The organism is Sphingobacterium populi (genome assembly GCF_001586775.1).
GTDB lineage: Bacteria > Bacteroidota > Bacteroidia > Sphingobacteriales > Sphingobacteriaceae > Sphingobacterium > Sphingobacterium populi.
This window is the reverse complement of sequence record NZ_LQXS01000001.1, coordinates 807,401-865,071: the sequence shown is the minus strand read 5'-3', so window position 1 is coordinate 865,071 and position 57,671 is coordinate 807,401. Positions and strand designations below refer to the sequence as shown.

Genomic DNA, 57,671 nt, shown 5'->3' with positions numbered 1-57,671 from the left:
ACTTGCTCAATCTGCAATGCTAACTCGCGCGTGGGAGCGATAATTAATGCTTGTATTTTTCCATTAGCATCATCTTGCAATCTCTTTTGGATAATCAAGGAGAACGCAAGCGTTTTTCCACTTCCTGTAGGAGACAGCAAAAGCATATCATTAGCAGCGTTGTACGAGCTGGAAACCGTTTGCTGCATTTCGTTTAATGCGGTAATACCTAAATTGGCTAAATACTGTTGTTCTCCCATAATAGGCAAAGGTAGCACAAATTCTGAAAGCAGGAGTTAGGTGTAGTTGGTAAACTGGTGTTTTAATACGGGGAATAGGCAATCGTGTTTTACATAATAATTAGCATCAGCGAAGAAAAAATGACCAAACTCATAATGACCCAACGAAAATGCTGTTCTTTTAACACTTGCACTAATTTGATACCAATCAGTCCACCTAAAAGGATAAATGGAATAGCTACGATATTGATCATTAAGCCCGCGATCGAAAGATTTTGCCACACAAACGCTTGTAGTGGGATCTTAATATAATTGAGTATCATGATAAACCAAGCACCTGTAGCAACAAATGTTAGCTTCGACATGCGCTTGGTAAGTAAGTATACCGATAGCGCAGGACCTGCCGCATTACCGATCATCGTGGAAAAACCAACAATAAATCCAAACAAGGGCGAATACCACTTCTTTGCAACCAGTTCTTTCGTACTTTCCTCTGTCTGCCTGGACGACCAAAGCATAATGCCCACGCCGATAAGAATACAAATGCCCATCGCTAGTTTAAATACCTGATCGTCAACGCTGTTTCCTAGTGCCAACCCAACAAGCAGACCAATAAGTGCGGAAGGCAATAGCTTAAGCACTTCAGACCAAATCAATGATTTCCGATAATAAATCACCGCTGTAAGATCTGCCATACACAGCATGATGAGCACAATACCTGTAGAATACTTAGCACCAAATAGTAATGCAAAAAATGGCACCGCTACGGTGCCAATATTTTGTATACCGGTCTTGGACATACCAATAAGTACGGCACACAATAAATATAAAAGCCAAGCTTGTGGTGTCGGAAGAAGCTGCTGCGTAGCTTGCCAAGCGGTCTCAAACATGTTATTTCAACAATGATATCACCGTAGGTGCATTGATATCTCGGTAATCTCGAATGTATGCGACGCAAGGCGGCAATTCTTCTTTTTGGTGCGATGTGAGTACGCCGGTTACTTTCATACCGGCGGCTGTACCAGCGGTGACACCTGAAAATGAATCTTCAAAAACCATCGCACGTTCTGGCGATACACCGAGCAACTCTGCCGATTTCAAATATACTTCTGGATGAGGTTTGTGAAGTTTCACATCTTCACTAGAAAGCGTAGACTGAAATAAATCGCGAATGCCCAATGCATCCAACACCAAATCCATATTCGCACGCGGTGCAGAAGTCGCTACACCAAGTAAAAAACCATGCTTTTTGAGATCGTGCAAAAATTCTACTAGCCCATATACGGGTTTAGCAGCTTCTTTATAAATCTCTCGGAAAAGTCCTTCTTTCTCCGATTCTAAAGTTGCAATTTCTTGCGGTGAGAAAGGTTTTCCGAAGAAATGCTGCATGATATAGCTATTGTGCTTACCATACATGTGCTTCTCGAATGCTTCCTGGGTGTATTCTACTTGGTATTTGTCAAAAAAAGACTCGAAAGCTTTCGCGTGATAAGGATTGGTGTCGGCGATGACGCCGTCCATATCAAAGATTACTGCCGATTTGTTGGAGCTGGTATGTTCTGTGTGCAAAGACATGTAATTTGGTTTTAAAATCAATCAAACACGGTGGCGAGCTGCATAGTCCGAGATAAATCATGTATGCTTACTGTGTTGGATTCACGACGCAAAGATAGGTGAATTCGCGGCAAAATTCTAATGCATCTGAATGTAAAACAAGTATTTCAAACTTGTCGTACCAATCTACTTGTCCTAGTATTGGACAGTATATTGCAGAACCAAATGACAAATTTTTGAGCATATTATATAATTCGAACACTAGGGATTCACGTATATACTTTTCCATGCAAAACTGTTATATTGTAATTAATTTTTTCATTAAAATACAGCTACCATGATTCATAACCCAAATGCCGCCCCGGTAAAATGGCCAAATGCTTTAGTATTGCTGCTAATGGCCTCGCTCACGGTCTTTGCAATAAGCCCGTGGTCAGCATGGAGTTTCGAAAAAGATTCGCCAGCTTACGGATGGAATCTATTTAGTTATTTTACAATTCAGAGCAATATTTTAGCTGTTGTTTGCTATCTGATGGCTGCTTTTTACATCCTAAAACGACAGGACGCTGCCAATTGGTTTAGATATGTGCGAGGTGGAGCAGTATTGTACATGATCATCACTGGCTTAGTCGCCGCTACGCTATTGCGAGAAACGGACATGAATGCCACATCAGATGTGTTTGATTGGAAAAACTTTGTGCTGCACGAATTAGGTCCACTGTTTATTGTACTGTGGTGGTTGATCTGGCCATCCAAGACGGCCACTACGGCAAGGCATGCATTTATCTGGCTGGTTTTTCCATTGCTATGGACATTTTATACTTTTATCCGAGCTTCATTTACGGGTTGGTACCCTTATCCATTTTTGGATCCCGACAAAGTTGGAGGTTGGAGTGGAGTAGCGGTGTACGTTGCAGTTATCACGGTGGGCTTTATTATATTTTCACAATTACTTGCATGGATCAGTCGGTTACGAGCTAATAATTACACATTCTATTAGGTACGAAGTTATTATTCGATTACATATCTAAGGTTGTTTTATGATTGATTGTAAAACACTGTGATTAGGACATATATTTATTATAAATCTCTATAAATTGTTTAGCTGCATATTCTGCAACCGCTTCATTCTTATAAGTGAGCCGTGCTCCGACGCCAGTGGTCGTTCCACCAAATACATACGAATAACCTTTGGGTGATCTGACAGAATAGAAGTACGGAAAATAGGTATGGTTATTATTTTCATTTGATTCCAAATTGGCAGAAGTATTTAAAGCTTTGGCGATAATACGTAATTGCATATAGGCATATACATCTGCGGGTAATGATCGGTGCTCCAGATGAAATGAATGCTCATTAGTACCGTTCGCCTCGCAAGCATTCTTGAAAGTTTTGATGTCCGTATAATCTTTAAAGATTTTTTTCTCTGCTATCAAATTGGCAGGCGTACTGAGCTTAGCACCATTAATATAACGATCGTAAATAGCAACAAACGTGCGTCCAACATATTCTGCCTTCTCCGATGTTTCGGTGCAGAGCCTTGAGCCTACAATCGCACCCGCACTGCCGTACCCAAAGTCACAGTATGAAAATCCAAGTGATGAGTTAATTGATGTGAACCAAGGATAATACCAAAAATCACTGAGTTCATTTCCCTGTCGTACAGCTTGACAAATTACTTCCAGTTCCTTATAAGCTTTCTGTGCGTCATCATCAAAAGCGGTTCGCTGTTCGAAAGAATCCATAGTTTCTCCCAAGTATGCTAGGGCATCACCCAATGACTTGATGTCGGTATATGATACAGATTGATGCATGGCTCGTTGAATTTGTTGCGGCGTCAGATCGATTTCCACTTCTTTTCCTTTGTAAGTAATTTTCTGTTTCATGATAGTAATACTTCATGCATTATCGTATGGTTCGAAGCTACATCAAACAGTAGAATAGATATTCTGCGTCAGTTAGTGCGTACTATTGAATTAGAATAATCTAGCTTTTATGACCAATTTCGGAATGATATTATTACCTGTTTCAGATAGCACCCCACTTTATTGAATTGATAAATTCCATACCATTAGTATAGGATTCAAAAGTCAATAACAAATTGAGATTAGATGATTTCCGATTAAATATTTCATATAATATCTTTTCTGCATTATTTACTTTCAAATTTTACTCTAAATACTCCTTGTAAGGAATGTTGGTAAGGTCATAGTACGTGTGCATACTAATCAGCATGATCGTCAGGATACCGTGATCTTTACCAAGTCCGTTTTGCAAAATTAATTGAGCAAAAATTTGTTGTTGTAAATTACAAATTCTCTTTTAAGTGAAATATAGCAATATATTGTTATATTATCTTGGTTTGATTTAGATTTGAAAAGTGATGGTTTGGCGCATCAAAATAAACAATTTTAAGTATTGAAAGCGATCATTAGCTAACCCTATCACGTATTACAAGCTCCGAAGGGGAGTCTATGTTCAATTTCCGTTTGTGCTGAAGTAATGTTTCCCAACTTACAAGGCTAATGACCATCAATCGCTGTTTTACTAGCATTTCGCCCACAAAGGGCTCACCTCTATGGATGGTAATTCTGTGACTTATTGCATTATGTGCTACGTCTGTCTTGGCTAGCAACTCTGAGTTCGTAAAATTCGCGTCAACATCCCATAAAATTACTTTGGCCTGCGGATTTCCACCAATTAACTTTTCTACGTACGCTAATAAAAACAAATCCTCTTTAAATAATATCGGCACAATAATTTGATCAATCTTATCCAAACCCTTGTCGATTAAGACGCCAACAGGGATGTCTACCTTAGAAAGTAGCCTATTCGTGCGTTCATAAAATTTGTTGCTAAACACAGCGCCTTTGGTCGAAAACAATTTTTCGGGGTTGATCAAATTTGTAGTGAAGCCAATGACTTTTCCTAGTAAACTGCCTTCGTATATCGATTCACTAGTACCTATTAACAGTAAATCATATTGACCTGATTCTACCTCATCTACAATCTCATGATCAATATCACTCGAAATTTTAAATATCGTCTTGATAGGCCTATTGATCTGTCTACTATCATCTAATATTTTTTTGAAGCATTCGATTTCTTGTTCCTCTACCTCATAGTGGTGCAGCTCATTTGCTGGGGCAATGTGTAATGCCGCAACTTGACACTGTTGATTTGGAGAAGTAGCAAGGGCATTAGATAAGCGTAATAATGCCTGACCTGATTCCGTCTTTCCAAATGTAAATAAGATACTGAAACGACTTTCGATTTTTTCTATAAAATCCGGTTTCTCTTTATTTCTAAATGCCCAATTGATCAGATCTAATGCCGGACCGGTCATAAATGTAGTGACCAATGCCATTACCACCATCATCGAAAAAAGTTCAGCAGACAACACACCAAGATCATAGCCAATGTTTAGCACGACTAATTCCATCAAACCACGTGTATTCATCAGCGCACCAATACTTAAACTATCTTTCCAACCTTGCCCCATAAAGCGTGCCGCTAATGCGCTACCAACAAACTTACCGATCACAGCAACTAAAATGATAATTCCAGTGATCAACCACAATTTTGGGTCATTTAAGAGCCCGATTTGCGTGCGCAAACCTGTAAATACGAAAAACAAGGGTAGGAGCAAGACCAGCGCTACATCTTCCACTTTCTCAATAAATAGATTGCGGAATTTGTTGTTTTCGGGCATAATTGCGCCAGCCATAAATGCACCAAATAATGCGTGGATACCAATGACTTCGGTTGTATACGCCGAAAGTATCAACATTAGAAAAAATATAGCTACTACAGGTTTGTTTAGTGTTTCTTTGGTCGAATTGATCTGACCAATTCTGTGTAAGAATGGTCTGATTATTTTAATCATAATCAATACATACGCCAAAGCCAACCCTATGGTATATAATGCCGATACAAATGAACCAGCTTTTACGATAGCGATCACGACGGCCAATATACACCATGCCGTAATATCGTCGGCAGCTGCGCAAGTAATGACGACTGTTCCTAATCGTGTTTTTTGCAAACCTCGCTCTTGCACAATGCGTGCGAGTACAGGGAAGGCCGTAATACTCATAGCAATACCGATAAACAAGCTGTAGGAAAGAAATTGAACATTCTGCGGTGCATAATTTTCATAAAGAAAATACGCTAACCCAATGCCCAATGTAAATGGTAACATAATACTCGCGTGGCTGATTACGATCGCATCCTGAGCTTTGTTGCGCAGTACGTGCAAATCTAGCTCCATACCCACGATAAACATAAAAAGGATAAGGCCAATCTGACTAAGAAACTGTAGATTACCTAATGACTGCTGCGGAAATAGCGCTTCAAAAAAATCGGGAAAAAAAAGGCCTAATAAAGAAGGCCCCAAGATAATGCCGGCCAACATTTCACCAATAACGACAGGTTGCCTGATTTTAACACATATCCATCCGAATAACCTTGCGGTGAATATAATAGCGACGATCTGTATAAGTAATATAGATAACGGATACCGAAGGCTTTCACCAATAGATGCCACAAAATCGGCCCAAGCTCCATTTTCAGAAGTTGGTATAAATACATCGCGACCCGCTTCTAAATAACTTCCTTGCTGTATAATCCAATACATAAAGAAGCTAAAGAAAATAACTATGACGCTGTAGAAAATGGTCGACCGTATATTATGCATGAAATTCGCTTGTCAATTTTTTTGGATAATTCCATATCAAGAATACGAATTAAATGTTAATGCCACTGTCATCGTTTTTCAAATTCACGTAAAATCTTAGTCTTTTCGTATCACAACGGGTCAAAATAATCCAGATCATCTGCAACTTTTTGGGCAAGGATAGAGATCTTTCGTACCTTTGTAGCCAAACTTTACATTTGTACAAAGCATCATGGAATTGAACTTAAGCCGTCCGTTGGCATTTTTTGATTTAGAAACGACAGGGGTTAATATTGCAACTGATCGAATCGTAGAAATTGCCATCCTCAAGATATTGCCGGGCGGCGGTGAAGAGGTTTTGGCGATGCGCGTCAATCCGAAACGTCCAATTCCAGCCGAATCGACTTTTTTTCATGGTATTCGGGATGAAGACGTAAAAGATCTTAAAGGTTTTGATGAAGTTGGTCAAGAGATAGCTGACTTTATTGGTGACGCTGACTTAGCAGGGTATAATTCTAATAAATTTGATGTGCCCATGTTGATGGAGGAATTTCTCCGCGCCAAGGTGCCTTTTTCATTAGAAGGTCGTTCGTTTGTAGATGTACAGAATATCTTCCATCAGATGGAGCAGCGAACACTCAAAGCCGCTTATAAATTTTATTGTCATGAAGATTTGACCAACGCACATACTGCTGAAGCTGATGTGCGCGCTACCTACTCCGTACTGAAAGCACAATTGGATAAGTACGAAGGTGCATCTTTTGAGGATAAGGAGGGGACGATATCTACGCCAGTAGTCAATGATGTGGAAGCCTTGCATCGCTTTACCAACCTTAGCAGACCGGTTGATTTTGCAGGTCGGTTGGTGTACGATCAAGATGGTGATCCAACTATAAATTTTGGAAAGCACAAAGGCAAGAAAGTTGTAGACGTGTTCGACGTAGAACCTAGTTATTACGCTTGGATGCAAAATGGAGACTTTCCATTGTACACCAAAAAAGTTTTGGAAAATATTTGGAATGAGTATCGCCAAGCTCGTAAGGAGCAAAAAAGTACTTCAAAAAAGGATAACGGCGCCGAAGGATCCGTAAGTCAGCCTGCTGCTGAATCAAAACAAAAGGCTGCGCACAACAATCACAATCGGCCACATCAAAAAAAGAAAGCAACCCCAGTTACCAACGACATGTTGAAAGCCCTGCAGGGCAAATTTGGAAAAGAATAATTGTATATCTTATTATATGGAAAGCAAACAAGAAATAGAACACGTACCTTGCCTTATTATTGGGTCAGGTCCTGCGGGATATACCGCTGCAATATATGCTGCCCGCGCAGATTTGAAACCTGTGATCTACACAGGTATGGTGCCAGGCGGCCAGTTGACACAAACGACAGAAGTTGACAATTTCCCAGGTTATCCGCAAGGAGTAACCGGTCCAGTCATGATGGAAGACCTGCGTGCACAAGCGGAGCGATTTGGTACAGAAGTACGATTTGGATATGTCAACAAAGTTGATCTTTCTAAAGATGGCGGTATTCATACTATCGAAATCGATAATACTAAAACAGTTACGGCAGATACGGTAATCATTTCTACTGGTGCGACTGCCAAATGGTTAGGGTTAGATTCAGAGCAAAAATACAATGGTTTTGGCGTGTCAGCTTGTGCGGTATGTGACGGCTTCTTCTTCAAAGGCCAAGATGTCGCAATTGTGGGCGCGGGAGACACTGCTGCCGAAGAGGCGACATATTTAGCTAAATTGTGCAATAAAGTTCATATGCTAGTACGTCGTGATGAATTTAGGGCGTCTAAGGCAATGGTACACCGAGTGCTCAATACGCCAAATATCGAAGTACATTACAACACAGAAGCACAGGAAGTATTGGGTGACGGCCAGGTAGTTACCGGATTGCGTGTACTCAACAATGTATCGCAAGAATCGCGAGATCTTGATATTACCGGTTTCTTCGTAGCGATTGGTCATACGCCAAATACCGATTTGTTTAAAGGCATTTTAGATATGGATGAGACCGGATATTTGATCACCAAACCTGATGCGACTGCGACGAATATTCCTGGTGTATTCGCCTGCGGCGATGTACAAGATCACGTGTATCGACAAGCAATCACAGCAGCAGGCACAGGCTGTATGGCCGCTTTAGAGGCCGAACGTTATTTGGCCGCCAAGGAAGTTTTTGCTTAGAACTTTCTTGTCTTAGCCAAACAAAATCAAAAAAGCGTCGTTTCCTTTAAAAGAAACGACGCTTTTTGCGTTTACTATCACACGAATAAAATTCATAGATATGAAATCACTTCTTTACATGTTGCCTCTTGCAGTTGCCCTATCGTGTACATCGGCCAATAAAAATAAAGCCGTGCCGGATGAAGGTCCAGAGGTAAATCCTGCTATCGATTCACTGCATGCAGCTAGTAACTTTTTGGACTGGCCAGGTAATTATAAAGGAGTAGTACCTGGCGAAGGAAAGGATAGTACTAGTATGGAAATAACAATCAATCGTGATAACACTTTCGCGGTTAAAGTGAACCGTAATGGTGGAGCGGAAACTATTGAGGATAAAGGTGAAATCCAGTGGGAAAGCAATGAAACCTACATCGTACTAAAAGGCAGTAAGGTAAACTATACTTTTAGATTAGGAGACGATGAGATAACATTTTTGGATGATCCAGAGAATGTAGATGAAACTGCGACTGCGAACGAATACCGGTTAACGAAGCAGCAAGAATATGCAACACACGATAAACATCAACGTTTTCCAACAGAATAGACTGTAACAGGTTACTGAAAATTTCTATAAATTTACGTAACTTTGCCCTTATTTTCAGAAGCGCAGCTCTGTAGGCCGCGTGGACTTAATTATTGAAAAACGATGAAATTATCTCAATTTAACTTTGATCTGCCTGAATCATTATTGGCGTCGGAGCCAAGTGAAAACCGTGACGAATCCCGATTAATGGTTCTTCACCGTGAAACGGGGCAGATAGAGCATAAAATCTTTAAAGACGTACTAGATTACTTTGATGACAAGGATGTCATGATCCTAAATAATACAAAAGTGTTTCCGGCGCGGATGTATGGTAATAAGGAAAAAACTGGTGCGACGATTGAAGTTTTCTTACTGCGCGAATTGAATAAGGAACTTCGTTTGTGGGATGTATTAGTAGATCCCGCTCGTAAAATACGTGTGGGCAACAAATTGTATTTTGGAGAGGACGATTTGTTAGTAGCAGAAGTAGTTGATAATACTACATCTCGCGGTCGTACAATTCGCTTTTTATTCGATGGTACAGACGAAGAATTTCGTCGTAATATCGAGATCTTAGGTGAAACACCTTTGCCGAAATACATTACTAGAAAAGCAACACCAGAAGATAAATATCGCTATCAGACCATCTACGCGAAAAACGAAGGTGCAGTAGCAGCGCCTACAGCGGGATTACATTTTTCTCGCGAGTTGATGAAGCGCTTGGAATTGAAAGGAATTGATTTTGCTGAAATTACTTTACACGTAGGTCTTGGAACATTCCGCACCGTAGAGGTAGAAGATTTGACCAAACACAAAATGGATTCAGAGCAAATCATCATCACGGATGAGGCTGCACGCATCGTTAATAAAGCAATCGATGGAAAAAGACGTGTTTGTGCGGTAGGTACTACTTCGATGCGCGCAATTGAGTCGGCAGTATCTGCAGATAAACACTTGAAGGCTAGTGATGATTGGACAAGTAAATTTATTTATCCGCCGTACGATTTTAGTATTGCCAATTCTATGATTACCAATTTTCATACCCCCGAATCAACGCTTTTAGTAATGATTGCGGCATTTGCAGGATATGAGAATACCATGCGAGCTTATGAAGTCGCGGTGAAAGAAAAATATCGTTTTTATAGCTATGGCGATGCTATGTTGATTATTTAAATCGACAAATAATAATAACTTTGAGCGTAAATCCATTTCGATTTACGCTTTTTTTATGGCAAGAAAATTTGTTGTTATCGTGGCTGGCGGGGTAGGTTCTCGGATGAATAGTACACTGCCGAAGCAGTTTCATCTACTAGCAGATCTACCTGTGCTTATGCATACGATCCGTCGGTTTGAGTTAGCAGACTTAGGTCTACATATCATTGTTGTACTATCTTCGAGCATGCACAATTATTGGCGAGAATTGTGCGATACCTATCAATTTACGGTTCCACATCTTGTGGTTGCTGGAGGTACGAGCAGATTCCAGTCCGTAAAAAATGGACTAGAATTTATCAAAAGCACGTTTACTGACAGCAAGTTTAATCATGATGCTATTGCGGTGCACGATGGCGCACGGCCGTTAGTTTCCGTAAAATTGATCCGAGAACTGTTTGAAAAAGTAGCCGAAAGACAGGCAATAGTACCAGCTGTACGAAGTACGAATAGCATTCGCCTTGGTAATAAGGATAAAAGTGAGTGTGTAAATCGCAATGATGTATGGCAAGTGCAGACTCCGCAGGTTTTTGCGGCAACTTCACTTCTCGTGGGATATGAACAAAATGAGGAAGCTCATTTTACAGATGATGCTTCAGTAGTCGAAAAAATGGGCAATATCGTGAGCATCGTGGAAGGAGATTATTTCAATTTGAAAATCACACATCCAGAAGATCTCGATATCGCCCAAATATACTTATCTAGATTAGGTATTTAAAGCTATGCATTGCCACGTATTACACGTAAAAGCACCACGATTATAGCGATAACCAATAACGCGTGAATAATGCCGCCAGTTGCATATCCGCCTAGAAAGCTGATCGCCCAAATAATAACTAAAATAACTGCGATTAAATACAATATATTTCCCATAGTGATTGATGTTTAATAAAACTTTTATTTGTTTAAATGTATCTTATCAACAAATAATCAGCATATAGGTTTTTAAATTATTGCAAAAATCTAGAAATTAGGTTTGAGTAGATATTTATCATAAAACCTAAAAATATGCTCGGCTGCTTCCTCGGCCGTATCTACCATGCGATATAAGTTAAGATCTTCTTCGCTGATATAATGAGTGCCTAACATGGTTTCTTTGATCCACTCAAACAACCCAGACCAGTATTCGCTACCGACCATAACTATAGGAAATCGTGCGATTTTGCCTGTCTGTATCAATGTAATGGCCTCAAAAAGTTCGTCCATCGTTCCAAATCCTCCAGGCATCACGATGTATCCTTGCGAATACTTCATAAACATGACTTTACGCACAAAAAAATACTTGAATTCCAACAACTTATCACGGTCGATATATTTGTTGTGAAATTGTTCGAATGGTAAATCGATATTCAAACCTACCGATTTACCACCCGCTTCATAAGCGCCTTTATTAGCAGCTCCATAATGCCAGGGCCACCGCCCGAGATTACACCATATCCTCTTTCAGCAAGTAACCTTGCAACATCTACAGCCAGTTGGTAATATTTGTGATCGTTTGGCGTACGCGCAGAACCAAAAATAGAAACGCAAGGTCCAATTTCTGCTAATTTCTCGAATCCATCAACGAATTCAGACATGATTTTAAATATCTGCCATGAATCTTTTACTTTAATCTCTTGCCATGTCTTGTTAGCAAAGGAGCGGCTTATTCTATCGTCTTTTCTCATAAAAAATGTCAAACCCTTTTATAATTTCATTAGCCAGATGATGATCGTGGCATAAGCAATATAAGTATTTTCGTTCTTATTAAAAAAAGAGCATGACACCTGTATTGATAGTACAGCTTGATATCTTTTTTCTTTTGTAAATTTGTGCATGCATTTTTCGTCTAAACTATTGGAACAAGCTGTGGAGGAGTTTGGAAAGTTGCCTGGTGTGGGCAAAAAAACCGCTCTACGCTTAGTGCTACATCTACTCAAACAATCTAAGGAAGACGTTAGCCGTTTTTCGAATGCGTTTACGCAGCTCAAAGAGCATATCAAATATTGCAAGCAATGTTTTAATATTTCTGATACAGATATTTGCGAAATTTGCCAGTCACCGAAACGGGATCGCGCTACCATTTGTGTCGTAGAAGACACGCGCGATGTCATGGCCATCGAGAATACAAATCAATACCAAGGTGTGTATCATGTATTGGGAGGATTGATCTCCCCGATGGATGGCGTAGGACCCGCAGATTTACGAATCGATGGATTGATAGATCGTGTACGTAAAGGCGATATTAAAGAAGTTATTTTAGCGCTCAGCGCTACGATGGAAGGCGACACGACTATTTTTTACCTTTACCGTAAGTTGCAAGAGTATGCAATAGAAGTATCTACCATTGCTCGAGGAATTGCTTTTGGAGGTGAACTAGAATATGTCGATGAAGTAACATTAGGGCGATCAATCATGACGCGCATTCCTTACGAACGGAAGGTCGGTTAGGAAGAAAATTCTACATATGGATTAAAAGGCGTTGAACATGTATGTTCAGCGCCTTTTAATATTAACTCCACATTTTCTGATCTTCGGGCAAGCTCGGATCAACCGTATAATGTTGTGCTAGATAGCGTTTGTTGCCGCTTTTCTTATCGAAATAGTAATCTATTCTGCCAAGATTAACACCGCCGTAACCCATTTGATTTACCAGCGTGATCTCTCCATCTAGATTTTTAACTTCCGTAGGTTTGTCCAAAAAAGTATGTGTATGGCCGCCAATAATTAGATCTATTCCACGTGTCTGTGAAGCCATTACGAGATCCGAAACCTGATCCGTCTGATAGTGATAGCCAATATGAGAGAGGCAGATCACGATATCGCAATGTTCTTCGATACGCAATTTTTTGCTGAGTCGGTTTGCAACTGGTATTGGTTCTAAATAGTTGACTCCCTTGTGGTTATTAGGATCAACCATGCCATCGAGCTTAATACCTACCGCAAAAATTCCTATTCTTAATCCAGATTTTTCCAATACTAAGTATTCCTTGGTTTTTCCTGCCAAGACAGTGTTACTAAAATCGTAATTGGAGGTTATAAACGGAAAATTAGCTTTGTCAAAGTGTTTTAGTAGACCATTCAAACCATTGTCAAATTCATGATTTCCAAAAGTGCCAGCGTCATAACCCATTTTAGACATAAGTTCGAGTTCCACCTTCCCATCGAATAGATTAAAGTAAGGTGTGCCTTGAAACATATCTCCAGCATCCAAAAGTAGCACATTGTTTTCCTCATTCCGAATTTTTTTAAGGAGCGTACTTCTTCTGGCAACGCTCCTAAACCCTGCAGTCGCGAACCATCCATCGGGAAGGGCTCAATACGACTGTGCACATCGTTAGTATGAAGTATAGTCAGTTTTATTTCCTGCCGTGGTCTACCTTGAGCAAAACCTTGCAACCCACCTAAACCTGCCAATGCGCCAACAGTGCTGACTTTCTTAATGAAACTACGTCTATTGTACAATGATAATTCTTTCATCACGTCGTGCGTCAACTTGTTTACCTTTTTTAGTTAAACCTTCTATGTATGCGATCAATCCTTCACGCACACGGGTTTGCGTATCTACGCGTTGGATAGGAGCCGAGATACCTTCAATATTATCGCCGCCGTTGGCGAGATAGTCATAAGTGACCAATTTATAGGTTTTATTTTTGTCTACAAGATTTCCCTGAATCCGCATCGCGATGAGCTTTTGATCTTTAATCGTTACGGACATGCCTGCTACTGGCTGCCCGTCTGTCTTCGCAATAAATTGACCGAGCTCCAGTAAATCTTCACCGGTAAGTGTAAGTACAGTCAGGTAATTTTCAAATGGCATTAATTCAAAAACTTTACCAACCTGGATATCTCCAGCAGGAATATCTACTCTTATACCAAATTTTGTACCCAGCGAACAGGAAACTTCATGATCCAATTGCTGACCAAGAGCCAGCAAAGCATCAGCAAAAAAATTACCACCTAAGCTTTGCCCGTCGTTGGGTGAGCGAGGCAACATCTGCGCTGCCTGACCGATCACAGTATCCATTTGAGCTTTTAAGCGTTGCTTATAAGGAGCTATGTAGTTTATTAAACTTGAATCGGGTGCAATCTGCTGATCGATTACTAGTTTGCTGGATTGATAGTCGTGCTTTTGCCAGTACTTCGTCTTACAAGCGCTGAATGCTAATAAGAGAGATGCAATACAAACAAGGACAGATCTGGACGAAAGATGGATCATATTGTTTCGAAGATTCGTCCGCAAAATTATTAAGAAATATCTAAATGGCGAATGCATGCCATATTATTTTTACGATAACTTGAAATGAAGTACTACTGAACTAGAAGATTGCAACCGCGAACATCGCTATGGTCAAATCGGCCTAGAATTTCGAATCGGCCATCTTCATGTAGCTTGCCCAGATCCTGCGTAGCAATAAAAGCACAGGAGTATAGATTAGCCAAATCTATGATGTTGACCGCGCCGGTTTGGCTATTTTGTAATAGCGTCAGTGGGTCATTGGTGTCTCGCATTACGACTTTCATCCACGGGGGTGTCTGAAAAAGACCATCTTGTTTTGCGTACGCTTGACTTAATAATTCGGTCATCCCATATTCTGAATGCACATGTGAAACGCCAAAACCTTGTTGTAATAGGGAATGTAATTCCGTTCTTATTAATTCACGTCGGCGCCCTTTCATTCCACCAGTTTCCATTACCACCAATTCGGGAAAGTCGATCGGAAAAGAATCTATAAAGTCCAGTAATGCGTACGTTACGCCAAAAAGCATGGTTTTAACGCCGTTTCTTTTTAGCGTGCTAAGTGTCTCAGCTAAGGATTGATAGTTAGATAAAAAATAGCCGCTTTGCGGAACATGACTTTGAGAAATAAGATCGTCGACCATGTAAATCAACGATGATCCTTCTCGTTCTTGATAGGAGGGTAGTAAGGCGAGAATTGCGATTTCGGCTGGGTTTCCATAAAATTGCTGGAAAGCCGCATTATAGCTTCGTTCGTAAATCTCTAAATCCGCGACCAAATGTTTGCTAGTGACAGATCCTGTAGTACCTGAGCTTTGAAAGATGATTTGAGAATCTGCTTTTCCGGCAATTATCGTTTGTGTTTTAAAGAACTCAATGGGTAGAAATGGGATATCTTTATAATGATAGACATCATGAACATTTCTACCCAGATAGTTTAAATATTGTTTGTATACAGGAACATGCTTTGCTTGAAAGCGAAAAATCTCTAATGCGAGTGCATTGAAGGCTTCATCGTCACCGATAGTGAATATGGCGTTCGCTTCTGGCGGCATAATACCTGTACTATAACATGCCGCCGTCTACTGCCAAAACTTGGCCGTTGACGTAACTTGAAAGGTCTGAAGCTAAGAACAAACAAGCGTTTGCTACTTCTTCTGTTTCGCCAGCACGCTTCATCGGAATGCCCGATTCCCACGCAGTGATCACTTTTTCATCTAAAATATCTGTCATTTCGGTGCGGATGAATCCAGGCGCAATGACGTTAGTGCGGATATTACGCGAGCCTAATTCTTTAGCGATAGATCTCGAAAAACCGATGATACCAGCTTTGGAGGCTGCATAGTTCGATTGGCCAGCATTTCCTTGTATACCGACTACCGAGCTCATGTTGATAATCGATCCTTTTCTGCTTTTCATCATTACTTTGGTAGCCGCCTTTGTAATGTTGAAGACAGATTTCAGGTTGATATCGATCACGTCGTCCCAAGCTTCTTCGCTCATGCGCATTAACAAAGCATCTTTGGTGATACCGGCATTATTTACAACGATATCCAACGCACCAAAATCCGTCATGATATCTTCAATCAATTGTTCTGATTCGTCGAATTTAGAAGCGTCAGAACGATAACCTTTGATTTGCGTTCCATACTCTTGGAGCGCAGTTTCTAATGCTTGTCCTTTCTCTACCGAAGAAAGGTAGGTGAACGCTACGTTGGCTCCGTGCTGAGCGAATACCTCGGCAATTTTGCGACCTATTCCTTTCGAAGCGCCAGTAATCAATGCGGTTTTACCTGCAAGTAGTTTCATTTGTAATGTTGTTAGTTTTTTTGTCTTGCAAACTTTAAACGCTAGAAGCTGTTGAAAATTGCAGGTGCAAAAATGTTAAATAATTGTTGTAATCGCAACTTGGTATAAATATAGATGCTATTTGGTCTTTATATGATCATGCGTCATAAGGTTTAAAAGTTAGCATAATTATAGGCAAGTTATTGAGAAATCATTATAATTAATGAAACATTTGTGACAAAATGATTCGCAAAATCTTGCCTCAAATGTTAAATTTGCATCACACTTAATTAAGATGGGTAAAAAGACAACAAAGACAGAAGTAGACGTTGTGTTGATAGGTGCAGGTATCATGAGTGCCACCCTAGGAACATTGATACATGAGCTAAGTCCCGATATTACCATAGAGATTCTAGAGCGGTTAGACACTGTTGCATCCGAAAGTTCTGACGCTTGGAATAATGCCGGTACTGGACACTCTGCTCTATGTGAACTTAATTATACACCACAGCGTCCGGATGGATCGGTGGATATTAGCAAAGCGATTTCTATTGCAGAGCAATATGAAATATCCAAACAGTTTTGGTCTTATTTAGTAGAGCATGATGTGATCAAAAACCCGGAAGAATTTATTCGGAAAGTGCCACACATGTCAGCTGTTTTCGGAGATAAAGACGTTGAATTTCTAAAAAAACGTTATGATGCCTTAACTCAGCATCATCTATTTAAAGGAATGGAATTTTCGGAAGAAAAGTCAGTATTGACCGATTGGATTCCTTTGATGATGAAAGAACGTGGAGGTGATGAAGCAATAGCGGCCACCAAAATGGATATTGGTACAGATGTAAATTTTGGTACACTGACACGCGATTTGATCTCGTATTTAGATGTAAAGGAAAATATTAATCTGGCCACTAGTAACGAAGTTAAAGATATTGATCGATTGCCAGATGGCAGATGGCAAGTAGAAACTAAGGATCTGAAAACTGGTGAACGAAAAAATATTCAAGCAAAATTTGTGTTTATTGGTGCTGGCGGCCATTCATTGTTGTTGCTAGAAAAATCTGGTATTCCAGAATCCAAAGGATATGGCGGTTTTCCGGTTGGAGGGCAATGGTTGCGTTGTACCAATGAAGCTGTGATAGCACAGCATCATGCAAAGGTTTATGGGAAAGCTTCCGTTGGAGCGCCACCAATGTCGGTTCCTCACTTAGATACAAGATACATCGATGGCAAACGCGCTTTGCTTTTTGGTCCATATGCAGGATTTTCGACGAAGTTCTTGAAGAAGGGTTCTTATTTTGATCTACCAGCTTCTATCAAATTGTCTAACATTCGCCCGATGCTTTCGGCCGGATTGGATAATCTTCCGTTAACCAAATACCTCATCACCGAAGTGATGAAGAAACCGAAAGATAAATTGGATGCTTTGAAGCAATTCATGCCTACGGCAAAAATGGAAGATTGGGAGATCGAAAAGGCCGGTCAACGCGTACAAGTAATCAAGAAACATCCCGTACATGGTGGTATTTTGGAGTTTGGTACTGAAGTTGTTTCCAGCGCGGATGGTTCTATTGCCGCGCTTTTGGGTGCATCTCCTGGCGCGTCTACTTCGGTAGCAGTAATGATTAATTTGCTGAAAAGGTGTTTTCCAGATCGTGCAAAGGCGGATTCATATAGAACAAAATTACGTACGATGATTCCTTCGTGGGGCAAAAATCTAAACGATGATGCCGAGCTTTGCGCTTCGACAAGAAAATGGACTCACGACGTATTGAAGTTGAATTAACTAATTTGATATTCTCATAAAAGAGCCTGCTAGTCAGGCTCTTTTTCTATTCCTTCTGCATGGATATCGCAAACTTCACAACGTTACTGGCACAAGCATTCGCGCAAACATCTTGGCTGGAGCGACTATCTGTGCTATTTGGCATCTGCCAAGTACTACTTTCTAAAAATAATAAGATTGCTAACTATCCAGTAGGTATAATCGGAATTGTATTTGGGATGGTTGCGTTATATGGTGCAAAGCTTTACGCTGAAATTTTGCTCAATGTTTATTATTTAATCATGAGTGCCTATGGCTGGTGGTACTGGACGGGTAATCGAATACAAACTGAGCAACCGATCAGCAACACAAGTCGAAAAGAATGGTATATTGTATTAGCCATTGTGCTCGGAGGTTTTGCTATGTTGTATTTTGCGCTGCGATCATTTACTGATTCTGATGTGCCTTTATGGGATGCTTGGGTTTCATCAACAGCGTGGGCAGGCATGTGGCTTTTGGCGCGACGAAAACTGGAAAATTGGCTTTTGTTAAACCTTAGCAATCTATTTGCGATCCCGTTGCTCGTGCACAAAGAGCTTTACTTATTTGCACTACTTACTGCATTTCTATTTATTGTTGCATTTGTTGGTTTCGCCAAGTGGCGTCGCATCATGAAAATTCAGTCTACTAATGCTTAGCCAAGATATAATTAACCTTATCCAAGAATCTCAACTTTCTGCTGCTAAAGCCGGCGTATTACCTGATGCTATACTTAGTGAAGTTGCGAAAAATCGTTGGTTCGACCTTTGGGTGCCGAAGGAATACGGCGGATTGCAAAAAGCTCTGGTCGAAGGCTGTCAATTACTAGAATCATTGGCTTATTGGGATGGCTCTCTCGGTTGGACAGTTACATTGTGTGCCGGTGCAAATATGTTTGCTGGATTTATTGATTCTGATACGGCAAATACTTTGTTCAGTAACGGCGCTATGTGTTTTGGTGGCAGTGGTCGTGCCTCGGGCAAAGCGATCAAAGTTCCTAATGGTTATCGTATTACAGGCAGATGGTCTTATGCGACTGGCGCACCACATCTTACCCACTTCACCTGCAATGCAGTCGTAATTGCGGATGCGCATCAATCTTTTTCGAAATCAGAGTTGGTTAAGTCCTTTTTTATACCGCGGGAGCACGTGCTGATCGATCCAGATTGGCAAACCTTTGGTCTAGAAGCGACAGCCAGTCATAGTTTTACCGTACACGATGTTTTTGTTGGAGTAGAGAATAGTTTTGATCTAGATCCCACATGTGCAACACATCCTGGCGTGTTGTATCAATATCCATTTCAGCCTTTTGCAGAATGTACTTTGTTTGTCAATTATTTGGGTATGTACAATCGCTACATGGATTTAGTGCAAAAGAATTTTTATCTACGGAGCAAAAATCCAGATTGGCAACAGCAATATGGCAAATTATTTTTTAAACAATTGGACGCAGCGCAAGAGTTTGCTGCTCATGTGCGATTACAATTTTATGCTTTAGTGGAAGAAAGTTGGGATAAACTACAAAGTAATCGGGAAGAATGTAATGAAGATCTCTACAAAAACATCCATAAACTCGCGACGGAAAGTTTGCGATTGATGCGAACACAACTTCTTGATCTACATGTGAAATGTGGTATTGAAGCGGCGCAAAGTAGTTCGGAACTAAATATGGTTTTTCGTAACTTTTTTACAGCTACGCAGCACGCCATCCTTCAGTCCTAAACAAAAAAAACTTAAACCAACGGTTTAAGCATACAGATTTGTTATTACTGGAGGAAGTTTAAAATACTAATCCTCCAGCGGATTCAAATCATCTCCATCGTACAACCACTCCATGGGTTGAACTGCTTCTTGAAATTCTAGCTCTTCGTCTTTAATCATGATAATCAATTTTAATTTATTTAAATATAGCTATTCTATGTTTAGTAATTAGGTGGGTTGTGTTATTTTATTGTTAAGCGATTTACTTGTTAATATGTGATATTAATCCTTAGGTTTGATGACTTGCACCATGCGATCACTGAAACTTGTGATGTCAGATTTAAGACCAACCATTACCGTCAAAACATTAACCGGATTTCCTTGAATATTTCTGAAATGATGCATATAATCCAGCTCAAGCCCTAAATAGAATCCTCGAAACTTGTAGTCAGATCCAAATCCTAATTTAAATGCTGGCGAAAAGCTGTACAACTTTTCCATGCGCGAGCGAGTATTTCCCAGATCACTGATGCGTGATTCTACATCCATCGCAAAGGCGGGCCCTGCATACGCGTACGAATTCAACCGATTTACCTGCTTGCGAATACCGCCAGCGAGACTGAGTGCATAAATTGTCGCTTGCCCGTTTTCCAACGTACGATTATAATTCTCATCTGTCTCTAATTGATTATAATTGAAACCGAGGGTAAATAGCGTAGGTATTAGAAAGTACTTGGGATTGCGCAGCGCAATATCTAATCCAATACTGCGAGAAAATGCTTGAGAAGACAGCGCTTCTCTCGACTTGCCTATCGGAAATGCTAGACCAGTCCCGCCAAAATAATAAATCTTATTATAATGCAAAGTATCAGGTCCTGTATAGTACATAGTAGTAGTATCAGCGTTCTCCTGCGCATTAAGCTGCATTGTTGATAATACAGCGAATAGTAGTATAATAAATCTTTTCATGAAAATCTGCTTTCATAGCAGATAACATTCAATAGCAGATTAAAGTTTTAGTTAAATAGATAATTTTAAAATTAGCTGTAGTCTAAAGTCTGACCCTGTAACGATTACCAGCTTGCGATACTTGATCGCGTATCTACAAAAATGATCTAGATTGTGGCCCTTGATTGAAAAGCAAATCAATGATGCTTAGGTGAGGTACAAAACCTGTCTTCTCTTCGAACACTTGATAATAAGGATTAGCAACGGGCAAAATATCCTTTTTTCTAGGTGTCGCTTCCGTACGCCAATCTATTTCTGACTCAATATGTTTTACATAGCTTTCGGACATGGAAATATCACGTTTGATTTTTAGTAAACGAAGCAACAGCTCCAGTTGCTCCAGATGAAAATCCAACAAATACGTAAATTCCTTCTTATAAAATGGCAAAAAGTCATCCTCGTAATATTCGAAGTAGGCAGAACTACGGTAAGCAGTTTGTATACTGAGCCAGTGCAGCCGTTGCCATGGATGGTCGTAATTAATCCGAATATCTTTGACAGCAACATGATCTTTCTTACCATGTACGATGGGGATGATCAGATCCAATTTTCCATTCGCCGTACCGATTTGAGTACGGGTGCGGTAGGTCTGTTTTGGGAAATGCTCGTGTTGCTCGATACAAATGCTGCCCTTGTGCTGATAAATGGCCTGAAAATAAGATACATTCGGCAGGTAAAAGGCGGGCAATAGTAATTGTTCTGTCATCGCAATAAATATCCAGTGTCAAGATGGGACAAAAGTAAGTTTATTTAAGGATATTTGCAGCTTATCTAGCAATGTCTTAATGAAAGAAAGATTACTGACGTACATACTATACGCTATTTCCTTGCTTCCATTTTGGGTGCTTTACCGCATTTCTGATCTACTGTTTGTACTGATCTATTACGTGTTTGGCTACCGCAAGAAAGTTGTGTTGGAAAATCTGCGCAATTCATTTCCTGAAAAAACGGAGATTGAAATTCACCAGATTGCTCGTCGTTTTTTTCGGCATTTGCCCGATATTATCGTCGAAACAGTGAAGGGCAGGAGCATTTCGCGTAAACAAGTACTTGAGCGAGTAGAATTGCTCAATCCAGAAGAAGTATACCAGCATTTTGAACAGGGGCGCGGAGTTATGGGCGTTACCGCGCACTACGCAAATTGGGAACTGGGAATTCATCGCCTATCCCTCATGACCGAATTTCCGCGTTTAGTAATATACAAACCGCTATCCGATAAATCCTTTGGCGCCGTGTTGAATGCCATCCGGAGTCGTTTTGGTGCTACGTTAGTGCCTACAAAACAAATCTTACGACATTTGGTAAAACTAAAAAATAAACCACATATATCGATGTTTGTCGCAGATCAGACACCTGGCTATCAAGATTCTGATTATTATATGGATTTTTTGGGGCAAGATACACTTGTATTTACGGGCACTGAGCGCATCGCCAAAGCAATGGATGTAGCTGTAGTATTTTGCGAAATACGTAGAAAAGAGAAACGAGGGCATTATTCGTGTAAATTCACTACTTTGGTAAAGCATCCAAAAGAATGTACTGATAGGGAGATTATTCATCAACACACCGCGTTTACTGAGCAAATTATACGCGATGAACCCGCGTATTGGTTATGGTCACACCGTCGGTGGAAAAGAAAACGGAGACAATAAATGACAACGAATTATCCTAAAGTTGCTGTCGTAATACTAAATTGGAATGGTAGATATTTTCTAGAGAAATTTCTACCGTCGGTATTTAATAGCACTTACCCAAATCTTAGTTTTGTATTGGGTGATAATGCGTCTTCAGATGATTCGGTGTCTTTTGTAGCCGATAATTATCCAACGATTGAGATCGTACAAAATGACACCAACAAAGGTTTTGCAGGCGGTTATAATGCCGTGCTGGAGCAAGTAGAAGCCGATTATTTTGTGCTGCTCAATTCGGATGTCGAAGTGACCGACAACTGGATTGAACCGATCATCGCTTTGCTCGAAAGCAATCCAGATATGGCAGCTGCACAGCCAAAAATTCGCGCTGTACATGATCGTACAAAATTCGAACATGCTGGTGCTTCTGGCGGATTTATTGATGCTTATGGCTATCCCTTTTGTCGTGGGCGAATCTTGTCGCACACTGAAGAAGACAGCGGGCAGTATGATGATCAGATCGATATCTTTTGGGCTACTGGTGCAGCATTATTTATCAAATCAAAAGCTTGGCGATCTGCGGGTGGATTCGATGCCGATTTCTTTGCACATATGGAAGAGATCGATCTATGTTGGCGATTGAAAAGAATGGGATATCGGATTGCGGTATGTCCAAGCGCTGTGGTGTACCACGTCGGAGGCGGTACGCTAAACGCGAGTAATCCCAGAAAAACTTTTCTGAACTTTCGTAATAATTTGATGATGTTGCAGAAAAACTTACCATTTTTATCCGCCTGCTATGTCATCTTTATCCGGTTGTGGTTAGATTTATTGGCCTTGTTACAGTTTTTGGCCAAAGGTAAGTGGGGAGATGCGTGGGCAGTAAGCCGCGCACACCAAGAATTCTTTTGGTATTTCTTTCGAACTGCCTCCAAGCGCAAAAATATTACCGGCCCATTTTTGCCACAAGGACGGTATAATAAGCTCCTGATTTTTGCATTTTTTGTTAAAGGAATAAAGAAATTTTCGGGTTTACCCAGCAACGACTTCGTTCGGTAGAATTCCTATTTATTTCGTAATTTCGTCGTCTATGTCGATGGATGTGAAACAACGGATTGCGGAGCTGACTGCAACGCTAAACGAATACAACTACCAATATTATGTATTGGCTAATTCGCAAATTTCTGACTTTGATTTCGATCAGAAGCTGGCCGAATTGAGCCGACTAGAAGAAGCGCATCCCGAATTTCTGGATCCAAACTCACCCACACAAAAAGTTGGAGGAGACATTACCAGCAAATTTGAGACAGTACCTCATCGTTGGCCAATGATGTCTCTGGGCAATACCTACAATGAGCAAGAATTGAAGGAATTCGCGCGCGCGTGCGAAAAGCAGTTGGCGACGAGGTTTCATACGTCTGCGAGCTCAAATTTGATGGTTTATCGATCTCCATTACCTACGAAAATGGGCAAATGTTGCGCGCGGTGACTCGTGGCGACGGACTAAAAGGCGATAATGTAACCGAAAATGTGAAAACAATACGTCGGGTACCGCATCGTGTAAATGCCCAAGATTATCCCGAATCGTTTGAAATCAGAGGAGAAATATTAATGCACAAATCGGCATTTCTACGCCTCAACAAAGAGCGCGAAGAAAAAGGAGAGATGACTTATGCCAATCCGCGAAATTTTGCTGCAGGTACCATCAAGCTGCAAGATCCCAAAGAGGTAGCTAAGCGTCCATTAGATTGTTTCCTATACTTTTTATACGCTGAAAATCGGAGCAAATTATTCGATACGCATTGGGATAGTCTTAATGCCGCAAAAGCTTGGGGATTTCATGTTTCTGAGCATTCTAAATTATGCCATTCAATCGATGAAGTATTAAATTTTATTCATTATTGGGACACGGAAAGGCATAATTTAACTTATGATATCGATGGCATAGTTATTAAAGTAAATGACTATGCTATGCAAGAGGAATTGGGCTTCACTGCCAAATCGCCACGCTGGGCAATTTCTTATAAATATCAAGCTGAAAGAGCAGAGACCGTGCTTAAGCACGTAAGCTATCAGGTCGGACGTACAGGGGCAGTGACGCCAGTAGCTAACTTGAAACCTGTTTTATTAGCTGGCACCACAGTAAAGCGTGCCTCATTACACAATGCCAACGAAATCCAACGATTGGATTTGCATGAGGGTGATACTGTTTATGTGGAGAAAGGAGGTGAGATCATTCCTAAGATCATGGGCGTCAATATTGACAAGCGTTTGTCGGGATCCAAAGCAATTCATTATCCTACGCATTGTCCCGAATGCAATACGCAACTGGTAAGACAAGAAGGAGAGGCAGTGCACTACTGTCCCAATCACGCCACGTGTCGTCCGCAGATCGTAGGTGGAATGCAGCATTTCATCGGACGCAAAATGATGGATATTCAAGGCTTAGGGAACGAAACAGTGGAGGCTCTGTACAACAAAGGTCTGGTAGCCAAAATCTCGGACTTGTATTCCTTGGCCGATCGTGCCGAAGACTTGCTCGGTATGGAGCGATTCGGGCAGAAATCGATCGATAATATGTTGCAGGGATTAAAGGAATCGTGCGCAAAGCCTTTTGAAAAAGTACTATTTGCCTTAGGTATTCGCCACGTTGGTGAAACTGTTGCCCGCAAGCTCGCTCAGCATTTTAAATCGATTGATCAGCTGGCACACGCTTCAGTAGAAGATATAGCCGCCGTTCCGGATATTGGCGAGCGCATTGCAGATAGTGTCTTCATTTATCTGCATACGCAAGCGAATCTGGAAGAAGTAGAGCGCTTGAAAAAGGCCGGACTTCAATTTGTGGTCGAGGAAAAAGAAGTTGTGCTCGCAGGAGATCATTTATCTGGCAAAACTTTCTTAATTTCGGGCGTCTTTGCAGACCATAGTCGCGAAGAACTAACGTCGATCATTGAATCGCACGGCGGTAGAATGTTGAGTAGCATTTCTGCCAAGTTGGATTACTTGGTGGCAGGCGATAAGATGGGCCCAGCTAAATTGGCTAAGGCCGAAAAATTAAAAGTTCCGATTATTTCGGATCAGGAATTGTTTCAAATAATTAATCAGTAATAACAGTATATACAGATAATGAGAGAATTACATGGAGCGGGAGTCGCATTAGTGACACCATTTCACAACGACGGATCGATTGACTTTGAATCATTAGCAAAGTTGATCGAACATCAGATAGCGGGCGGAATGGATTATCTGGTTTCTTTGGGTACCACAGGAGAAGTGGCAACATTAAGCAAAGAAGAGAAATACGCCGTTTGGGAATTTACAGCCAAGCAGGTTGCCGGACGTGTGGCTTTAGTAGCTGGTATCGGAGGTAATAATACTGCCGAAGTAGCAGCAGCTATTGCTAGCTTTGAGGTTTCGGGTTATTGTGCTATTCTTTCCGTTTCTCCTTACTATAGTAAACCCACGCAAGAAGGTATTTACCAACATTATAAAGCGATTGCCGAAGCAAGTAAGTTGCCCATTATTCTATACAATGTACCGTCTAGAACAGGCAGTAGCATTTCGCCAGCCACCACTGTACGATTGGCAAAGGATTTTGACAATATTGTGGCCACGAAAGAAGCATCTGGTAGTTTCGCACAATTCAGCGAAATTATGCGCGACAAACCTAACGATTTCTTACTCATCTCTGGCGATGACCCGATTACCCTTCCGATGATGGCATTGGGTGCAGTCGGGTTAATATCCGTCGTTGCAAACGCTTATCCAAAGCAAGTAGCAGACATTGTACATGCTTGTGCAGCGGGTAATTATGATCATGTGCGAGCTACTCATAATAGCTTATTAGATATTACGGATCTGTGCTTTGTGGATGCTAATCCCTGCGGCGTGAAATATATATTGCAGGAGATGAACATCGGTACGGACTATGTTCGTTTGCCATTGGTACCGGCACGAGCCGAGACTAAAGAAGCGATCAAACGCACGATGACTACCTTAGCATAGTAAAACAAATGCCTATCACTAATCTAATGGTAGGCATTTGTTTTGTGTAAAATTAAAAGTGTTAATTTAACACTTTTAATTTTTTTTATTACCTTTCGAGCAGCAATTACATTTAATATTCTACTAACCAAATATATCTATGCTAAATTTTTCAGACCATCCCCATACCCGACTTAATATTCTGACGGGTGAAAAGGTGTTGGTATCTCCACATCGGAGCAAGCGCCCGTGGCAAGGACAAGTCGAAGATCTTGTAGTAGAGCAGCGCCCAGCTTATGATCCAAACTGCTATCTCTGTCCTAGTAACAAAAGGGCAGATGGTACAGTAAACCCCGATTACGGAGATAGTTTTGTATTTGTTAACGATTTTTCAGCCTTGCTGCAAGATACGCCAGCGGGTCAGTACAATGATTCTGGTTTATTGCAGGCCGAGAGCGAGCGCGGTATTTGTAAAGTCATCGCATTTAGCCCACGCCATGATCTAACATTGCCGGAAATGGATCAAAAAGCAATTGAAGCGGTGGTCGATTTGTGGCAACAAGAATTTGAGGATCTAGCCAAAAAAGATTGGATCAAGTACATTCAGATTTTTGAGAATAAAGGTGCGATCATGGGCTGTAGCAATCCCCATCCGCATGGACAAATCTGGGCGCAAGGCAATGTACCGGTCGAGGTGCAGAAAGAAGATGCGCGGCAACAAGACTATTACGCCAAGCATAGAAAATCACTGCTATCAGACTACATCGATCTAGAATTGCAGAAAAAAGAGCGGATCATTATTGATAATTTACATTTCGTAGCGGTTGTACCCTTTTGGGCAGCCTGGCCATTCGAAACGATGATCGTAAGTAAGCGGCATGTCAGCGATATTTCGCAATTCACCACCGAGGAGAAAGCAGATTTAGCTAAGACGTTGCAAGAGTTGACGATTCGGTACGACAACCTCTTTAGCACTTCTTTTCCATATTCGGCCGGCATGCATCAGGCACCGGTTAACGACGGCGATCAATCGCATTGGCACTGGCACATGCATTTTTATCCTCCATTACTGCGCTCAGCTACGGTCAAGAAATTCATGGTTGGCTACGAGATGATGGCGAATCCGCAGCGTGATATCACGCCCGAATTTGCAGCCGATCAATTAAAAAAACAAGCTAACATACATTATAAAACGCGTAAAGATGGGTAAGAGCAATACATTAAAGGAAAGATATCAAGCGCAGTTTGGCGGTGAGCCAGATTTGATGGCCAAATCACCGGGACGGATTAACCTGATTGGCGAGCATACCGATTATAATGAAGGGTTTGTATTGCCTACTGCGATCGACAAAGCAATTTATGTGGCAGTAGCGGCACGTGATGACGATAAGATTGTGTTATACGCCGAAGATTTTTCAGAGTATTTCGAATCTACTGTAGATACAGTTAGCCCGTCCGATAAAGGCTGGCCAAATTATATCTTAGGCGTGGTCGATCAATTGCGTAAATTAAATTTAGTTGTCAAAGGATTTAACCTGTATGTGGATGGTGATGTGCCTTTAGGTGCGGGTTTGTCGTCTTCGGCCGCGGTAGAGTGCGCGACCGGATTTGCCTTGAATGAGCTTTTTCATTTTGGCCTAAGCCGACAAGAAATAGCGAAAATCGGTCAAATGGCCGAGCACACCTTTGCTGGAGTGAAATGCGGTATTATGGATCAATTTGCTTCGGTATTAAGCAAAGAAGATTTTGTAATCAAGTTGGATTGCCGTTCGCTCGAATATGAACATGTACCTTTGCTTTTGGGAGACTATGAGTTGGTACTTTTCAATACCAATGTCAAGCATTCTTTAGCATCGTCTGCTTACAATGATCGAAGAAATTCCTGCGAACAAGGCGTGGCTTGGTTGCAAGAAGTATATCCCGAAGTGCTTAGCTTGCGCGATGCGACATTGGAAATGCTGGAAGCGGTGGTAAAACCGAAAGACGAGGAAGTATTTACCAAATGTAAATATGTGGTAGAAGAAAATATGCGCGTAGAGCTTGCTTGTGAAGCATTGAAATCGGGCGATATCGAGGAGATGGGCCGCCAAATGTTCGTAGCACATGATGCGATTAGTAAAGATTATGAGGTGAGCTGTGCCGAGCTCGATTTTTTAGTGGAATATATGAGAAACCAACCCGAAGCGGTAGGAGCGAGGATGATGGGTGGTGGTTTTGGCGGTTGTACGATCAATATTGTGCAGAAAGGACACGCGGAGCGTATTGCTAAGCAAGTAGCACCAGCGTACAAAGAAGCTTTCGGCTTGGAGCTAGAGCCGATCTTTGTGGCAGCTTCCGGCGGATCAACTTTGTTAGGTTAACCCGAAGCCTTCATACGAAATAATCGCGCCGATCAGTTGATCGGCCGCGCTCGTTTTTATTAAGTTGATGTGATTTTACTGGTTTAATGTGAATTTGGCGACTTGTGTATCGCGTGAGTTGGTACCCACAAACACTTCAAATTCTCCAGGCTCTGCAACCCAATGCAATTCCTGATTAAAGAATTTAAGATCTTCCTCTTGCAGGGTGAAGGAAATTTTCTTCGTTTCTCCCTTCTTGATGAGTACCTTTTCAAATTTTTTCAATTCCTTCACCGGTCGTGTGACCGAACCGACTAGATCACGAATGTACAATTGTACGACTTCTTCGCCGTCCCAATTACCGGAGTTGGTAACATCTATCTGCACCTCAATCTTACCGTCTGCCGTCATGCTGGTAGCAGAAAGTTGCGGCTGGCCGTAATCAAATTGGGTATAACTCAAGCCAAATCCAAAAGGATACAAAGGTTCGTTGTCAACGTCAATATAATTCGAACGGAACTTTTCAAACCACTGACCCTTTGCCAGCGGACGTCCTGTATTTTTGTGTGCATAATACAAAGGTAGCTGGCCGACGTGCTTTGGAAAACTAGCCGGCAGCTTACCCGAAGGGTTCACATCGCCAAATAAGACATCCGCTACTGCTTTGCCGGTTTCCGATCCACCAAACCAAACGTTTAAGATCGCCGGTACGGATTCGCTCTCGCCAACAATCGTCATTGGGCGACCGGCGAATAGTACTAACACCACCGGTTTGCCGGTAGCCAATAATTTTTTCAATAAGCGCTGTTGAATTGCAGGAATACCAATATCAACGCGACTGGAACTTTCACCAGACATTTCTGAGGCTTCGCCTAAGGCAGCAACAATAACATCTACATCGCTCGTGGCCGCTATTGCTTCTGCCAAGATTGCTTCTTCATCACGCTCATCGCGAGGGATCGTTCGGCCAAACATGGTTGCGCGCTCCTGATAAGCCGCATCTTCGAGTAGATTAGAACCCAGATGAGTAATGATTTCTACTTTATTGCCCAATGCAGCACGCATTCCTTCTACTAAAGAAGGCGTATTGGCGTGGTCAGCACTTACGCTCCAAGTTCCCGGCATATTGCTACCCGTGTTGGCCAGTGGACCAATGACCGCTACTTTACCTTGCTTTTTCAAAGGCAAGAGTTGGTTTTCATTTTTCAGTAAGACAAAGGATTTCGTGGCTGCTTCACGCGCTTTTTGCAAATGTGCTGGGGTATATATGTCCGTCTTCGCGCGTTTTGAATCGGTATTTTTGTAAGGATCGTCAAACAATCCGAGGCGATATTTTGCTTCCAAAACGGCACGACAAGCTGCATCAATACGTTCTTGCTTTACTTTGCCTTCTTGCACGGATTTCTCCAGCGTCGTTAAAAATCCTTCGCCGACCATGTCCATATCCATGCCAGCATTCAACGACAGCTTTGATACTTCTTGCAAATCACCCAATCCATGTTCTACCAATTCATTGACTCCGGTATAATCGGATACTACCAATCCTTTAAAACCCCAATCCTGGCGCAATACATCTGTCAACAGCCATTTATTTGCACTGGCTGGGACGCCATTGATGTCATTAAAAGAAACCATTACGGATCCTACGCCAGCATCCACTGCTGCTTTGTACGGTGGGAAATATTCGTTATACATGCGATGCAAACTCATATCCGTTGTGTTGTAATCGCGACCACTTTCTGCCGCACCGTACAAAGCAAAATGCTTCACACAGGCAAGCATCGCATCTTTCGCACGCAGATCATCCGATTGTAGTCCGCGTACCATCGCTGCCGCAATCAAACTTCCTAAATAGGGATCTTCACCACTTCCTTCGGAAATACGTCCCCAACGCGCATCACGACTAATGTCTACCATCGGCGAGAATGCCCAGTGGATACCATCTGCTGTAGCTTCCTTCGCAGCTATACGTGCCGTTTGCTGTATCAAATCCAAATCCCAAGAAGCCGCTAAACCTAAAGGGATAGGGAAGGCAGTACGATAACCGTGGATCACATCCATGCCGAAAATAATCGGAATTTTCAAACGCGATTGCTTCATCGCAATTTCCTGTGCACGACGGGTTTTCTCTGGTGTGCTCAGGCTGAATATACCGCCAATTTTTCCTTCAGCAATTTTTTGTTCCACTCCTGTAGATACCACCGAGCCGGTTACTGCCTCTCCGGCAGTAACCAAATTGAGTTGGCCAATCTTCTCCTGCAACGTCATCTTAGACATCAAATCGTCTAAGAATTGGTTCATTTTGCGATCGTTTTGCTGTGCCTGCGCTAGGAAGGGTAGCGCTAAAGCACATATTATTAATCCAAATTTACTTCTGTTCATATTGTACATTCTTGCTTATCGGATTCTAGGTGAGCTAAATCCGAGTTTTTTCAATCCAGCTTTGATCTCTGGCGCGCCCATAAATAGGTTCCACAATAAACCTGATCGGTAATTTTCGATCATCACCACGATAGGGCCTTGGTCAATCGCCAGATAGTGCTGCGGAAACCAATCTTCGGTTTCCGAATAAGCATCATAAAAGCCATATTTTCCCCATACTTTGTTACCTAATGAATCCATTAAATAGTGTGCAAAGGAAATACTTTCCTCAGGTGTGTATGGCATGGACGAAAGGGCTGCTGTCGGGCTGATCACGCCATGATCATTATCTGGATGATGAGCATCATATCCATTCAGTGAATAGCTAGCTGTTAATCCCCAACCTTTATCGGCACCGTAGCTTTATAACCTTTTGGGTTTTCCTGTGCGTAGGCAATATTGATTTTGGCATGGTTGCTTGTTACATCCCAATAATTAGCATAGCGGTCTTGTAAACCTTTGGGATCCAAACCTAAATAGGAATAGTGCGCCCAAAAAAGCGGACCAATTTCGCCGGGGCGTGCATTGTGCTTGATACTTAAAGGAATATTGAGCTTTTCAGCGGAGGAGCGGATCTCGCCCGATCTCGCCCAACCTTCATGGTAAACGGCAGTGTCAATTGCATGTGTAGGAGAGGAAGCAGCCAAAATGTAGGTTATCAATCCTTCGTCGTAGCCGCGAACGGGATGATTCATGCCAAAATCGACCGTCGGACTCCAATGCCAAAATATCACATTTTGTCCATTAGTATAATGATTCCAATTAATACCTTTCCACAGTTTATCGGCATTGCTGGCCACGGCTTGTTCATCTTGGTTGCCGTTTTTCAAGTATTCCCGAATCGTGATTAATGATTGCGCGAGGAAAGCCGTTTCGACAATATCACCACCGTTATCTTTCTCACTAAACGCTTGTACTTTCTTGGTGTCGCCATGGTACCAATGTGCCCAAGCGCCTTCGAAGCGTTCTATTTCAGATAGGTAGTTCATCACATGCGCTAATCTTTTTACGCCCTCTTCGCGCGTGATAAATCCTCTTTCAATACCAGTAATAATCGCCATTAAACCAAAACCGCTGCCACCGATGGTGACTACATTTTGATCGTTTTTTGGATAAACGCCGTCCAAATGGATGCGTTCACGTGCCATTCCCGAAGTAGGTTCAGCGCCCTCCCAGAAATACTGGAAGGTGTTGCGCTGAATCTGGGTGAGCAAAGAATCGTCTTTGCTGCTATGCTCTGTAGTTTCTTTATCAGAATTTGCTTGCGTACCCGTATTATTCTGGCAAGAGAATAGTAAGGCGACTGCAAAAAATGATAGGGTAGCTGTTTTCAGGTTCTTCATTTTCTATGTTACTTCTTCAAGCTCTTTATTTGGTTGCTTTATTCTTGTGTAGCTCCCTGTAGTTGTGGCAATAGATTAATTTGTTCTAAAGGATATGGATAAAAGCGGTGCGTGCTAGGATTGTAGCGACGACCACCGTATGAAAGTTCTTCCGTTTGTCCGTGGCGTACCACGTCGTAAAAACGTACGCCCCATTCTGCACCAAACTCTGCCATTTTCTCGTCTAAGACGTTGGCCAGTGTAACGTTTGAGATAGCGGTCAAGTTTGCACGGCTGCGCACCATATTGACGGCTTCGTCGGCCGTCATCGTGCTATTAGATGCACCGCTCACCAGTGCCTCAGCGTGCATTAACAAAATCTCCGCATAGCGGATGACAATCATGTTTTTATTTTCGCCATAAGCGGTCCGACCTTGCGTCAACTGAGTGGAAGGTAGGTAATGTTTACCGCTGAGAAATAAGTAACGAGGATGATTGTTAAACACATCACCTTCGCGTGTTGTATTATCTACGAATTCTGGTAATTCTGCATACTCAGGATCACTTTGCAATGCTTCTATACCGCGTGGAGTAAATAATACGGTTGTCTCTAAGCGATTGGTCTCGCCACGATCTAACATAAATTTGATGAATTTCTGACTAGGTTCGTAAAAACCCCAACCTTGGCCAGCGCCAGCGCGAGCTGGTGTCCAGCTCCCTGGTCCATAAAAGTCCCAAGGAAAACGGTTGGATGTACCGGTTGCTGTTCCAAAATCCGAATATTGGTACTCCAATAAATTTTCGTTGTTCAATTTGCCCGGAATTTTGAAAAGCTGATAAAAATCGTCCGACAAGCTATACATACCGCTGCTGATAATTTGTCCGGTGGCGTCAGCTACTGCTTGGTAGTTACCCGCTTCCAGGTTTGCCATCGCTTGTATTGCCAACGCTGTATGACGTGTGACACCACCGCGAATATCCGTACGCTGATTTGGGCGGGAATCAGGAAGTGATGGTATAGCTTCATCCATCAGGTTGGATATGTGCTCCATTACGCCGTTGAAATTAGTCAGTTCGACGTTGAAAAGATCAGACGGCGCAGATGATGTAGGGATCAAAATGGAACCCCACATTCGAGCTAGTTGCAGCATTTCAAATCCTTGCATAACTTTCACCTCGGCAATGTACTGCTGTGCAGTCTCGGCATTAGCGCCAGCGTCTTGATACTTTTGGATCTCTTCGATGGCCCCTTGAAAATAAATTAAATCAGTATACAAGTTGAGCCATGTTGAGTTGAGTAGCCAAGCATTGCGGTCGTATCGAAAGCTATCAATATTTGCTAACAAAGGTTGGTCGCCCAATCCACCCACATCGATATCGTCTCCACGAATACCAATAAGTGGCACGGTTTCCCATTGCATATTGTATAACTCATTGTAAGCACCGCGTACTAAAAGTATCATGTCGGCGGATTGGCTATAGTCGGTATCGCCAGCGATAATTTCGTTTTCTAATGGATCATCCAATATTTTGTCGCAAGACGTCGTAAATACTACTGCTAACAGCAGCAGCATACTATATGGTAGTAATCTAATATTTTTCATTATAATGTTTTTAAGGGCGCTTATAATTTAATCATGACTCCAAACGTGTAGACGGCAGGAATCGGATATACTTCACGATCGATACCATTGGCCACTTCAGGATTAAATCCATTGTAGTTGAAAATGGTTAATGGGCGCTCCGCGGTAAACGTAAGGCGCGTTTCAGGCCATTTGCTCTCGCTATCAAAGAAGGTGTACGACAAGCGCACGTTTTGCAAGCGGAAGTAAGATCCACTCTCGACGAAATAGCTGCTCATGTTTTGATTCCAGGACCGGCGTAGGCCAGAAGCTGAAGGATAGATGTTGGATGTGCCTTCGCCTCTCCATAAATTGTCGGCCAGATTAGCATCGATATTGGTATCATTGGTGAAGATCATCTCGCCACGTTTGCGGTTTAGGATACTAAAACCAGATTGCCCTTGAAATAATGCAGAGAAATCTAATCGTTTGTACCTGAAGCCGATATTGCCACCCCAAGTGAAGGAAGGCAAATACGAACCCAGCACCATACGATCTTGATCGTCGATCACGCCATCACCATTGACGTCACGGAAAATCAGATCACCCGGTCGGATACCGCTCGACTGGATAAATTCTTCCGAATAACCACTATTGCGGATCTGCTCCTCATTTTGGAACACACCAACTACATCGTAGCCAAAGAAAGCTTGATAGGGTTGACCAACGATAGAACGTTGTCTAAACTCCGCATCGCCCGCATCTAAGAATGGTGCCGCACCGATACTGCGCACTTTATTATTCAGCGTTGCAATGTTACCACCAATACTGTAGGAGAAATCTTCATTGATATTATCTTGCCAGTTGAGGTTCATTTCAAAACCACGATTGCGGAATTCCCCTTCGCTTCGGCGTTCATTACCACGAAACACAGGTGCAATGATCGGGATGGCTAAGTTGCGTGTATCTCTGATGAAATAATCTGCATTTAAAGACAATCGATTATTTAAGAACTGAGCATCCACACCAACGTTAGTTTCGACGGTGGTTTCCCAGCTAGTGATTAAGTCAAATAGCGGATATAATCTTCTTCCTACCACACGACCATCACCGATCGCGCCATTATTTTCTTGAAAAGTTGGACGACCAACTGCAGGTGCAATTGCGTCATTTCCTAATTGCCCCCACGAAGCTCTGAATTTCAAGAAATCAATGCCGTTAACGTCAAAGAAATCTTCCTGAGATACCACCCAACCTGCGCCGATGGTCGCAAAGTTACCCCAACGTTGTTGAAATTTATTGTTACCATCTCTTCGTAATGTACCATACAATAGATATTTGCCATCGTAGTTATATGCTACCCGACCGAAGAAGGAAAGGAATTTTAAGTTGGCATTGAGTGTCTGATCATCTGCATCGCCAATGTCGTTTAGGTCGAAATCGGTCGCGTTGGATAAGTACCAGAATTGTTCTGCCGCTCTAGAGGGTGCCGGACTAATGGCAGTACCGCGCGCGAATAGCAATTCGCTATATTCATTTCTGTACGATTGCCCTAATACGGCATTCAGATTATGTTTACCAAACTGATCATCATAAGTCAAAAAGTTATCCCATACCTGATCATAGCTTGCCGTGTTGCGCCGGCGAATAGCAGATGGATTAAATGTAACCCCATCGTTGTACTCTTGATCTACACGTCTTTGGTTCACAAAACCTAAGCTATAGTTATATTGTGTGCGAAACTTCAACTTGTTTTCGATGATATTAGCTTCCATATGGAAATTACCCAACACCTTTGCAATATGATTTCTAGTGTCTATGAAATTCAATGGGAAGAAAGGATTTTGTACACTTCGATATCCTAAAGATTGAGCATTGGCTAAACCAAGCGGTGTAGCTGCTGTATTTTGCGGATCAAAAACCGGCAGAGTAGGCACGGAAAAATAAGAACGGAACCAGGCCGTGTTTTCACCTTCGTATTGGCGCGCGGTACTCACATTGAAGTTACCACCGACACTCAACCAATCGCGTACGCGACTATCCACCTTTGTTCTAAAGTTTAGTCGAGTAAAATCATTGCGCTGCTCGTTTAGTAAACCATCTTGCTTGAAGTAACTTCCACCGATGGAGAATCGTGTTTTTTCGCTACCTCCACTAAATGAAATGTTGTGGTTTTGAATAGGAGCGGGCGACATCACTTCATCGTACCAATTGGTATTGACATTTGGTAGGTTTGGATTGTTGGGATTTGCGCCAAAACGATCAATAGCATTTTGAATAAATGCTATATCTGCCGTACTTCCAGTTTCGGTGATGTACTGTACGAATTGCTCCGTATTGGCCATCTTTAAGACATTCTGCGGGTTTTGGATACCGTAGTAGCCGTCGTACACAATCTGTGTTTCCTGATTGTAAGCGCCTGATTTGGTTTCTATTAATACGACACCATTACCAGCTCGCACACCATAAATAGCAGCAGCAGATGCATCTTTCAATACGTTGATCGTTTCGATATCGTTCGGGTTTAAGAAATCAATATTGTCAAAAAACATCCCATCTACTACGTACAATGGTGCTGAATTTCCTTCTGCTGAACCAATACCACGCAAACGAACGGTTGGTGCTGCGCCTGGTGCACCACTACTCACAATCTGCAAGCCCGGTACACGTCCTTGTAACGCTTGCATGGGCTGCGCAGCCGGCGTCTTTGCGATATCATCTGCACGCACAGTAGCTACAGCCGTCGTAAGATTACGTTGCCGTTGCGTACCATAACCAACCACAACAATTTCTTCCAATGTCTGGTTTCCATCTTCCAACAATACATTTAATACAGTATCGCCTGGCGTTAGGGTAACGGTCGTGGTCTCGTAGCCTATAAATGAAAATGATAAAGCATCACCAATTGCTGCATCGATCGTAAAACGACCGGCATCATCCGTTTGTGATGATATCGATTTTCCAGAAATTCGAATGGTAGCGCCAGGTATGCTCATTTGCGACTGGCTGTCTTTTACTGTTCCCCGTATGGTGGTTTGGCCATACACAAGTAGGCTGCCGTATAAAAACAGCAATGCGAGTAAGAGTGACTTCCTCATAGGTAGTGTGTAATTAGAATAAGTTATTTATTTATAATGGCTTTGATTTTAATGTCCCAATCATCATATGTAGCCAGAGACACAACAAATATCAGCATATAAGGTTTCCTTATTTAATTTTGCACTAGCACATCATACTACGTACTTGAGAAAGCTGTGGAGATATTACGGAATGTGTATTAATTATTTGATTATCAATATATTATGTTTTTAATTGACTGTAGCGGCACTGATAAACAATCAGCTTTATTGCTACATTTTGAAGAGAATGTGTGGTAATGATGTAGTCTTTTGACTAAATTTCAAGTAGAAATTCTGTTAAATTTTTATGTGTTTCTAGTTGAAGTTTCTTTCTCAGTCGATAACGACGAATCTCAACACCACGCAAACTAATGTTGAGTAATGAAGCCATTTCCTTGCTAGACATATTGAGTCGGAGATATGCACATAGCTTCAAATCGTTGGGTACTAATTCGGGATAATCTGCTTTCAATTTCTTGAAAAAATTGTCGTGTGATTCATTGAAACTGTTTTCGAAAAGCTGCCATTCGCGCTCATCATTTTTGGCCTCATCAATGAGCTTGTTCACTTTCTTAAGCTGTTCGGAACCAAGCGTGTTGCCACCATTGTCTTTGATACTGGCAATCTCTTCTTGTAAAGTCTTTAGCAAATCATTCTTGTAGACTACGTTGGTAGCCATATTGGCCAATTCCCTTTTTTTATTGAGCAGCTCTTGTTCAAGTTGTTTATTTTTAAGTTGCATCATTTGCTGTGCATTATGTACATTTTCTTTTTCCAATGCCAGCTCTTTTTCTCGTTGCAACTTCATTTCCATTTCTGATTTTGCACGATCTATCTTTCTTTTGTACCATTTGCGGATCAATATGGACGCCGCAATTAACATTAGCGCGTAGCAGAATATAGCCAACCAACTCCAATACCAGGGTCTGGCAATGTGGAATGTAAGTGAACTGATATCAGATATATTTCCTTTAGCATCCATGCTGCGCACTTCAAAGATGTATCTGCCATGGGGCAGATTTGTGAAATCTTTATACGCATCAAAGCCCCAATCGGAGAACTTTTTGTTGAACCCCAGTAATCTATATTGATATTTCAGCGGGCTTGCATCATACCAAGGCGTGCTATAAGAAATCCGTATATTGTTTTGCGAATAAGCGATAGCTTCTGCACTATCAAGCGGAATGAGCTCTTTCGTACTATTCCAGAATCCAGTAAGTAAGGGTGGACCCAATTTTAATTGATCGTTTTCAAAGTCGCGCATATAGAGCGCAAAACCATCGTTTAATCCGATCAGATCCATATTATCACTGATGCGGAGCAAATTTTCATAGCCACTCATCATTTGTCCAGATAATGGGCGCCATGTAGTTGAATCGATTTGTACACTACCATCGTCATGAAAACCGAGTTTCGCCAAGTGCGAATCTTTGAAGAACCAATAGCTATTGTCTCGATCAGCTTGAATACGATTGGCGGTAGCAAATGGCCCTAACATTTTGTTGAGCTCATCGTACCTTGTGAATTCGTTGAGGACATTATCAAAGCGAAAAAGTCCCGTATCTGTCGCAAATACATGTTGGCGTCCCATACGATAAATGCCGTGTATTTTAGTTCGATTTGGTAGCCCTTTTGTTATTGTAGAGAGTGTTTTGAGCGTGGTGAAGTCTTTTGAAAACTCGGCAAATCGTAAATTATCTTCATTGCCCACCCAATAACCGGTCTTGTTTTCTCTAACAATGTATTTGATCGGCTGTTTGAGGGATGGATACTGCTGCACGTGATATATCGGTTGCTGCGAACGATCAAATAATGAAAGCCCCGTATAATTTCCTTCCAGTATAAAATCTGTTTCAGCAACAGCATTTGTTATCAAGCTACCTGTATATTCAGACAATCTACTAAGGCGTGAGCCATCCACCGCAAACATACCTGCATTGTGACCGCAATAAAGCACGCCATCGATCTCCTTCAAATACCAAACTTGCCCATTAGAATGATGTACAAACTGAAATTGTAGCGCTGTTGCCGAAAAGGCACCATTCCACGGACTTTTAAAAAGACCTTGATTCGTACCCAGATACAACTCACCTTTATACACAGCCGATGCATACACAGTACCCAGCATGCCCGTACGATCTGTATAATAATAGAATGGGCGATGCAGATCCAAACGATCAATGCCGTTATCCAGACCAATCCAAAGGTTCGCTTGCCGATCCAGCGTCAAGCTTAATATGGTATTGTTTTGCAATCCACTTTTTTTATTGATTTGTTGTATGATTTCGCCCCGAGAGTCGATAATGATCAATCCATTATTAATCGTCCCAAAAGCATAAAGGTCATGACCAACCTGTAGCCCGTTGTTAATCTGATGTTTTTCAAAAAGTGCTTGCGCATTGGTGCGCCACGGACGAATGCGCTCCTGCCGATCCATAAGGTATAAACCATCACGTTCCGTTGCGATCAAAGTTTGTTCGTTAGGAAAAGGAAGCATGCTTAATATTCGCTTTCCTCGCAAAATATCTTTGTCGCGCACCGGGACAAGTCTGCCTTGCGCATAGCGGTGCAAACCGGATGGAATCTGTTCAAAGTACAAATGCTGCCCAACCAAATGTGAAAATAGGAAAGGCTCTCCGCTAGCACGAAGGATGGAAATTGTATCGTTTTCGAGCACATAGGCCTTGGAAAAAGACTGAAAGAAAACACGCTTATCGTGTGCAATGATGCGCCAAATTTCATCATTATCTAGCCCTGCCTTATCAGACAAGCGATTCGATAAACTCGTGTAGGATAATCTTCCGAATCCTTGATCAATCCAATAGCCAAATTCGCCCTTGCCACCGGTATATATACGCCCATCCTGTGCGACAGTTACGCTTCGCATTGGCATACCATTCGTAGATCGGTGCAAATGCCAATCCTGACCATCGTAGCGTAATAGTCCAGCATTATTTGCAGTATAAATCACACCTCGCTTATCAACAGAAAGTCCCCAATTTTGGTTGTCGGCCAAGTAATCTGCTTTACTGTAATGAGCGATATATGGCTTGGCGATCCGTGGTAATTCCTGCGCCCTGAGATAGGCGGGAAAGCACAGCGTACTTAGGATCACGATACGATAAAGGAAGTTCAGCATCTCATGCGAAATTTTGCTACTACAAATTATAATGTTTGCGATATCTTTCAAATGTTTGCCAGTATTTGTCTTTATAGATGTCGTAACTGTAGCCCAAAGAACCCGTATAGGATGTCAAATGTTCATAAATAATTTTGGAGCACACCCGAAACTCCTTGCTTACGAAAAAGATTTCGCGCACTCCATCACCTGTTTGCTGTCCTACATACAAATAGGTAGATTCATCCTGCAACTTTTCCGATAAAGCTTCTTCTAACATATTCAGCGCGATCAATGTCGCTTCATCTGGTGTTCCGTCGGTGTACTTCGAAGTATAACTTAATGAGATGCGAATGATGTACGGTCGCGAAGGCTTATTTTGCCATTCAAGTAGTGGCGTATTGATATAGGCGACAAGCGGATATCCGCCCTTTATTTCCCCTTTATAAACAGAAAAAACGTGATTATCCTCCGCGGTATAGTTGCTATCGTACTCTTCTACAAATTCGGTTTTTCTCCATGTCAAGAAATCTTGCAGTCGCGTGATCGGTACCAATTCCTTCTGCGCTTCCCCTGTGCTGATCACGGTAACACTATCAATGAGTGTGATCGACTGCAATTCACCCAGGTAATTATCCAAAAAAATATAAATACCACTCGTGATGATTTCATCTGCGCCAGCATCGTAATCATCGTACAGGATAGATAGATCGATTTCATCCGGATAAGTGGGCTGCTCATTAGCATAAAAATGCAAATTGTCTTTAGTAAACACGAAATCACCAACCTGAATAGATGCATTTTCGATTGAGGTGGCTGGCTTCAGTGCAGTAAAGATCCAATTGGGGAGCACGGGCGCTTGTGCTACAAACTCTTCGGCGAAGACGATATTTTTGATATTGCCATCGGGTGTGAGCACCAATTCGGCTTTGGGGCCGTGTAAGCCAGTGAGAAAATAAATACCCGGATGTAATGCAGCAAGACGAGGCGCCAGTGTTTTGAAAAATCCATCTTCTACATCACCAGCTTGAACCGCTTGAAAGAAATGTCCCTCATGTTGCACAAACCATTCCCAAAATTCGCTGACCATTTCAGGATCCATTTCTATGCCTTTTCGAACATCCTGTTTCATGACCAACTTTTTAAATAACTTCATCCCCATAACACCCCGCTATGCTAAATTAAGAAAATCGAAGCAATAACGAGCGGTGCTTCGGACTATTTTATTAAAACCAGTGCTGTGGTACGCTAGGTTAGAATCACTAATCATTTTGTATCTTTGCGCGAAGTTTAACAGATAAGATGGCAAACAAAAAAGCAAACCCAAAGACGACAGCACTTCAATTTGATAGACCAGTAGATGCTTATTTCCATCAGATGGATCAAAGTTTACTTCGCCCGAAGGCGATCTATGCGTTGGGAGTATTCTTGATTTTCTTTGGCGTGATGGGATTGGTCTGGATGATTCCTTTTCCACGATTGGCATTTTTGGAACGCATGGAAGCACATACATTTCTCAATTGGGGCTCTTTCTTTATCGCTATTGTGATTTATATCTACCTGAAACTCGCGGCAACTTTGTCATACGCGATGCTATTCACCATCGGTGGGATGAGTTTCCTAATCGTACAACTAGAATATATAGAACGAGATCATGGTTTGCCGGCCTGGATGGTATTTGCGGCGTTAGCGCTTATCGGCCTAGTCACCCTGTATTCGCATTACCAGAAAGAGCAGCCAAGTAAAAAGCCTGTATCATTTATTCGTCTTATTACTATTGGGCCAATCTGGCTATGGTCCAAAGTATTTCAAAAATTGGGATGGCGTTATTAAGTTAGTTGGAATGCTCCTCAAAATAAGATCGTACGCTTTCTTCGTCGTGCTGAATCTGAGTTTGTAGTTCTTCCAGACTTTCAAACCATTGATCGTGTCGGATAAAGTGTACAAATCTTACACGAAGTGTTTTTTTGTACAAATCATCTTTGAAATCTAATAGATTTACTTCGATTTTGCGACTCATATCGTCGATCGTAGGTCTTGTACCGATGTAGCACATACCCTTAGCAATACGCTCTGGCTGCGGCGAGATATACGGCCCCGATTCTATAGAAGGAACACGCGGATAGATCTCGACTTCAACAGCATAGATGCCATAGGCTGGAATGAGCTTGTGGCTTTCGTGTACATTGAGATTAGCTGTCGGAAATCCAATAGTACGACCAATTTGATCGCCTTTAACGACTGTGCCGGTCAACTCAAAAGGATAATCTAGGTATTTATTGGCAGTCGCGATATCTCCCTTAATCAGGGATTCGCGGATGCGCGTCGACGAAACACCTACATCATCGATATCTTGCTTCGGAATTTCGCTTACTTGAAAATCAAATATACTGCTGTATTTCATCAGTTCTTGAATATTTCCGGCACGGTCTTTTCCAAAATGATGATCGTAACCGATGATAATGGACTTACAGCCAATCTTATTAACCAATACATTAGAAATGTATTCTTCAGGAGTCTGTATCGAAAAATCTCTCGTAAAAGGAGTGATGATCAGATGATCGATACCCGCTAATGCCAAGCGATGTGTTTTTTCTTCGATGTCATTGATGAGCCGCAGACTATCATCATCCGGATTGATAATCAATCGTGGGTGCGGAAAGAAGGTAAGCAAAACAGTTTCTCCACCTGTATGCCGTGCAGTTTCAATCAGTTTGCTCAGAATGCGTTGGTGTCCAACGTGCACCCCGTCAAAAGTACCAATGGTTACGACGGCATTAGGCAATCGTTCGAATTCATCTAAACTTCTATAGATTTTCACGGTGGAACTTTTTAAATTAATACGTTACGCTAATAGACGTACTTGATTACTGTTTGTCCAATTTTATGGCTTCTATTAAATCTTGGAGATTCCAAGCATCTTCTAAACGAAAATCACCGCTTTTTGTTCGGCACAAAGCAGACAGATGGCTTCCATTTTTAAGTCGCTGACCGAAGTCATTCGCAATAGATCGTATGTAGGTACCTTTCGTACATTTAATTCTGAAATGGATATTAGGCATCTCAATCTTCTCGATGTCAAAGCTATGCACAGTGATCTGTCTTGGCTTTAATATGACGGTCTCACCACGACGTGCCTTTTCATACACGCGTTCGCCATCGACCTTAATGGCAGAGTGCGCAGGCGGATATTGTTCCTGTTCACCAACGAATGATGCAGCAGTATGTTGAATAGCTTCTTCCGTAATAGTACTGATGTCGAATGTTTGATCGATATCACTTTCTAAATCAAAGGTTGGTGTAGTAGCACCTAAAGTAATAATACCAGTGTATTCCTTATCTTCTGCCTGAAAACTGTCGATTTGCTTGGTCATTTTGCCCGTACAAATAATCAGTAATCCGGTCGCCAAAGGATCTAGAGTGCCAGCATGCCCCACTTTTATTTTAAGTGGTTTCATGGTATTGCGCAGTTTACCCACTACGTCAAAACTTGTCCATTCGTAAGGCTTATTCACCAGTAAAAGTTGGCCTTCGGCAAAATGAAATTGTTTTTTCTCCTCCGTCATCAATTCCGTCATATTTTTATAAGATCTGAAGGCTATAACCACCCGCCATTAAGATAATGATGATGGTTCCAATAGCGATTCGATACCAGCCAAAGGCTTTGAAACCATATTTAGTAAGGATTCCAATAAAGCTCTTGATCGCAATAATGGCCACAATAAAGCCAACAACATTTCCAATAATCAGTAAATTGATCTCATCTGAAGTGAAGACATGCCCATTTTTCAGAAACTTATATAACTTGACAATAGATGCACCAAGCATCATGGGAATCGCTAGGAAAAAAGAGAATTCTGCAGCCGCCTTACGCGTTAGCTTTTGTGTCATGCCTCCTACGATTGTACTTGCTGAACGCGATGTACCGGGGATCAACGCCAAACATTGATAACAACCAATAATAAAAGCTTGCTTGTAAGAAATCTCATCCGAATCGTCTGTGCGTGGTTTATTAAACCATTTATCTACAAATAGCAAGATTACGCCACCGATCACTAACATGATCGCTACCATAAATGGACTTTCCAGCAGATCGTCGATAAAATCACTGAGTAACAAACCCAGAATAGAAGCGGGGACACCCGCTACCACCAATTTAAAGTAGAAGTCAAATGATTTAAAGAATCGTTTCCAATACAACACCAATACAGATAGAATTGTACCTAGCTGAATAATAATGGTAAATAGCTTGACAAATGGAGTAGGTTCGATGCCCATGAATGCCGTTGCGATAATCATGTGGCCGGTAGACGATACGGGTAAAAATTCTGTAAGGCCCTCAATAATGGCCAAGATAATTACTTCTAAATAGGTCATTATCCTTAATTGGATTTAGTGGGTTTTGGCTTATATAAGATGGCAACAAAACCTAAAGCAAAACCCAATACTACTACGAATGGTGCTAAAGTAATTTTGGTAAAACTATATAGATCTTCCTTACCAATCATCAGAATAAAACCTATTGCAACGACCAAGATACTCAAAACAAACAATTGGTAGTTTTGCTTCTTGAATACGAAAGTAGCTTTGCTAGCGGAACTTACCTTTGTAGTCGATTGTTTTTTTACTTGAGCCATATTTCAGATTATTTTTAAGCGGAATAACTATGAAGATTAACGATACAAACTGGAAGACTTAGCTCTTAAATATTTAGTAACAGCAAAATAAGTGCTCGCACCAGAAATCAATATGCCTAATATCACGACAGCGACAAAGATGAAAATGAATTCAAGCCAATCACGTAAAAATACCAGTTCGGGCACTTGTTGCTGAGCAAAATGTAAGGTCAATAAAAGGAGTAAAATCGCAATTAATGAACCAATTAGCCCATGTACAATACCGTACAAGATGTATGGTCTGCGGATGAAGCCTTTGGTAGCACCGATAAGTTGCATACTCTTGATCAAAAAGCGTTGTGAATAGATCGCCAAGCGAATCGTGTTATTGATGAGTGCTACCGCGATGATAAGTAATATTGCGGCAAAAGCCAATACGACAATTCCGATCACTCGTATATTTTGGTTCACCATATCGATCAGATTCTCCTGATAAACAATTTCATTGATGCGACTATTGCGAGATACTTGCGTGATGAATGCTTGAATGCTATCATTATTGGCATAGGCTTCATTCATATACACGTCTATGGAAGGTAACAATGGATTGTGACCAAGATATTCAACGAAGTCTTCGCCCAAATCCTCTTTCAAGTTTTTGGCAGCCAGCTCCTTGCTGATGTATTCAGTCCGCAAAACATGTTTATTTCGATCCAAATCTTTTTGCAAAGCCAGTACATCACCCTCGTTAACGTTATCATTAACAATCACGTTGAGTACGATATTCTCTTTAACGTACCTAGACAAATTTTTAGCATGAACCATAATTAGTCCCAGCAAGCCGGTCATCAATAGTACCAATGCAATACTAATAACAGTAGATACATATACCGATTTCGTCTTTTTTCTGGATGAGCCTTCTTCAATTATTGACATATGTTCTCGCGATCTTATATATACCCTGCGAAAGTAAACATTATTGCCGACTATCGAAATAGGCGTTAACATAATCTAACACTTTTCAACGGCCATTTTGGGTAAGTAGTCGCAATAATCTTTAGAAATCGCTATTTTCGCACTTGTTAAAAGTTCATTGCATTTATTATATGGAGTACAATCATAAAGTTATTGAAAAGGGGTGGCAAAAATTTTGGGCCGAAAACGGAACATTTCGCACCAGCGAATCGACCGATAAGCCTAAGTATTACGTCTTAGACATGTTTCCTTATCCATCAGGAGCCGGGCTACACGTGGGACATCCGCTTGGATATATCGCTTCAGATATCTTTGCCCGTTTTAAAAGATTGAAGGGATTTAATGTGCTTCATCCGATGGGTTATGATTCTTTTGGATTGCCGGCCGAGCAGTATGCGATACAGACTGGACAACATCCTGCCATCACAACCGAGGTAAACATCGATCGCTACCGCGAACAATTGGACAATATAGGATTCTCTTTTGATTGGTCTCGAGAAGTACGCACCTCAGATCCCGCATATTATAAGTGGACACAGTGGATCTTCATGCAGCTATTTCACGCTTGGTACAACAAGGATGCAGATAAGGCAGAGTCAATCGATACATTAGTTAATCGGTTTGAACAAACAGGTAGTAAAGGTGTTAATGCAGCTTGTGACGAAGACGTTAGAATATTTTCGGCGGAGGAATGGGCGGCTTTTATGCCAGAGCAACAGTTGGAAGAACTGCTTAAATATCGCTTGGCTTATCTTCGCGAAAGCACCGTAAATTGGTGTGCTGCATTGGGTACCGTGTTGGCCAATGATGAAGTGATCAATGGCGTTTCTGAGCGTGGCGGATATCCTGTCGAGCAGAAAAAGATGATGCAATGGTCGATGCGAATCACGGCGTACGCCGAAAGATTGTTGACCGGCTTGGATACCGTAGATTGGCCAGAACCATTGGTAGAAATGCAACGCAACTGGATTGGTAAATCCATTGGCGCGACGGTGTGTTTTCCGCTGCCACAATTAGAGACGTATATAGAAGTGTTTACCACACGAGTAGACACCATTTACGGTGTTAGTTTTGTAGTTTTAGCGCCTGAACATGAATTGGTCAGTGCTCTGACTACTGATGAACAACGTGCTGCCGTAGATGACTATATAGCAACGACATCCAAAAAATCTGAACTGGATCGTATGTCGGATGTGAAAGCCGTATCGGGCGTTTTCACTGGGGCATATGCCAAGCATCCGCTTACAGGTCAGGATGTACAGATTTGGATCGCAGATTATGTACTTGCCGGATATGGTACAGGAGCCGTTATGGCAGTACCATCAGGTGATCAGCGCGATTATTTATTTGCCAAGCATTTCGATTTACCTATAATTCCGATTTCTGATTCCCAAGACATTAGCGAAGCGGCCGACCCGAATAAAGACGGTCGTTACATCAATTCCGAAATCATCAATGGCTTAACGTATGAACAAGCCGTTCCGGCGGTAATCGATCAGTTGCAAGCGTTAGGATTGGGTAAAGGGAAAATCAATTACCGCATGCGCGATGCGATCTTCGGTCGTCAGCGTTACTGGGGCGAGCCAGTTCCGATCTATTTCAAAGATGGTTTGCCTTATTTGATTGATAAAGAAGAGTTGCCGTTATTGCTGCCAGAAGTGGATAAGTATCTGCCAACAGAAACTGGCGAACCGCCTTTGGGTCGAGCTCATGATTGGAGATACAAAGGTGAAAATATGTACGAGTTAAGTACTATGCCGGGTTGGGCAGGTTCATCGTGGTATTGGTTTCGTTATATGGATCCACAAAATCCCAATACCTTCGCCTCTAAAGAAGCAGTAGATTACTGGAAGTCTGTCGATTTATACATCGGTGGTTCAGAGCATGCTACAGGCCATTTATTATACTCAAGATTCTGGAACAAATTTTTGAAAGATTGGGGTTGTCAAGGAGAAGAGGAGCCTTTCAAAAAACTGATCAATCAGGGAATGATTCAGGGGCGCTCCAACTTTGTGTACCGCATAATGGATGCCGAAGGCAAAGGCACAAATAAATTTGTTTCTTACGGTTTGAAAGGCGATTACCAAACGATGGCCTTGCACGTAGATGTTAATATCGTATCTAACGATGTGTTGGATCTAGAAAAATTCAAAGCTTTCCGTCCGGATTTTGCTGATGCAGAATTTATTTTGGAAGATGGCAAATACCATTGTGGGCACGAAGTCGAGAAAATGTCGAAATCGAAGTTCAATGTGGTGAATCCAGATGACATTATTGAACAATACGGCGCAGACACCTTGCGCTTGTACGAAATGTTCTTAGGACCATTAGAGCAATCAAAACCATGGAATACAAATGGTATTGAAGGCGTTTATAAATTCCTTAAAAAACTATGGCGTTTGTTTCACGATGCCGAGGGTAATTTTCATATCTCTAACGAAGAGCCTACAAAAGCGGAATACAAAGCCTTGCACAAAATTATCAAAAAGGTGGAAGATGATATTGAACGATTCTCCTTCAATACCTCGGTATCTGCCTTTATGATTTGTGTGAATGAGCTGACGGATCTGAAATGTAACAAAATCAAAATTCTACAGGATTTGGTGATTGTGCTACAACCTTATGCTCCACATATTGCAGAGGAACTCTGGTGCTTGATGGGGCAGCCAAAAGGAACAATCTCTTACGCGTCATATCCCGCATTCAATCCGGAATATTTGGTAGAGTCGGAGTTTGCCTATCCCGTTTCTGTGAATGGAAAGACAAGATTAAATCTGCCTTTGGCCTTGGATCTGGACGCTAAAGAAGTTGAAGATTTGGTGCTAGCCAATGAAGAGGTTCAACGTTATATAGATGGTAAACCTATTCGTAAGATCATCTTCGTTAAAGGGAAGATAATCAACATTGTAATATAACTCATGTACAACAACAATAAAGCGGCGCCGAAGTCAATTCGGCGCCGCTTTATTTGTTACTACACTATTTATTCATCTGTCTCAGGCTCTTGTTCTAACATGCCTTTCAAATATACTTCGTTAACCAAAATGATCAGTATAACCAAAATTGGTGTAGCAAATAAAATACCCCACGCACCAGCAAGACTGCCCAGCAAAAGCTGAAAGAATAATACTAATGCTGGTGGCAAAGAAAGCATTTTCTTCCTTACAAATGGCCCGAAAACACCTGACTCTAATAATTGAACAAGTAGAAATAAACCGACAAGCCACAATGCCATTTCTGGCCCATCCATCAACCCAACCAAAGCAGCAGGTATTAATGCTAATGTAGGACCAATATTTGGGATAAAAGTAAGCGTACCGGCAATAATAGCCAAGATAAGCCAAAGTTCAGCACCAAGAAGCAATGCGCCAATAGCCGTTAGCGTAAATACAAAGGCCATTTCTAGCATTTGAGCTTTTAGCCAAACTTTAAGATCACTACCCATTTTTGTTAGAATATGATCTGCTTTTGGTTTGTAGCGTTGAGGCACTAATGTGACAATGCCGTTCTTATACTCTTTGGGCGAGATCATGATAAATAATCCTAAGAAGATTACCGCGTAGAGGTCTCCAAAAAATCCAAATGTAGATTTGAAAAAACGTCCAGCGTGCTGCATCACTTGATCTCCATTGTCTTCCATCGACGGGCTCATGTCTTTTACTTTATCGCCCCAGCTGGTGTCATCCAAATATGACTCAACACTTTTCACCGTCTTAGGAATGCCCTCTTTAAACTGTTCGTACTGCTGGGCCATCGTGTTTCCGATGAGGTACGTTACGCCTGAGATAAATCCAAATACCAGAAAAAAGGCTAAAGTAAGAGTGATTCCTTTATGCCAACCAGTCCAACCATGAATACGATTAGAGATTGCTTGAAAGAAAATGGAGAATAAAAGTCCACCAAATAATAAAAGCAGTATGCTAAATGTTTTAACAAACAGGGAAGCAAACAGTATAAAAATTAAAACAACAAATGATATCAGCGCGGTTTTTCGCATGATAGCCATCTTCTCAGATTTTTCCATAATACGTTTACAACAACGAATTACGGAAAACGTTTTATTTTTTGATCTGGCGGAAATTTTTTTAGTTGCAGCGCTGGAAAAACACTACGAAGAACCTGATTAATCGGGCTTCGTAGTGATCTACATAAGAGCAATAATAGTAACTGATAATCAGTGAATAAGGATTGATCTAACTCTCCAATTCCATAATTTCCTCAGCTAATTGTTCCCACCTTGTTTGCAAATGTTCCCAAGCCGCTTTTGAAGAATTATATTCTCTGGTAGCCATTTTTAGTTTTTCGGCATCTGAGAAAACCTCCTCACGCGCTAATACCGATTCTAATTGAGTTACCTCTTTTTCTGCTGTTGCGATCTCAGCTTCTAACTGAGCTAATTCTTTGTTTTTCTTTTGGAGTTGCACCTTCGAATCGCTTGTTAACGCCGGCTTTACCTTCTTTTCGGACTTCGGTTTTTCCTCTTTCTTCTCAGATGAAGCAGGTTTCAACGTGCGTTTACTATTCCATACTTCGTATTCCTGATACGTGCCAGGATATTCTTTGATGTCTTTATCTTCGATGTACCAGATTTTGTTGGCTACATGATCTAAGAAATATCGATCGTGCGACACGACGATCAAAGTACCTTCGTACTGTTGTAATGCCTGAATCAAAATATTCACCGAAGCCATGTCCAAGTGATTGGTAGGCTCATCCAGCACCAAAAAGTTGGCATCGGCCGTTAATGCTTTTGCCAAAGCCACACGCGATTTTTCGCCTCCGGATAGGACTTTAATTTTCTTAAAAACATCATCGCCGGTAAACAAGAAACAACCCAAGATCGAACGGATCTCCGTTTCGGTGTGCTTAGGAGCGAAGTTTTGAAGCTCTTGTAGAATGGAGTTTTCTAAATGTAAGGCTTCGAGCTGATGCTGTGCAAAAAAGGTTTGCGACACATTATGCCCTTTTACACTGCTGCCAGTGAATTCGGTGTCATCATCGGCCACGATGCGGAGCAGGGTAGATTTACCTTTACCATTGGCGCCGATAAGTGCGATTTTATCACCCTTTTCGATCAATCCATCCGCATTGCGCAGGATTTCAATATTGGGATAGCTTTTCGAAATGTTTTCTAAAGTCACTACGTGGCGACCCGAAGGTTTCGAAAATTTGAAGCTGAAGTTTACTTCAGGATTATCATCGTCTACGTCCGAAATCTTTTCCATACGATCCAGCGCCTTGATGCGCGACTGCACCATCTTAGCTTTGGATGCTTTCGAACGGAAACGCTCAATCAACTTTTCTTCTTGCTTGATCTTCGCCTGCTGATTCTTGAACTGATTTCCCTGCAATTCTTCGCGAAGCGACTTCTCCTCCAGATAAAAAGAATAGTTGCCCGCATACAGAGTCAGCTTTCCTTTGCGCGATTCGACCGTTTTGTTGATAATTCTATCCAAGAAATATCGGTCGTGCGAAACGATCACGATAGCACCTTCAAACGCACCAAGATAGTTTTCTAACCATTTGATAGAAGGTAAATCCATGTGGTTGGTTGGCTCATCCAGAAGCAAAATGTCTGGGGTTTGGAGTAGGATACGAGCAAGCATAACACGCATGCGCCAACCTCCGGAGAACGTCGCCAAAGGCCGTTTTTGCTCTTCTTCGGAAAATCCAAGACCGGCCAAAATCTCGTTTGCACGAAACTCAATGTTGTAGCCATCCAATGCTTCGAACTCCATTTGTTTGTCGCTCAATTTGTTCAGTATGTCGTCCGAATAATCAGTTTCCAATTTCTGTAACAAATTTTCTATTTCCTCATGCAGCTGATTTTGGCGTTCAAAGGCTTCCATTGCCACCTGCACAATATTCTTCTCCGAATGGTAGGAAAGTAAATCCTGATTGAGATAGCCGATTTTTAGATCTTTGGCCATGGAGATGGTGCCCGAGGTAGGAGTATACTCGCCTACGATTATCTTCAGTAAAGTAGATTTTCCGGTTCCATTGGCACCGATCAGTCCGACTTTATCACCCGGCTTAATATGCCAGTTGGCATCGTCGTACAATGCTCTTGCACCTATTTCAAATGTTAAATTATTAATCGAGATCATTTCCGCAAAAGTAGTGAATATTTCTGCTTCTTTGGTTAAATTTGCCGTACTATGTATAAACTCGTCAAACCATTCTTTTTTAAAATGGATCCAGAATCGGCGCATCATTTGGTGACCGGTGGACTTTCTAAAGTGTCAAAAATATGGGGTTCAAAAGCAGTATTGAAAGCTTCGTATGCGGTCGAAGATCGTCGTCTGGAACGAGAAGTGTTTGGCTTGAAGTTTAAGAATCCTGTCGGACTTGCTGCAGGGTTTGACAAGAATGGATCGTACATAGAAGAAATGGCTTCTTTCGGTTTTGGATTTATCGAAATAGGAACCGTAACACCAAAACCTCAGCCTGGCAATGATAAACCGCGCATGTTTCGCCTGATTCCGGACGGAGCGCTTATCAATCGCATGGGTTTCAACAATCAAGGTGCTGATGTGGCGGCAGGTCGCTTAAAACATCTTAAAAATAAAGGCAGCTTGATCATTGGTGGTAATATTGGTAAGAATAAGTTGACTCCAAACGAACAGGCGGTCGATGATTATTTGTACTGTTTTCATTCCTTGTATAGTTATGTTGATTATTTTGTGGTCAATGTGAGCTCGCCAAATACACCAGGTTTGCGAGAACTGCAGGAAAAAGAGCCACTCATGCATATCTTAAACACCTTGCAAGCGGCTAACTTACAAAAAGACGTCGCGAAGCCAATTTTGTTAAAAATAGCTCCTGATCTAACCGATAGCCAATTGGATGATATCGTCGAGATCGTACAAGAAACAAAGATTTCCGGCGTGATTGCTACGAATACAACAATTTCTCGTGACGGACTAAAAAGCGATCCAGGCTTAGTGCAAGAAACAGGCGGTGTGAGCGGAAAACCATTGACCAAACGCTCTACAGAAGTGATCCGTTATTTGGTTCAAAAATCTAACAGAGCATTTCCAGTGATTGGTGTTGGCGGTATTCATTCCGCTGCGGATGCATTGGAAAAATTAGAAGCTGGTGCCGCTTTAATTCAGTTGTATACTGGCTTTATCTACGAAGGACCAGGTTTGGTCAGCAAAATTTGCAAAGCATTACTCAAAAAGTAATTCATTCGCTGTGCTCAAAATTGCCTATCATCCAGCTTATGTACATCCCGTTCCCGACAATCATCGGTTTCCGATGGCAAAGTACGAACTGATACCGCAGCAATTAATGCACGAAGGATTGGCAGCTAAAGACAATTTCTTTGAACCGATATGGGCAGATCGCGCCACACTCTGTTTGGCGCACGATTCCGACTATGTGGATCATTTGCTCCATCTCACCTTGGATGCCAAAATGGTTCGCCGCATTGGCTTTGCCTTGTCCGAATCCTTGATTATTCGCGAGCGACTGCTCGTCGATGGTACGATAAAAGCCTGTCATTATGCGCTGCAATATGGCGTGGCTTTCAACGCTGCTGGTGGTACGCATCATGCGGGTCGTGATTTCGGAGAAGGATTTTGCTTGCTCAATGATCAAGCCGTCGCTGCTGCGTACTTGCAACATCAGAAGCTTGCAAATCGAATTTTGATCGTGGATCTGGATGTACATCAGGGAAATGGCACAGCACATATATTTAGGGATCATCGCAGTGTCTTTACGTTCTCGATGCACGGGGAGAAAAATTACCCTTTCATAAAGGAGCAATCGCACTGTGATGTTGGGTTGGACGATGGCATCGGCGACGCGGATTATCTTGCGCAACTGTCGAAGACATTGAATCCTGTTTTTGAGCAGGTGAAACCCGATTTTGTATTTTACCAAGCTGGCGTAGATGTGTTGGCAACCGATAAGCTAGGTAAATTGGGATTGACAGCGGAAGGTTGTCGGCAGCGTGATCAAATCGTATTCGAGTTGTGCCGCGCGTATCAAGCTCCTGTGCAAGTCAGTATGGGCGGCGGATATTCCGAAGTTTTGCGCCATATCGTAGATGCGCATGTAAGCACTTACCGCACAGCGATCGACTTGTACCATTTATAACTACACTATTATTATTTAAATTTCAATAAGCATGTTTTTTCATCAAGACGCTACGTTCGAATCATTATCTATCCATCGTGTGGGCAACAAAGCTCGCGACGAATATTATGCCTTGTCGGAACAGCCGATTGACTTGAGTCAAGACGAAGTACTACCGGATTTGCTGATGCAATATTTTATGAAGCCTTTCGCGAAAGTGAAGGAAGTATACCGCTTTTTTCATCCCAATGAAGATTTGCAACTCAATGAAGTCTATCATTTTGCGCATGCATTTTTCGACGGGAAAATGCCATTTCATGAATTTTCGGAGCAGGTAACAAAGCATTTATACGAGGTATCTTCGCATCCCAATATCAAATCCGGTGAATTGTATGTGGTCGCACTGAAAAATATTCAAATGGAAGGTGAGGAGGGATCTGCTGTAGGAATCTTTAAATCAGAGAATAAAGAAGCTTATCTGAAAGTATACCCGGAGCAAGGCGGATTTGGATTGGATTACGAGCAGGAAGCGATCAATATCAACAAACTCGACAAAGGTGTGGTGATTGTAAAAGCGGATGCCGAACAAGGTTATAAAGTATTGGTAACGGATCAGACCAATGGCTCAGACGCCGTATATTGGAAAGATGATTTCTTGCAACTGCGGGTACGGGACGACAATTTTCAGCAGACGGGTAATTTTTTGAAAGTGTATAAAAACTTTGTCAATGAGAAGATTGATGAAGTTTTTGAAATGGATAAAGCGGAAAAAGCAGATTTGCTTAACCGTTCTATGAATTACTTCAAAGCGCATGATACTTTTGAGGAAGAGGAATTTTCGGGTGAAGTATTGGGCAACGCACAGGCGATTTCTCTGTTTAAAGACTACCGCGATCAGGTAGGCGAAGAGCTGGATATGCCTTTTCAGGCAAATTTTGAAATAGCTGCTGGTGCAGTTAAAAAGATGGCATCTGACTATAAATCAGTGGTTAAATTGGATAAAAATTTTCATATTTATATTCATGGAAAGCGCGATTATATCGAAAGAGGATACGATGAAGAGCGTGGCATGAATTTCTATAAATTGTATTTCGATAACGAACAATAGCTTATGCGATCGCAAAGGTCAAATAATCGTCTGTATTACTGGTTAATAGGAGTGGGTGTCTTGCTGGGCATCTTCGGTTTTTTTTTCGTGCAAGATGCAGCACGTGTAGAATGGTTATATTCTAATCACTTTTACCCGATATATAGTTATGTTCCTACGATCCTTTTTAGTTGGTTGCCTTTTAGTGTAGGCGATTTGTTTTATGTGGCTGCCTTGTGCAGCTTGCTCATGCTATGTCTGCGAGTAGTTCGTTTTTTAATCTTAAGGCAATGGCAGAGTGCCGGGCGATCCGGACTTCAATTTGTGACGATGACGATGGTACTTCATCATTTGTTTTACGTCGGTTGGGGATTGAATTACTATCGGCAGCCGTTGGCCGCAACCTACAATCTGGAAGTTGACCATATTCCTGCAAGTGCATACGAAGTTGTTTTAGATAGCTTGATTCGTCGTGCAAATGTGCTGCGAAAGCAAGTGGATGACGGAGCGATAGATTATGACCAAAATAAGGAACAATTGGAACATGTTATGGCTAATGATACGATTTTCGACGCTGTATTACGAAAGAAGAATATCCATGCTAAATATCCAATATCGAGCCATTTGGTATCATACTTTGCGGTAAATGGCTATTTCAATCCTTTCACACATGAAGCACACATAAATGCTTTAACGCCTTGGCCAAGTTTTCCGTTCACGGTAGTACACGAGCTGGCGCACCAGATGGGAATAGGATTTGAAGATGAATGTAATTTTATCGCTTTTCAAATACTAGCACAGCACCCTAATCCCTGGTATGCATACAGCGCACATTATTCGGCCATCCAATCTTTGTTGGCTGCGATGCGTGTTGCACAACCCGAGTCTTTTAAACATTATGTTGCACTATTGCATCCTCAAATTTTGCGAGATATGCAAAATGAAAGGGAGTTCTGGTCGAAATACAACGGTACAGTCAATTATATTTCGGGTATTTTTTACAATCATTATCTACAGCATAATAATCAACCCGAAGGTGCGCAACGTTATGGAATGATGAATCGTTTAATTGTGGCCTGGTCAAAAAAGAATAGTTACTAAAAGTTGCACTAGCTCACGAATAGCTAAGCTGCTTCACACCTGATGAATTTATTTAAAGCTAGTTGTTTAGTATTTCGATAATCGCAGCTTTACTGGATTCTAGACTATTTTCTAATTCTATCGTCCGAGCTACGAATGGTAAATTGTTTTCGTCTAACACATCTGTAGAGCGACTATCTTTGACCAGTACGACTTGGAGTTTATTAAGGTATTTTAGTATGGTTGGATCATTTAAATCCAACATATTAATATTTATGAATACGATTGAAATATCGTTGTTCTTGAGTATTTCGAGTACTTCAGCCACGTCTGTAGCTTCGAATATTTCGATATCAGTACTACACGCTCTAATGACACCTATCAGACTAAATCTGTAGAGATCAATTGTGTCCGCAATTATAACTTTAGATGCCATTTAAATGTTGTCTCCGCGAAAATATTAAGAATGCGGCAATTGATTATAATGACCGCTTAAATCGGGTATAAATACGTCTAAAAGTGGTTTAATGGAAATTTATACCTGTTATGAAACAAGTATTACATGATGTTGTGACATATAAATAACTAAAATAATATCATTATCTGAGAAAATTAGTTTGCAAACGTATCCAACACTAATGGCTAATGGCAAACATAAGCGATCTACAAAATCTTATTGTTATGTGGAAAAAAAATGAAAAATTATTATCAATCGGTACCTTTAAATTATAATCTTTAAAGAATACTATGTAACAACCAGGCATTCCAATATATTTCAATACGGTACTTTGTAGTATAAATTATGGCTAAAAAATCAAAGATGATAATATGTGTCGTAGATGATGATCCAATCTTTCATTATGTATGCAAAGTGAATTTGGCGGCATTATGTAAGGATTTGGATTTTATAAGCTTCTACGATGGAAAAGAGGCTTTGGCGTATTTTATGGAACAAAATAATGCAGGAAATGTGCTGCCGAATGTTCTACTTGTGGATATCAATATGCCATTGATGAATGGTTGGGAATTGGTGGACCATCTAAGTAATCAACAGTTGCTTACTAATAGTAAGCTATATATCGTGAGTTCTTCGGTATCCCCAGAAGACAGCTTCCGTAGCTTATCTAAAAAAGAAGTCGATAGTTATTTAACAAAGCCTTTGATTAGGGAAAATTTTATGCAAATTTGCTGGACAGATAATCACGACGACATACCTTAGCATTAGTTAGCCAACACGAGAAAAGAATTATCTCTTACGAAAATTATCAATCATAAAATGCCAGAAAGATTGCCAACAAAGGCTGTTCCAGCGCAACCCCAGCTTAGCGTTGATATTGCTAACAATCAAGAGATAAGAGACGCCATCGCCGCAGCTGCCAAAGTTTGTGGC

General features: G+C 41.5%; 51 protein-coding genes and 3 pseudogenes (2 of these 54 running past the window's edge). 25 read left to right on the top strand and 29 right to left on the bottom strand.

What is annotated here, in order from left to right:
- The 3 genes from A0125_RS03450 to A0125_RS03440 all read right to left on the bottom strand — a co-directional run.
- A protein-coding gene (locus A0125_RS03450; protein ID WP_066752098.1) for a DEAD/DEAH box helicase crosses the window boundary here: on the bottom strand, positions 1-239 show its beginning. The gene continues 1,069 nt to the left of window position 1, outside the view; only the first 239 of its 1,308 coding nucleotides appear in the window; its start codon is at positions 237-239; its stop codon lies beyond the left edge, outside the window.
- Between the two features lie 89 nt (positions 240-328).
- Positions 329-1,108, bottom strand: a complete 780-nt coding sequence (locus A0125_RS03445) for a sulfite exporter TauE/SafE family protein (RefSeq protein WP_066752096.1) — start codon at positions 1,106-1,108, stop codon at positions 329-331.
- A gap of 1 nt (position 1,109) precedes the next feature.
- Positions 1,110-1,793 carry an HAD family hydrolase gene (locus A0125_RS03440; protein ID WP_066752093.1) on the bottom strand — a complete coding sequence of 228 codons (684 nt, stop codon included), beginning with the start codon at positions 1,791-1,793 and terminating at the stop codon, positions 1,110-1,112.
- Between the two features lie 316 nt (positions 1,794-2,109).
- Here A0125_RS03440 and A0125_RS03435 point away from each other — a divergent pair, with 316 nt between their 5' ends.
- Positions 2,110-2,772 carry a Pr6Pr family membrane protein gene (locus A0125_RS03435; protein WP_066752091.1) on the top strand — a complete coding sequence of 221 codons (663 nt, stop codon included), beginning with the start codon at positions 2,110-2,112 and terminating at the stop codon, positions 2,770-2,772.
- 64 nt (positions 2,773-2,836) lie between these two features.
- Here the strand turns inward: A0125_RS03435 and A0125_RS03430 are convergent, their stop codons facing one another.
- Entirely contained in the window at positions 2,837-3,658 is an 822-nt protein-coding gene (locus A0125_RS03430) for a hypothetical protein (protein WP_066752086.1), read from the bottom strand.
- A 545-nt stretch (positions 3,659-4,203) separates the two neighbouring features.
- Positions 4,204-6,408, bottom strand: a complete 2,205-nt coding sequence (locus A0125_RS03425) for a cation:proton antiporter (protein WP_231863099.1) — start codon at positions 6,406-6,408, stop codon at positions 4,204-4,206.
- A 271-nt stretch (positions 6,409-6,679) separates the two neighbouring features.
- Here A0125_RS03425 and A0125_RS03420 point away from each other — a divergent pair, with 271 nt between their 5' ends.
- The 5 genes from A0125_RS03420 to A0125_RS03400 all read left to right on the top strand — a co-directional run bounded on the left by A0125_RS03420 (position 6,680) and on the right by A0125_RS03400 (position 11,140).
- Positions 6,680-7,669: a 3'-5' exonuclease gene (locus A0125_RS03420; RefSeq protein ID WP_066752079.1), complete on the top strand. Its 990-nt coding sequence runs from the start codon at positions 6,680-6,682 to the stop codon at positions 7,667-7,669.
- Between the two features lie 16 nt (positions 7,670-7,685).
- Positions 7,686-8,648 carry a thioredoxin-disulfide reductase gene (trxB, locus tag A0125_RS03415; RefSeq protein WP_066752076.1) on the top strand — a complete coding sequence of 321 codons (963 nt, stop codon included), beginning with the start codon at positions 7,686-7,688 and terminating at the stop codon, positions 8,646-8,648.
- Positions 8,649-8,748: 100 nt separating this feature from the next.
- Positions 8,749-9,231, top strand: a complete 483-nt coding sequence (locus A0125_RS03410; protein ID WP_066752073.1) for a copper resistance protein NlpE N-terminal domain-containing protein — start codon at positions 8,749-8,751, stop codon at positions 9,229-9,231.
- 102 nt (positions 9,232-9,333) lie between these two features.
- A complete protein-coding gene (queA, locus tag A0125_RS03405; RefSeq protein WP_066752070.1) occupies positions 9,334-10,383 on the top strand; it encodes a tRNA preQ1(34) S-adenosylmethionine ribosyltransferase-isomerase QueA in 1,050 nt (349 codons plus the stop codon).
- A 55-nt stretch (positions 10,384-10,438) separates the two neighbouring features.
- The gene (locus tag A0125_RS03400) at positions 10,439-11,140 is read left to right on the top strand and encodes a 2-C-methyl-D-erythritol 4-phosphate cytidylyltransferase (RefSeq protein ID WP_066752067.1); all 702 of its coding nucleotides are present in this window, start codon (positions 10,439-10,441) and stop codon (positions 11,138-11,140) included.
- A gap of 2 nt (positions 11,141-11,142) precedes the next feature.
- Here A0125_RS03400 and A0125_RS15500 read toward each other — a convergent pair whose 3' ends face one another.
- A complete protein-coding gene (locus A0125_RS15500) occupies positions 11,143-11,295 on the bottom strand; it encodes a lmo0937 family membrane protein (protein ID WP_116775662.1) in 153 nt (50 codons plus the stop codon).
- A 90-nt stretch (positions 11,296-11,385) separates the two neighbouring features.
- Positions 11,386-12,089 (bottom strand): annotated as a pseudogene (locus A0125_RS03395) (LOG family protein).
- Positions 12,090-12,237: 148 nt separating this feature from the next.
- Here A0125_RS03395 and recR point away from each other — a divergent pair.
- Positions 12,238-12,852, top strand: coding sequence for a recombination mediator RecR (recR, locus tag A0125_RS03390; protein ID WP_066752059.1), 615 nt, complete (start codon positions 12,238-12,240; stop codon positions 12,850-12,852).
- Between the two features lie 61 nt (positions 12,853-12,913).
- On the opposite strand, the gene A0125_RS03385 is transcribed toward recR, so the two are convergent.
- The 5 genes and pseudogenes from A0125_RS03385 to fabG all read right to left on the bottom strand — a co-directional run bounded on the left by A0125_RS03385 (position 12,914) and on the right by fabG (position 16,450).
- A complete protein-coding gene (locus A0125_RS03385; RefSeq protein WP_231863098.1) occupies positions 12,914-13,624 on the bottom strand; it encodes a bifunctional metallophosphatase/5'-nucleotidase in 711 nt (236 codons plus the stop codon).
- A gap of 203 nt (positions 13,625-13,827) precedes the next feature.
- A pseudogene (locus A0125_RS16030) lies at positions 13,828-13,881 on the bottom strand (hypothetical protein); the annotation flags it as partial.
- On the bottom strand, positions 13,856-14,620 hold the full coding sequence (locus A0125_RS03380; protein WP_066752056.1) for a 5'-nucleotidase C-terminal domain-containing protein: 765 nt from the start codon (positions 14,618-14,620) through the stop codon (positions 13,856-13,858). The pseudogene A0125_RS16030 and the gene A0125_RS03380, both read right to left, overlap by 26 nt.
- A 92-nt stretch (positions 14,621-14,712) precedes the next feature.
- Positions 14,713-15,696 carry an acyl transferase gene (locus tag A0125_RS03375; RefSeq protein WP_066752054.1) on the bottom strand — a complete coding sequence of 328 codons (984 nt, stop codon included), beginning with the start codon at positions 15,694-15,696 and terminating at the stop codon, positions 14,713-14,715.
- 10 nt (positions 15,697-15,706) lie between these two features.
- Positions 15,707-16,450: a 3-oxoacyl-[acyl-carrier-protein] reductase gene (gene fabG, locus A0125_RS03370; protein WP_066752051.1), complete on the bottom strand. Its 744-nt coding sequence runs from the start codon at positions 16,448-16,450 to the stop codon at positions 15,707-15,709.
- A gap of 274 nt (positions 16,451-16,724) precedes the next feature.
- On the opposite strand from fabG, the gene A0125_RS03365 reads away from it, so the two are divergent.
- From A0125_RS03365 to A0125_RS03355, 3 genes are read left to right on the top strand one after another with little or no spacing between them, the layout of a single operon-like run.
- Positions 16,725-18,218: a malate:quinone oxidoreductase gene (locus A0125_RS03365; protein ID WP_066752049.1), complete on the top strand. Its 1,494-nt coding sequence runs from the start codon at positions 16,725-16,727 to the stop codon at positions 18,216-18,218.
- A 59-nt stretch (positions 18,219-18,277) separates the two neighbouring features.
- Entirely contained in the window at positions 18,278-18,895 is a 618-nt protein-coding gene (gene pnuC, locus A0125_RS03360) for a nicotinamide riboside transporter PnuC (RefSeq protein ID WP_066752047.1), read from the top strand.
- Complete coding sequence (locus A0125_RS03355) at positions 18,888-19,958, top strand: acyl-CoA dehydrogenase family protein (protein WP_066752044.1); 1,071 nt, start codon at positions 18,888-18,890, stop codon at positions 19,956-19,958. The genes pnuC and A0125_RS03355 overlap by 8 nt, the downstream gene beginning before the upstream one ends.
- 261 nt (positions 19,959-20,219) lie before the next feature.
- Here A0125_RS03355 and A0125_RS03350 read toward each other — a convergent pair whose 3' ends face one another.
- Both A0125_RS03350 and A0125_RS03345 read right to left on the bottom strand, forming a co-directional pair.
- Positions 20,220-20,906: a hypothetical protein gene (locus A0125_RS03350; RefSeq protein ID WP_082784869.1), complete on the bottom strand. Its 687-nt coding sequence runs from the start codon at positions 20,904-20,906 to the stop codon at positions 20,220-20,222.
- Between the two features lie 133 nt (positions 20,907-21,039).
- On the bottom strand, positions 21,040-21,651 hold the full coding sequence (locus A0125_RS03345) for a WbqC family protein (RefSeq protein WP_066752040.1): 612 nt from the start codon (positions 21,649-21,651) through the stop codon (positions 21,040-21,042).
- A 79-nt stretch (positions 21,652-21,730) separates the two neighbouring features.
- Here A0125_RS03345 and A0125_RS03340 point away from each other — a divergent pair, with 79 nt between their 5' ends.
- From A0125_RS03340 to galK, 6 genes and pseudogenes are all read left to right on the top strand, one after another.
- Entirely contained in the window at positions 21,731-22,597 is an 867-nt protein-coding gene (locus tag A0125_RS03340) for a lysophospholipid acyltransferase family protein (RefSeq protein ID WP_066752037.1), read from the top strand.
- Positions 22,598-23,635: a glycosyltransferase family 2 protein gene (locus A0125_RS03335; protein WP_066752034.1), complete on the top strand. Its 1,038-nt coding sequence runs from the start codon at positions 22,598-22,600 to the stop codon at positions 23,633-23,635.
- A gap of 31 nt (positions 23,636-23,666) precedes the next feature.
- Positions 23,667-25,684, top strand: a pseudogene (gene ligA, locus A0125_RS03330) (NAD-dependent DNA ligase LigA).
- Between the two features lie 18 nt (positions 25,685-25,702).
- On the top strand, positions 25,703-26,581 hold the full coding sequence (gene dapA / locus A0125_RS03325) for a 4-hydroxy-tetrahydrodipicolinate synthase (RefSeq protein WP_066752031.1): 879 nt from the start codon (positions 25,703-25,705) through the stop codon (positions 26,579-26,581).
- Between the two features lie 139 nt (positions 26,582-26,720).
- A complete protein-coding gene (locus tag A0125_RS03320; protein WP_082784868.1) occupies positions 26,721-27,770 on the top strand; it encodes a UDP-glucose--hexose-1-phosphate uridylyltransferase in 1,050 nt (349 codons plus the stop codon).
- Complete coding sequence (gene galK, locus A0125_RS03315) at positions 27,763-28,920, top strand: galactokinase (RefSeq protein ID WP_066752028.1); 1,158 nt, start codon at positions 27,763-27,765, stop codon at positions 28,918-28,920. Before A0125_RS03320 ends, galK begins: the two co-directional genes overlap by 8 nt.
- Before the next feature lie 75 nt (positions 28,921-28,995).
- Here galK and bglX read toward each other — a convergent pair whose 3' ends face one another.
- The 7 genes from bglX to A0125_RS03285 all read right to left on the bottom strand — a co-directional run bounded on the left by bglX (position 28,996) and on the right by A0125_RS03285 (position 41,573).
- Positions 28,996-31,281 (bottom strand): beta-glucosidase BglX, encoded by a 2,286-nt coding sequence (gene bglX / locus A0125_RS03310; RefSeq protein WP_066752730.1) that lies wholly within the window; start codon positions 31,279-31,281, stop codon positions 28,996-28,998.
- A gap of 15 nt (positions 31,282-31,296) precedes the next feature.
- Complete coding sequence (locus tag A0125_RS16320) at positions 31,297-31,638, bottom strand: glucoamylase family protein (protein WP_262507270.1); 342 nt, start codon at positions 31,636-31,638, stop codon at positions 31,297-31,299.
- 14 nt (positions 31,639-31,652) lie between these two features.
- Positions 31,653-32,663: a glucoamylase family protein gene (locus tag A0125_RS16315; protein ID WP_262507267.1), complete on the bottom strand. Its 1,011-nt coding sequence runs from the start codon at positions 32,661-32,663 to the stop codon at positions 31,653-31,655.
- Between the two features lie 38 nt (positions 32,664-32,701).
- Entirely contained in the window at positions 32,702-34,246 is a 1,545-nt protein-coding gene (locus A0125_RS03300; RefSeq protein ID WP_066752026.1) for a RagB/SusD family nutrient uptake outer membrane protein, read from the bottom strand.
- Positions 34,247-34,266: 20 nt separating this feature from the next.
- The gene (locus tag A0125_RS03295) at positions 34,267-37,302 is read right to left on the bottom strand and encodes a SusC/RagA family TonB-linked outer membrane protein (protein WP_066752025.1); all 3,036 of its coding nucleotides are present in this window, start codon (positions 37,300-37,302) and stop codon (positions 34,267-34,269) included.
- 295 nt (positions 37,303-37,597) lie between these two features.
- Positions 37,598-40,462: a ligand-binding sensor domain-containing protein gene (locus tag A0125_RS03290; RefSeq protein WP_066752023.1), complete on the bottom strand. Its 2,865-nt coding sequence runs from the start codon at positions 40,460-40,462 to the stop codon at positions 37,598-37,600.
- Positions 40,463-40,481: 19 nt separating this feature from the next.
- Positions 40,482-41,573 (bottom strand): DUF695 domain-containing protein, encoded by a 1,092-nt coding sequence (locus A0125_RS03285; RefSeq protein WP_197464749.1) that lies wholly within the window; start codon positions 41,571-41,573, stop codon positions 40,482-40,484.
- A gap of 170 nt (positions 41,574-41,743) precedes the next feature.
- On the opposite strand from A0125_RS03285, the gene A0125_RS03280 reads away from it, so the two are divergent.
- A complete protein-coding gene (locus tag A0125_RS03280; RefSeq protein WP_066752019.1) occupies positions 41,744-42,274 on the top strand; it encodes a DUF962 domain-containing protein in 531 nt (176 codons plus the stop codon).
- A 1-nt stretch (position 42,275) separates the two neighbouring features.
- On the opposite strand, the gene A0125_RS03275 is transcribed toward A0125_RS03280, so the two are convergent.
- The 5 genes from A0125_RS03275 to A0125_RS03255 are packed head-to-tail and all read right to left on the bottom strand — an operon-like array spanning position 42,276 to position 45,993.
- On the bottom strand, positions 42,276-43,262 hold the full coding sequence (locus A0125_RS03275; RefSeq protein WP_066752017.1) for a bifunctional riboflavin kinase/FAD synthetase: 987 nt from the start codon (positions 43,260-43,262) through the stop codon (positions 42,276-42,278).
- Positions 43,263-43,308: 46 nt separating this feature from the next.
- Positions 43,309-44,019 carry a tRNA pseudouridine(55) synthase TruB gene (gene truB, locus A0125_RS03270; RefSeq protein ID WP_066752015.1) on the bottom strand — a complete coding sequence of 237 codons (711 nt, stop codon included), beginning with the start codon at positions 44,017-44,019 and terminating at the stop codon, positions 43,309-43,311.
- Between the two features lie 4 nt (positions 44,020-44,023).
- Positions 44,024-44,818, bottom strand: a complete 795-nt coding sequence (locus A0125_RS03265; protein ID WP_066752013.1) for an undecaprenyl-diphosphate phosphatase — start codon at positions 44,816-44,818, stop codon at positions 44,024-44,026.
- Positions 44,819-44,823: 5 nt separating this feature from the next.
- Positions 44,824-45,078: a DUF3098 domain-containing protein gene (locus A0125_RS03260; protein ID WP_066752010.1), complete on the bottom strand. Its 255-nt coding sequence runs from the start codon at positions 45,076-45,078 to the stop codon at positions 44,824-44,826.
- 36 nt (positions 45,079-45,114) lie between these two features.
- A complete protein-coding gene (locus A0125_RS03255) occupies positions 45,115-45,993 on the bottom strand; it encodes a cell division protein FtsX (RefSeq protein ID WP_066752007.1) in 879 nt (292 codons plus the stop codon).
- 170 nt (positions 45,994-46,163) lie between these two features.
- On the opposite strand from A0125_RS03255, the gene leuS reads away from it, so the two are divergent.
- Entirely contained in the window at positions 46,164-48,947 is a 2,784-nt protein-coding gene (gene leuS / locus A0125_RS03250) for a leucine--tRNA ligase (RefSeq protein WP_066752000.1), read from the top strand.
- A gap of 68 nt (positions 48,948-49,015) precedes the next feature.
- Here the strand turns inward: leuS and A0125_RS03245 are convergent, their stop codons facing one another.
- Positions 49,016-50,029 (bottom strand): AI-2E family transporter, encoded by a 1,014-nt coding sequence (locus A0125_RS03245; RefSeq protein WP_231863124.1) that lies wholly within the window; start codon positions 50,027-50,029, stop codon positions 49,016-49,018.
- Between A0125_RS03245 and A0125_RS16020 the strand changes: the two genes are divergently transcribed.
- Positions 49,914-50,159: a hypothetical protein gene (locus A0125_RS16020; RefSeq protein WP_231863125.1), complete on the top strand. Its 246-nt coding sequence runs from the start codon at positions 49,914-49,916 to the stop codon at positions 50,157-50,159. The genes A0125_RS03245 and A0125_RS16020 overlap by 116 nt on opposite strands.
- A gap of 66 nt (positions 50,160-50,225) precedes the next feature.
- On the opposite strand, the gene A0125_RS03240 is transcribed toward A0125_RS16020, so the two are convergent.
- Positions 50,226-52,139 (bottom strand): ABC-F family ATP-binding cassette domain-containing protein, encoded by a 1,914-nt coding sequence (locus A0125_RS03240; RefSeq protein WP_066752727.1) that lies wholly within the window; start codon positions 52,137-52,139, stop codon positions 50,226-50,228.
- A gap of 51 nt (positions 52,140-52,190) precedes the next feature.
- Between A0125_RS03240 and A0125_RS03235 the strand changes: the two genes are divergently transcribed.
- The 4 genes from A0125_RS03235 to A0125_RS03220 are packed head-to-tail and all read left to right on the top strand — an operon-like array spanning position 52,191 to position 56,302.
- Positions 52,191-53,219 carry a quinone-dependent dihydroorotate dehydrogenase gene (locus tag A0125_RS03235; RefSeq protein WP_066751996.1) on the top strand — a complete coding sequence of 343 codons (1,029 nt, stop codon included), beginning with the start codon at positions 52,191-52,193 and terminating at the stop codon, positions 53,217-53,219.
- 10 nt (positions 53,220-53,229) lie between these two features.
- On the top strand, positions 53,230-54,135 hold the full coding sequence (locus tag A0125_RS03230) for a histone deacetylase family protein (protein WP_066751995.1): 906 nt from the start codon (positions 53,230-53,232) through the stop codon (positions 54,133-54,135).
- 31 nt (positions 54,136-54,166) lie between these two features.
- Positions 54,167-55,222: a nucleoid-associated protein gene (locus A0125_RS03225; RefSeq protein ID WP_066751992.1), complete on the top strand. Its 1,056-nt coding sequence runs from the start codon at positions 54,167-54,169 to the stop codon at positions 55,220-55,222.
- Between the two features lie 3 nt (positions 55,223-55,225).
- Positions 55,226-56,302, top strand: coding sequence for a DUF3810 domain-containing protein (locus A0125_RS03220; protein WP_066751990.1), 1,077 nt, complete (start codon positions 55,226-55,228; stop codon positions 56,300-56,302).
- Positions 56,303-56,360: 58 nt separating this feature from the next.
- On the opposite strand, the gene A0125_RS03215 is transcribed toward A0125_RS03220, so the two are convergent.
- A complete protein-coding gene (locus tag A0125_RS03215) occupies positions 56,361-56,717 on the bottom strand; it encodes a response regulator (RefSeq protein ID WP_066751988.1) in 357 nt (118 codons plus the stop codon).
- 366 nt (positions 56,718-57,083) lie between these two features.
- Here A0125_RS03215 and A0125_RS03210 point away from each other — a divergent pair, with 366 nt between their 5' ends.
- Together A0125_RS03210 and A0125_RS03205 are read left to right on the top strand one after the other, a co-directional pair.
- Complete coding sequence (locus A0125_RS03210; protein WP_066751986.1) at positions 57,084-57,500, top strand: response regulator; 417 nt, start codon at positions 57,084-57,086, stop codon at positions 57,498-57,500.
- Between the two features lie 57 nt (positions 57,501-57,557).
- A protein-coding gene (locus tag A0125_RS03205) for a sensor histidine kinase (RefSeq protein WP_066751984.1) crosses the window boundary here: on the top strand, positions 57,558-57,671 show its beginning. The gene runs 981 nt beyond the window's last position; 114 of the gene's 1,095 nt are visible here — the first part of the coding sequence; its start codon is at positions 57,558-57,560; its stop codon lies off the right edge, out of view.

Coding starts and splice junctions, on each gene's coding strand:
- A0125_RS03225 (WP_066751992.1), top strand. CDS start 54,167: ATGTTTTTTCATCAAGACGCTACGTTCGAATCATTATCTATCCATCGT.
- A0125_RS03260 (WP_066752010.1), bottom strand. CDS start 45,078: ATGGCTCAAGTAAAAAAACAATCGACTACAAAGGTAAGTTCCGCTAGC.
- A0125_RS03420 (WP_066752079.1), top strand. CDS start 6,680: ATGGAATTGAACTTAAGCCGTCCGTTGGCATTTTTTGATTTAGAAACG.
- dapA (WP_066752031.1), top strand. CDS start 25,703: ATGAGAGAATTACATGGAGCGGGAGTCGCATTAGTGACACCATTTCAC.
- A0125_RS15500 (WP_116775662.1), bottom strand. CDS start 11,295: ATGGGAAATATATTGTATTTAATCGCAGTTATTTTAGTTATTATTTGG.
- A0125_RS03340 (WP_066752037.1), top strand. CDS start 21,731: ATGAAAGAAAGATTACTGACGTACATACTATACGCTATTTCCTTGCTT.
- A0125_RS03235 (WP_066751996.1), top strand. CDS start 52,191: ATGTATAAACTCGTCAAACCATTCTTTTTTAAAATGGATCCAGAATCG.
- A0125_RS03430 (WP_066752086.1), bottom strand. CDS start 3,658: ATGAAACAGAAAATTACTTACAAAGGAAAAGAAGTGGAAATCGATCTG.
- A0125_RS03435 (WP_066752091.1), top strand. CDS start 2,110: ATGATTCATAACCCAAATGCCGCCCCGGTAAAATGGCCAAATGCTTTA.
- A0125_RS03365 (WP_066752049.1), top strand. CDS start 16,725: ATGGGTAAAAAGACAACAAAGACAGAAGTAGACGTTGTGTTGATAGGT.
- fabG (WP_066752051.1), bottom strand. CDS start 16,450: ATGAAACTACTTGCAGGTAAAACCGCATTGATTACTGGCGCTTCGAAA.
- A0125_RS16020 (WP_231863125.1), top strand. CDS start 49,914: ATGGAGAATAAAAGTCCACCAAATAATAAAAGCAGTATGCTAAATGTT.
- A0125_RS03375 (WP_066752054.1), bottom strand. CDS start 15,696: ATGCCGCCAGAAGCGAACGCCATATTCACTATCGGTGACGATGAAGCC.
- truB (WP_066752015.1), bottom strand. CDS start 44,019: ATGACGGAATTGATGACGGAGGAGAAAAAACAATTTCATTTTGCCGAA.
- A0125_RS03350 (WP_082784869.1), bottom strand. CDS start 20,906: ATGAAAAGATTTATTATACTACTATTCGCTGTATTATCAACAATGCAG.
- A0125_RS03300 (WP_066752026.1), bottom strand. CDS start 34,246: ATGAAAAATATTAGATTACTACCATATAGTATGCTGCTGCTGTTAGCA.
- A0125_RS03380 (WP_066752056.1), bottom strand. CDS start 14,620: ATGATCCATCTTTCGTCCAGATCTGTCCTTGTTTGTATTGCATCTCTC.
- A0125_RS03220 (WP_066751990.1), top strand. CDS start 55,226: ATGCGATCGCAAAGGTCAAATAATCGTCTGTATTACTGGTTAATAGGA.
- A0125_RS03285 (WP_197464749.1), bottom strand. CDS start 41,573: ATGAAACAGGATGTTCGAAAAGGCATAGAAATGGATCCTGAAATGGTC.
- A0125_RS03255 (WP_066752007.1), bottom strand. CDS start 45,993: ATGTCAATAATTGAAGAAGGCTCATCCAGAAAAAAGACGAAATCGGTA.
- A0125_RS03320 (WP_082784868.1), top strand. CDS start 26,721: ATGCTAAATTTTTCAGACCATCCCCATACCCGACTTAATATTCTGACG.
- queA (WP_066752070.1), top strand. CDS start 9,334: ATGAAATTATCTCAATTTAACTTTGATCTGCCTGAATCATTATTGGCG.
- A0125_RS03245 (WP_231863124.1), bottom strand. CDS start 50,029: ATGCGAAAAACCGCGCTGATATCATTTGTTGTTTTAATTTTTATACTG.
- A0125_RS03280 (WP_066752019.1), top strand. CDS start 41,744: ATGGCAAACAAAAAAGCAAACCCAAAGACGACAGCACTTCAATTTGAT.
- A0125_RS03345 (WP_066752040.1), bottom strand. CDS start 21,651: ATGACAGAACAATTACTATTGCCCGCCTTTTACCTGCCGAATGTATCT.
- A0125_RS03290 (WP_066752023.1), bottom strand. CDS start 40,462: ATGCTGAACTTCCTTTATCGTATCGTGATCCTAAGTACGCTGTGCTTT.
- A0125_RS03210 (WP_066751986.1), top strand. CDS start 57,084: ATGGCTAAAAAATCAAAGATGATAATATGTGTCGTAGATGATGATCCA.
- recR (WP_066752059.1), top strand. CDS start 12,238: ATGCATTTTTCGTCTAAACTATTGGAACAAGCTGTGGAGGAGTTTGGA.
- pnuC (WP_066752047.1), top strand. CDS start 18,278: ATGGATATCGCAAACTTCACAACGTTACTGGCACAAGCATTCGCGCAA.
- A0125_RS03295 (WP_066752025.1), bottom strand. CDS start 37,302: ATGAGGAAGTCACTCTTACTCGCATTGCTGTTTTTATACGGCAGCCTA.
- A0125_RS03215 (WP_066751988.1), bottom strand. CDS start 56,717: ATGGCATCTAAAGTTATAATTGCGGACACAATTGATCTCTACAGATTT.
- A0125_RS03240 (WP_066752727.1), bottom strand. CDS start 52,139: ATGATCTCGATTAATAATTTAACATTTGAAATAGGTGCAAGAGCATTG.
- A0125_RS03445 (WP_066752096.1), bottom strand. CDS start 1,108: ATGTTTGAGACCGCTTGGCAAGCTACGCAGCAGCTTCTTCCGACACCA.
- leuS (WP_066752000.1), top strand. CDS start 46,164: ATGGAGTACAATCATAAAGTTATTGAAAAGGGGTGGCAAAAATTTTGG.
- A0125_RS03425 (WP_231863099.1), bottom strand. CDS start 6,408: ATGTATTGGATTATACAGCAAGGAAGTTATTTAGAAGCGGGTCGCGAT.
- A0125_RS03410 (WP_066752073.1), top strand. CDS start 8,749: ATGAAATCACTTCTTTACATGTTGCCTCTTGCAGTTGCCCTATCGTGT.
- A0125_RS03355 (WP_066752044.1), top strand. CDS start 18,888: ATGCTTAGCCAAGATATAATTAACCTTATCCAAGAATCTCAACTTTCT.
- bglX (WP_066752730.1), bottom strand. CDS start 31,281: ATGAACAGAAGTAAATTTGGATTAATAATATGTGCTTTAGCGCTACCC.
- A0125_RS03335 (WP_066752034.1), top strand. CDS start 22,598: ATGACAACGAATTATCCTAAAGTTGCTGTCGTAATACTAAATTGGAAT.
- galK (WP_066752028.1), top strand. CDS start 27,763: ATGGGTAAGAGCAATACATTAAAGGAAAGATATCAAGCGCAGTTTGGC.
- A0125_RS03400 (WP_066752067.1), top strand. CDS start 10,439: ATGGCAAGAAAATTTGTTGTTATCGTGGCTGGCGGGGTAGGTTCTCGG.
- trxB (WP_066752076.1), top strand. CDS start 7,686: ATGGAAAGCAAACAAGAAATAGAACACGTACCTTGCCTTATTATTGGG.
- A0125_RS16315 (WP_262507267.1), bottom strand. CDS start 32,663: ATGAAGAACCTGAAAACAGCTACCCTATCATTTTTTGCAGTCGCCTTA.
- A0125_RS03265 (WP_066752013.1), bottom strand. CDS start 44,818: ATGACCTATTTAGAAGTAATTATCTTGGCCATTATTGAGGGCCTTACA.
- A0125_RS03440 (WP_066752093.1), bottom strand. CDS start 1,793: ATGTCTTTGCACACAGAACATACCAGCTCCAACAAATCGGCAGTAATC.